This window comes from Halospina sp. K52047b, from assembly GCF_008709855.1.
Lineage (GTDB): Bacteria > Pseudomonadota > Gammaproteobacteria > Pseudomonadales > Oleiphilaceae > Halospina > Halospina utahensis_B.
This window is the reverse complement of sequence record NZ_VYJH01000008.1, coordinates 1-55,348: the sequence shown is the minus strand read 5'-3', so window position 1 is coordinate 55,348 and position 55,348 is coordinate 1. Positions and strand designations below refer to the sequence as shown.

Annotated in this window: 58 protein-coding genes and 1 other RNA gene (1 of these 59 cut by a window edge); 10 read left to right on the top strand and 49 right to left on the bottom strand. The window is 63.3% G+C overall.

The genetic code is table 11. The features are described from left to right. The 6 genes in view from rodA to F3089_RS10945 are tightly spaced (at most 24 nt apart) and all read right to left on the bottom strand, a layout consistent with a single transcriptional unit that may run on beyond the window. Window positions 1-203: the beginning of a rod shape-determining protein RodA gene (gene rodA, locus F3089_RS10970; protein WP_340162441.1), read on the bottom strand. 943 nt of this gene lie to the left of the window's left edge; only the first 203 of its 1,146 coding nucleotides appear in the window; its start codon is at window positions 201-203; its stop codon lies off the left edge, out of view. Window positions 204-227: 24 nt separating this feature from the next. Continuing rightward, the gene (gene mrdA, locus F3089_RS10965; protein ID WP_151440850.1) at window positions 228-2,114 is read right to left on the bottom strand and encodes a penicillin-binding protein 2; all 1,887 of its coding nucleotides are present in this window, start codon (window positions 2,112-2,114) and stop codon (window positions 228-230) included. A 2-nt stretch (window positions 2,115-2,116) separates the two neighbouring features. Further along, a complete protein-coding gene (gene rlmH, locus F3089_RS10960; RefSeq protein ID WP_151440849.1) occupies window positions 2,117-2,590 on the bottom strand; it encodes a 23S rRNA (pseudouridine(1915)-N(3))-methyltransferase RlmH in 474 nt (157 codons plus the stop codon). 1 nt (window position 2,591) lies between these two features. Further along, window positions 2,592-2,942, bottom strand: coding sequence for a ribosome silencing factor (rsfS, locus tag F3089_RS10955; RefSeq protein WP_151440848.1), 351 nt, complete (start codon window positions 2,940-2,942; stop codon window positions 2,592-2,594). A gap of 2 nt (window positions 2,943-2,944) precedes the next feature. Further along, the gene (gene nadD / locus F3089_RS10950; protein WP_202405609.1) at window positions 2,945-3,589 is read right to left on the bottom strand and encodes a nicotinate-nucleotide adenylyltransferase; all 645 of its coding nucleotides are present in this window, start codon (window positions 3,587-3,589) and stop codon (window positions 2,945-2,947) included. Window positions 3,590-3,601: 12 nt separating this feature from the next. Next, a complete protein-coding gene (locus F3089_RS10945) occupies window positions 3,602-4,858 on the bottom strand; it encodes a glutamate-5-semialdehyde dehydrogenase (protein ID WP_151440847.1) in 1,257 nt (418 codons plus the stop codon). A 115-nt stretch (window positions 4,859-4,973) separates the two neighbouring features. Between F3089_RS10945 and F3089_RS10940 the strand changes: the two genes are divergently transcribed. Together F3089_RS10940 and F3089_RS10935 are read left to right on the top strand one after the other, a co-directional pair. Then, a complete protein-coding gene (locus F3089_RS10940) occupies window positions 4,974-5,804 on the top strand; it encodes a GGDEF domain-containing protein (protein WP_192497351.1) in 831 nt (276 codons plus the stop codon). After that, complete coding sequence (locus F3089_RS10935; protein WP_192497350.1) at window positions 5,797-6,852, top strand: GGDEF domain-containing protein; 1,056 nt, start codon at window positions 5,797-5,799, stop codon at window positions 6,850-6,852. The genes F3089_RS10940 and F3089_RS10935 overlap by 8 nt, the downstream gene beginning before the upstream one ends. On the opposite strand, the gene F3089_RS10930 is transcribed toward F3089_RS10935, so the two are convergent. Next, on the bottom strand, window positions 6,777-7,352 hold the full coding sequence (locus tag F3089_RS10930) for an LON peptidase substrate-binding domain-containing protein (protein WP_151440844.1): 576 nt from the start codon (window positions 7,350-7,352) through the stop codon (window positions 6,777-6,779). The genes F3089_RS10935 and F3089_RS10930 overlap by 76 nt on opposite strands. 25 nt (window positions 7,353-7,377) lie before the next feature. Next, window positions 7,378-8,004 carry a class I SAM-dependent methyltransferase gene (locus F3089_RS10925; protein ID WP_095617985.1) on the bottom strand — a complete coding sequence of 209 codons (627 nt, stop codon included), beginning with the start codon at window positions 8,002-8,004 and terminating at the stop codon, window positions 7,378-7,380. 137 nt (window positions 8,005-8,141) lie between these two features. Between F3089_RS10925 and F3089_RS10920 the strand changes: the two genes are divergently transcribed. After that, window positions 8,142-8,480, top strand: coding sequence for a hypothetical protein (locus F3089_RS10920; protein ID WP_151440843.1), 339 nt, complete (start codon window positions 8,142-8,144; stop codon window positions 8,478-8,480). Here F3089_RS10920 and F3089_RS10915 read toward each other — a convergent pair. Genes F3089_RS10915 through F3089_RS10890 form a run of 6 tightly spaced genes read right to left on the bottom strand, consistent with a single transcriptional unit; the run spans window position 8,474 to window position 13,116 of the window. Continuing rightward, window positions 8,474-9,358: a DMT family transporter gene (locus tag F3089_RS10915; protein ID WP_151440842.1), complete on the bottom strand. Its 885-nt coding sequence runs from the start codon at window positions 9,356-9,358 to the stop codon at window positions 8,474-8,476. The two genes, F3089_RS10920 and F3089_RS10915, sit on opposite strands and share 7 nt — an antisense overlap. 1 nt (window position 9,359) lies before the next feature. Continuing rightward, window positions 9,360-10,148 (bottom strand): acyl-CoA thioesterase, encoded by a 789-nt coding sequence (locus tag F3089_RS10910; RefSeq protein WP_151440841.1) that lies wholly within the window; start codon window positions 10,146-10,148, stop codon window positions 9,360-9,362. Then, a complete protein-coding gene (locus F3089_RS10905; protein WP_151440840.1) occupies window positions 10,149-10,661 on the bottom strand; it encodes a dihydrofolate reductase in 513 nt (170 codons plus the stop codon). Between the two features lie 9 nt (window positions 10,662-10,670). Further along, on the bottom strand, window positions 10,671-11,510 hold the full coding sequence (locus tag F3089_RS10900) for a thymidylate synthase (protein ID WP_151440839.1): 840 nt from the start codon (window positions 11,508-11,510) through the stop codon (window positions 10,671-10,673). Further along, on the bottom strand, window positions 11,511-12,308 hold the full coding sequence (gene lgt, locus F3089_RS10895) for a prolipoprotein diacylglyceryl transferase (RefSeq protein WP_151440838.1): 798 nt from the start codon (window positions 12,306-12,308) through the stop codon (window positions 11,511-11,513). 7 nt (window positions 12,309-12,315) lie between these two features. Next, window positions 12,316-13,116 (bottom strand): sulfite exporter TauE/SafE family protein, encoded by an 801-nt coding sequence (locus F3089_RS10890; protein WP_151440837.1) that lies wholly within the window; start codon window positions 13,114-13,116, stop codon window positions 12,316-12,318. 175 nt (window positions 13,117-13,291) lie between these two features. Between F3089_RS10890 and F3089_RS10885 the strand changes: the two genes are divergently transcribed. The 3 genes from F3089_RS10885 (at window position 13,292) to dxs (ending at window position 16,494) form a co-directional block, all read left to right on the top strand. Continuing rightward, on the top strand, window positions 13,292-13,561 hold the full coding sequence (locus tag F3089_RS10885) for an exodeoxyribonuclease VII small subunit (protein ID WP_151440836.1): 270 nt from the start codon (window positions 13,292-13,294) through the stop codon (window positions 13,559-13,561). Continuing rightward, complete coding sequence (locus F3089_RS10880; protein WP_151440835.1) at window positions 13,558-14,439, top strand: polyprenyl synthetase family protein; 882 nt, start codon at window positions 13,558-13,560, stop codon at window positions 14,437-14,439. Before F3089_RS10885 ends, F3089_RS10880 begins: the two co-directional genes overlap by 4 nt. Before the next feature lie 126 nt (window positions 14,440-14,565). Then, window positions 14,566-16,494, top strand: coding sequence for a 1-deoxy-D-xylulose-5-phosphate synthase (dxs, locus tag F3089_RS10875; RefSeq protein ID WP_151440834.1), 1,929 nt, complete (start codon window positions 14,566-14,568; stop codon window positions 16,492-16,494). A gap of 4 nt (window positions 16,495-16,498) precedes the next feature. Here dxs and ribA read toward each other — a convergent pair whose 3' ends face one another. The 6 genes from ribA to F3089_RS10845 all read right to left on the bottom strand — a co-directional run bounded on the left by ribA (window position 16,499) and on the right by F3089_RS10845 (window position 23,712). Continuing rightward, window positions 16,499-17,122 carry a GTP cyclohydrolase II gene (gene ribA / locus F3089_RS10870; RefSeq protein WP_151440833.1) on the bottom strand — a complete coding sequence of 208 codons (624 nt, stop codon included), beginning with the start codon at window positions 17,120-17,122 and terminating at the stop codon, window positions 16,499-16,501. Window positions 17,123-17,187: 65 nt separating this feature from the next. Beyond that, window positions 17,188-17,679, bottom strand: a complete 492-nt coding sequence (moaC, locus tag F3089_RS10865; RefSeq protein ID WP_151440832.1) for a cyclic pyranopterin monophosphate synthase MoaC — start codon at window positions 17,677-17,679, stop codon at window positions 17,188-17,190. Between the two features lie 11 nt (window positions 17,680-17,690). Further along, on the bottom strand, window positions 17,691-18,635 hold the full coding sequence (locus F3089_RS10860) for a Nudix family hydrolase (RefSeq protein WP_225741737.1): 945 nt from the start codon (window positions 18,633-18,635) through the stop codon (window positions 17,691-17,693). 4 nt (window positions 18,636-18,639) lie between these two features. Then, entirely contained in the window at window positions 18,640-19,857 is a 1,218-nt protein-coding gene (argJ, locus tag F3089_RS10855; protein ID WP_151440830.1) for a bifunctional glutamate N-acetyltransferase/amino-acid acetyltransferase ArgJ, read from the bottom strand. A 5-nt stretch (window positions 19,858-19,862) separates the two neighbouring features. After that, on the bottom strand, window positions 19,863-22,628 hold the full coding sequence (gene secA / locus F3089_RS10850) for a preprotein translocase subunit SecA (protein ID WP_151440829.1): 2,766 nt from the start codon (window positions 22,626-22,628) through the stop codon (window positions 19,863-19,865). 163 nt (window positions 22,629-22,791) lie between these two features. Further along, window positions 22,792-23,712 carry a M23 family metallopeptidase gene (locus F3089_RS10845; protein WP_151440828.1) on the bottom strand — a complete coding sequence of 307 codons (921 nt, stop codon included), beginning with the start codon at window positions 23,710-23,712 and terminating at the stop codon, window positions 22,792-22,794. 190 nt (window positions 23,713-23,902) lie between these two features. On the opposite strand from F3089_RS10845, the gene F3089_RS10840 reads away from it, so the two are divergent. Beyond that, on the top strand, window positions 23,903-24,355 hold the full coding sequence (locus F3089_RS10840) for a DciA family protein (RefSeq protein WP_151440827.1): 453 nt from the start codon (window positions 23,903-23,905) through the stop codon (window positions 24,353-24,355). Window positions 24,356-24,360: 5 nt separating this feature from the next. Here F3089_RS10840 and lpxC read toward each other — a convergent pair whose 3' ends face one another. The 18 genes from lpxC to rsmI all read right to left on the bottom strand — a co-directional run bounded on the left by lpxC (window position 24,361) and on the right by rsmI (window position 43,798). Next, complete coding sequence (lpxC, locus tag F3089_RS10835) at window positions 24,361-25,278, bottom strand: UDP-3-O-acyl-N-acetylglucosamine deacetylase (RefSeq protein WP_095618003.1); 918 nt, start codon at window positions 25,276-25,278, stop codon at window positions 24,361-24,363. Window positions 25,279-25,433: 155 nt separating this feature from the next. After that, window positions 25,434-26,597, bottom strand: a complete 1,164-nt coding sequence (ftsZ, locus tag F3089_RS10830) for a cell division protein FtsZ (protein ID WP_095618004.1) — start codon at window positions 26,595-26,597, stop codon at window positions 25,434-25,436. A gap of 64 nt (window positions 26,598-26,661) precedes the next feature. Further along, window positions 26,662-27,897, bottom strand: a complete 1,236-nt coding sequence (gene ftsA / locus F3089_RS10825) for a cell division protein FtsA (RefSeq protein WP_077528658.1) — start codon at window positions 27,895-27,897, stop codon at window positions 26,662-26,664. Between the two features lie 17 nt (window positions 27,898-27,914). Further along, window positions 27,915-28,742: a cell division protein FtsQ/DivIB gene (locus F3089_RS10820; protein WP_151440826.1), complete on the bottom strand. Its 828-nt coding sequence runs from the start codon at window positions 28,740-28,742 to the stop codon at window positions 27,915-27,917. Continuing rightward, a complete protein-coding gene (locus tag F3089_RS10815) occupies window positions 28,739-29,698 on the bottom strand; it encodes a D-alanine--D-alanine ligase (protein ID WP_151440825.1) in 960 nt (319 codons plus the stop codon). Before F3089_RS10815 ends, F3089_RS10820 begins: the two co-directional genes overlap by 4 nt. After that, window positions 29,685-31,145, bottom strand: a complete 1,461-nt coding sequence (murC, locus tag F3089_RS10810) for a UDP-N-acetylmuramate--L-alanine ligase (protein WP_151440824.1) — start codon at window positions 31,143-31,145, stop codon at window positions 29,685-29,687. Before murC ends, F3089_RS10815 begins: the two co-directional genes overlap by 14 nt. Next, window positions 31,132-32,214: an undecaprenyldiphospho-muramoylpentapeptide beta-N-acetylglucosaminyltransferase gene (gene murG, locus F3089_RS10805; protein ID WP_151440823.1), complete on the bottom strand. Its 1,083-nt coding sequence runs from the start codon at window positions 32,212-32,214 to the stop codon at window positions 31,132-31,134. Before murG ends, murC begins: the two co-directional genes overlap by 14 nt. Next, entirely contained in the window at window positions 32,211-33,368 is a 1,158-nt protein-coding gene (ftsW, locus tag F3089_RS10800) for a putative lipid II flippase FtsW (protein WP_151440822.1), read from the bottom strand. The genes murG and ftsW overlap by 4 nt, the downstream gene beginning before the upstream one ends. Continuing rightward, window positions 33,365-34,705: a UDP-N-acetylmuramoyl-L-alanine--D-glutamate ligase gene (gene murD / locus F3089_RS10795; RefSeq protein WP_151440821.1), complete on the bottom strand. Its 1,341-nt coding sequence runs from the start codon at window positions 34,703-34,705 to the stop codon at window positions 33,365-33,367. The genes ftsW and murD overlap by 4 nt, the downstream gene beginning before the upstream one ends. An 11-nt stretch (window positions 34,706-34,716) precedes the next feature. Beyond that, entirely contained in the window at window positions 34,717-35,802 is a 1,086-nt protein-coding gene (gene mraY / locus F3089_RS10790) for a phospho-N-acetylmuramoyl-pentapeptide-transferase (protein WP_095618011.1), read from the bottom strand. Further along, window positions 35,796-37,166 (bottom strand): UDP-N-acetylmuramoyl-tripeptide--D-alanyl-D-alanine ligase, encoded by a 1,371-nt coding sequence (locus tag F3089_RS10785; RefSeq protein WP_151440820.1) that lies wholly within the window; start codon window positions 37,164-37,166, stop codon window positions 35,796-35,798. The genes mraY and F3089_RS10785 overlap by 7 nt, the downstream gene beginning before the upstream one ends. Next, the gene (locus F3089_RS10780) at window positions 37,163-38,650 is read right to left on the bottom strand and encodes a UDP-N-acetylmuramoyl-L-alanyl-D-glutamate--2,6-diaminopimelate ligase (protein ID WP_151440819.1); all 1,488 of its coding nucleotides are present in this window, start codon (window positions 38,648-38,650) and stop codon (window positions 37,163-37,165) included. The genes F3089_RS10785 and F3089_RS10780 overlap by 4 nt, the downstream gene beginning before the upstream one ends. Further along, window positions 38,647-40,386, bottom strand: a complete 1,740-nt coding sequence (locus tag F3089_RS10775) for a peptidoglycan D,D-transpeptidase FtsI family protein (RefSeq protein WP_151440818.1) — start codon at window positions 40,384-40,386, stop codon at window positions 38,647-38,649. Before F3089_RS10775 ends, F3089_RS10780 begins: the two co-directional genes overlap by 4 nt. A 4-nt stretch (window positions 40,387-40,390) precedes the next feature. Next, window positions 40,391-40,768, bottom strand: coding sequence for a cell division protein FtsL (gene ftsL, locus F3089_RS10770; protein WP_151440817.1), 378 nt, complete (start codon window positions 40,766-40,768; stop codon window positions 40,391-40,393). Window positions 40,769-40,770: 2 nt separating this feature from the next. Continuing rightward, the gene (gene rsmH, locus F3089_RS10765) at window positions 40,771-41,703 is read right to left on the bottom strand and encodes a 16S rRNA (cytosine(1402)-N(4))-methyltransferase RsmH (RefSeq protein WP_151440816.1); all 933 of its coding nucleotides are present in this window, start codon (window positions 41,701-41,703) and stop codon (window positions 40,771-40,773) included. 20 nt (window positions 41,704-41,723) lie between these two features. After that, window positions 41,724-42,173: a division/cell wall cluster transcriptional repressor MraZ gene (mraZ, locus tag F3089_RS10760; RefSeq protein ID WP_077529066.1), complete on the bottom strand. Its 450-nt coding sequence runs from the start codon at window positions 42,171-42,173 to the stop codon at window positions 41,724-41,726. A gap of 370 nt (window positions 42,174-42,543) precedes the next feature. After that, window positions 42,544-42,903: RNase P RNA component class A (gene rnpB, locus F3089_RS10755), an RNA gene on the bottom strand. A 40-nt stretch (window positions 42,904-42,943) separates the two neighbouring features. Continuing rightward, the gene (gene rsmI / locus F3089_RS10750; RefSeq protein WP_151440815.1) at window positions 42,944-43,798 is read right to left on the bottom strand and encodes a 16S rRNA (cytidine(1402)-2'-O)-methyltransferase; all 855 of its coding nucleotides are present in this window, start codon (window positions 43,796-43,798) and stop codon (window positions 42,944-42,946) included. Between the two features lie 80 nt (window positions 43,799-43,878). Between rsmI and F3089_RS10745 the strand changes: the two genes are divergently transcribed. The 3 genes from F3089_RS10745 to F3089_RS10735 are packed head-to-tail and all read left to right on the top strand — an operon-like array spanning window position 43,879 to window position 46,696. Then, window positions 43,879-45,720 (top strand): penicillin-binding protein activator, encoded by a 1,842-nt coding sequence (locus tag F3089_RS10745; RefSeq protein WP_151440814.1) that lies wholly within the window; start codon window positions 43,879-43,881, stop codon window positions 45,718-45,720. A gap of 20 nt (window positions 45,721-45,740) precedes the next feature. Next, window positions 45,741-46,106 (top strand): YraN family protein, encoded by a 366-nt coding sequence (locus tag F3089_RS10740; protein WP_151440813.1) that lies wholly within the window; start codon window positions 45,741-45,743, stop codon window positions 46,104-46,106. Further along, window positions 46,103-46,696: an SIS domain-containing protein gene (locus F3089_RS10735; protein ID WP_151440812.1), complete on the top strand. Its 594-nt coding sequence runs from the start codon at window positions 46,103-46,105 to the stop codon at window positions 46,694-46,696. Before F3089_RS10740 ends, F3089_RS10735 begins: the two co-directional genes overlap by 4 nt. Window positions 46,697-46,704: 8 nt before the next feature. Here the strand turns inward: F3089_RS10735 and F3089_RS10730 are convergent, their stop codons facing one another. The 11 genes from F3089_RS10730 to F3089_RS15885 form a co-directional block, all read right to left on the bottom strand. Next, window positions 46,705-47,127 carry a ClpXP protease specificity-enhancing factor gene (locus tag F3089_RS10730; protein WP_151440811.1) on the bottom strand — a complete coding sequence of 141 codons (423 nt, stop codon included), beginning with the start codon at window positions 47,125-47,127 and terminating at the stop codon, window positions 46,705-46,707. Window positions 47,128-47,158: 31 nt separating this feature from the next. Further along, window positions 47,159-47,788 (bottom strand): stringent starvation protein SspA, encoded by a 630-nt coding sequence (sspA, locus tag F3089_RS10725; protein WP_151440810.1) that lies wholly within the window; start codon window positions 47,786-47,788, stop codon window positions 47,159-47,161. Between the two features lie 100 nt (window positions 47,789-47,888). Next, window positions 47,889-48,644, bottom strand: coding sequence for a cytochrome c1 (locus tag F3089_RS10720; RefSeq protein WP_151440809.1), 756 nt, complete (start codon window positions 48,642-48,644; stop codon window positions 47,889-47,891). Then, window positions 48,641-49,876: a cytochrome b gene (locus F3089_RS10715; protein WP_151440808.1), complete on the bottom strand. Its 1,236-nt coding sequence runs from the start codon at window positions 49,874-49,876 to the stop codon at window positions 48,641-48,643. Before F3089_RS10715 ends, F3089_RS10720 begins: the two co-directional genes overlap by 4 nt. Beyond that, a complete protein-coding gene (gene petA / locus F3089_RS10710) occupies window positions 49,873-50,472 on the bottom strand; it encodes a ubiquinol-cytochrome c reductase iron-sulfur subunit (protein WP_151440807.1) in 600 nt (199 codons plus the stop codon). The genes F3089_RS10715 and petA overlap by 4 nt, the downstream gene beginning before the upstream one ends. Before the next feature lie 209 nt (window positions 50,473-50,681). After that, window positions 50,682-51,074, bottom strand: a complete 393-nt coding sequence (gene rpsI, locus F3089_RS10705; RefSeq protein ID WP_151440806.1) for a 30S ribosomal protein S9 — start codon at window positions 51,072-51,074, stop codon at window positions 50,682-50,684. Window positions 51,075-51,087: 13 nt separating this feature from the next. Further along, on the bottom strand, window positions 51,088-51,516 hold the full coding sequence (gene rplM / locus F3089_RS10700) for a 50S ribosomal protein L13 (RefSeq protein ID WP_151440805.1): 429 nt from the start codon (window positions 51,514-51,516) through the stop codon (window positions 51,088-51,090). 130 nt (window positions 51,517-51,646) lie between these two features. Beyond that, a complete protein-coding gene (locus F3089_RS10695; protein WP_151440804.1) occupies window positions 51,647-52,495 on the bottom strand; it encodes a TatD family hydrolase in 849 nt (282 codons plus the stop codon). Further along, window positions 52,464-54,044, bottom strand: coding sequence for a peptide chain release factor 3 (gene prfC, locus F3089_RS10690; protein ID WP_151440803.1), 1,581 nt, complete (start codon window positions 54,042-54,044; stop codon window positions 52,464-52,466). The genes F3089_RS10695 and prfC overlap by 32 nt, the downstream gene beginning before the upstream one ends. 59 nt (window positions 54,045-54,103) lie before the next feature. Next, complete coding sequence (gene rimI, locus F3089_RS10685) at window positions 54,104-54,595, bottom strand: ribosomal protein S18-alanine N-acetyltransferase (RefSeq protein WP_151440802.1); 492 nt, start codon at window positions 54,593-54,595, stop codon at window positions 54,104-54,106. A gap of 8 nt (window positions 54,596-54,603) precedes the next feature. After that, window positions 54,604-55,348 (bottom strand): hypothetical protein (locus tag F3089_RS15885; RefSeq protein ID WP_192497349.1); only part of this gene is annotated, 745 nt, incomplete at its 5' end.

The window sequence follows — 55,348 nt, the reverse complement described above, 5'->3', positions numbered from 1 at the left end:
CCCACCCCAATGCGCAGCGCCTGGCTCTGGACAATGGCCATGCCATTCTCGCCCGCACTGTACAGAACAACCAGCCCGCCCCCCATGATCAGGAACAGCAACAGCAGTAACCACGGGTCCAGGTGCAGCCGGCTCATCCACCCGCCACGGCGGTTCAGGTGATCCGGCTCAAACGCAATCTGGCGTACGAACTCATGGCTCACGGCTGCTCTCCCCCGGTGACCCCATCATTCATCGTCCATCGCCCCCGGCACCGCCTGTTCCGTCAGCACCTCCGGGAAGCCATTGATCCATGCATCCGTCACCTGGCGCGCCACGGGGGCTGCCGTAGCACTGCCGCTGCCGCCGTTTTCCACCAGCACGGACACAACGATTTGCGGATCGTCAGCCGGAGCAAAGGCAACAAACAACGCATGATCCCGCATGCGCTTGGCGATTTCATCCTCGTCATACTCTTCCCCCTCCAGACTGAACACCTGGGAGGTGCCTGTCTTGCCCGCCATGCGGTAATTAAGACCCGGACTGATACGCCGGGCGGTGCCCTCCGAGCCATGCACCACGTCCTCCATGGCGTTGATGACGTATTCCCAGTCCGACTCACTGGCCATCTCGACCGGAGGACGCACAACGTCCGGAAGCAGATGCCGGGCCGGAATGTCGCCCTCGATGTAGCGCAGGTGGCGGGGCGCATGACGTTCTCCGCGGCTGGCGAGCACGCTGGTCGTCGCCGCCAGCTGCAGGGGCGTGGAGAGGAAATAGCCCTGGCCGATGCCCATGTTCACGGAGTCCCCAGGATACCAGGGCTCATTGTGCACCCGGCGTTTCCATTCCGGGCTTGGCAGGATCCCCGGAAGCTCGTCCCTGACGTCCAGGGAGGTAACGGTACCAAACCCGAAATGTTCCAGATAGTCAGCCATCATACCGCCGCCCATCTCGTACGCCATCTTGTAGAAATAGGTATCGCTGGACAGCACGATCGCGTCATACAGGGTCGTGTCCCCATGCCCCTGCCGCTTCCAGTTACGGAAGACCTGGCTGCTGTTCGGCAATTCATAGTAACCAGGGTCATAGACGATCTCGGACTGGGTCACGGTATCCGAGGCCAGCCCGGCGAGGGCAAGCATGGGCTTGATTGTGGAACCCGGCGGGTACTGGCCGCGGGTGGCACGGTTGAACAGGGGTTTGTCCAGCGAATCCCGGAGCTCGGCATAGCTCTCGTGACCAATACCGGTAACAAACTTGTTGGTATCAAACCCGGGGGTACTGACCTGCGCCAGCAGCCCACCCGTCTCGGGGTTAATGGCAACAATGGCGCCACGCCTGTCGCCCAGTGCTTCATGAGCCACCTGTTGAAGCCGGATATCCAGGTTCAGGGTCAGGTCCTGGCCCGGACTGGGGTCCTCGCGCTCAAGTACCCGCATGACCCGGCCACGGGCGTTGGTTTCAACATTCTGATACCCCACTTCACCGTGCAGCTCCTTTTCGTAGACCCGCTCAATACCCGTCTTGCCAATGTAGTGGGTGCCCGCGTATGCCACCTGATCAATGCGGCGTGCATCCTGTTCATTGATCCTGCCCACATACCCCAGCACATGGGAGGTCAGCCGGCCATAGGGGTAGTACCGCACCAGCCGTGCCTCCATCTCCACACCGGGCAGGCTGTGACGATTCACGGCGAGTCTGGCCATCTCGGCTTCAGTCAGGTGGTAACGCAGCGGCACGGGCTCGAAAGGCCGGCGCCGTTCATCCAGCCGCTCACGGAAGTTCTCAACATCCCCCGGCGGAACGTCGACAATATCCCGGATCTCACCAATGAGGGCATCCATGTCCGACACCTGCTCCGGGATGACCGTCAGACTGAAAACCGGGCGGTTTTCCGCCAGCAGCACACCATTACGGTCGTAGATCAGCCCCCTTGTCGGAGGCACGGGTTGCACCTGGACCCGATTGCGGTCGGAAATGGTGGTGTAGGTTTCGTGTTCGATGATCTGGAGGTAGTAGAAGCGGCCGATCAGGACCCCGGTCATCAGGATAACCACGATGATGGCCACGAAGGAGCGGCGCTGGAAGAGTTCCCGTTCCTGGCTAGTATTGCGGAGGGTGCCCCAGCTCATTGTCAGCCAGCCCTGTGGTAGGGATGGTTGCAGTTGATGCTCCAGGCACGGTAAAGCTGCTCAGCCAGCATCACCCGCACCAGGGGATGCGGAAGCGTCAGCGGCGACAGCGACCAGGCCTGATTGGCACGCTGCCGGCAGGCATCCGAGAGTCCTTCCGGCCCACCGATCAAAAAGGCCACGTCCTGCCCTTCCATCCGCCAGTGCTCTAGGCGCTCGGCGAGCTTCTCCGTGGACCACTGGCGACCGTCAATCTCAAGGGCGATCACCCACTCAGGGCCTCGCAGCGCCTTCAGCATCCGCTCGCCTTCATCCCGAACCGCGCGCGCCGTATCGGCCTGACGCCCCCGCCCACCGAGGGGCACTTCCGTCAGCTCCAGCCGCATTTCGCGGGGGAAGCGCCTGCGGTACTCCTCAAAGCCCGCATTGACCCAGTCGGGCAGTTTCTGCCCGGCGCTGATGACCTTCAGGTGCATGCTACTCCGTACCCGCGGCGCCCAGCCCCGGAGCATCCCGCCAGAACCGTTCCAGATCGTAGAATTCCCGGGTTGCCGGCAGCATCAGGTGGACGATGACGTCGCCCATGTCCACCAGCACCCAGTCACTGGTTTCACCGCCCTCGAGTTTGGGCTTGCTGTCCGCCTCCTGCTTGGCACGCTGTACCACTTCCTCAGCCAGCGAGTGGATATGGCGATTGGAGTTGCCCGAGGCGATGACCATGTAATCCGTCATGCTGGTACGGTCGCGCACATCCAGTACAGCCACATCCTGGCCCTTCATTGATTCGACGGCATCCACCGCCAGTGACTTCAGTTGTTCAGAATCCATAATCATCCTGTTTCAAGTCGGTACAGCCCCTGATCCCGAATGGTGCGCCAGACCGCATCCGGCACCAGGTAGCGGATTGATCGCCCGGCAACCGCCCGGCTCCGGACTTCCGTGGCCGCAATTTCCAGCAACGGCAACTCCATCACCAGAATGGAACCACTGGCACTGCGCTGGAGCTCAGCCGCTTCGGCTGCCCGGCGTTCCTGCAACATGGCTGCAACAGGCTCGGGGGGCGCCAAAGGAAATCCGGGTCTGTTGACCACGATTATATGGGCGAGCTCCGGCAGTTGCATCCAGCCGCGCCACTGATCGAAGGTGTTGAAGGCATCGGTTCCCACAACCATTGCCAGCGGGGTCTCCGCCCCCAGCTCAGACCGCAGCTGCTGGAGGGTCTCGCCGGTATAGGATACCCGGTCCTGGTCCAGTTCGCGGGAATCCACCATCAGTCCCGGCTCTTCCGCGACCGCGTCCCGCAACATTTCCAACCGGTGGGCGCCCTCCGCCCCCGGCTGATCACGGTGCGGCGGGCGATGGCAGGGCATGAGCCGGATGCGGGCACCGTCGAGACGTTCATGCAGCTCCACCGCCATCCGGAGGTGGCCGTTGTGGACGGGGTCGAAGGTGCCGCCCAGCATCACGTGCAGCATGCCGGCTCCAGGTCAATCACGGACATGGCCATCCCCGAACACAACGTATTTCTGGCTGGTCAGCCCTTCCAGCCCTACCGGACCCCGGGCGTGCAGCTTGTCGGTGGAAATGCCAATCTCGGCCCCGAGGCCGTACTCAAAGCCATCCGCGAAACGCGTGGAGGCATTGACCATCACAGAACTGGAGTCCACCTCCGTCAGAAAGCGCCGCGCCCGGGTATAGTTCTCGGTGATGATACTGTCGGTATGCTGGGAGCTGTAACGGTTGATGTGTGCCATGGCCGCATCCAGCCCGTCCACGACCCGGATCGACAGCACCGGCGCCAGGTATTCCGTGGCCCAGTCCTCCTCCGTTGCCTCACCGGCCTCCGGGAGAATGGCACGGGTAGTGGCGCAGCCTCGCAGTTCCACGCCGATACGCTGCAGCTGCTCGGCAATTGGCGGCAACAGGGATTCGGCGACGGGGCCATCCACCAGCAGGGTTTCCAGTGTATTGCAGGTGCCGTAACGCTGGGTCTTGGCATTGAGCGTCACGTTCACGGCCTTCTCCGGATCCGCGTCACGATCCAGGAAACTGTGGCAGATCCCGTCCAGATGCTTGATGACAGGCACCGAGGCCTCATTACTGATGCGCTCGATCAGGCTCTTGCCACCACGGGGAACGATCACATCCACGTACTCGGGCATCCGGATCAGGTGACCCACGGCCTCGCGATCGGTGGTTCCAACCACCTGCACGCCGGTCTCGGGCAACCCGGCTTCCCGCAGCCCCTGTGCCACGCATGCGGCAATGGCCTGATTCGAGTGCGAGGCCTCGGAGCCACCACGCAGCACCGTGGCGTTGCCGGATTTGATGCAGAGACTGGCCGCATCCACGGTGACGTTGGGACGGGACTCGTAGATGATGCCGATCACCCCCAGCGGCACCCGCATGCGCCCGACCTGGATACCGGACGGACGGTACTCCATATCCGTGATCACGCCCACCGGGTCCGTGAGCCCGGCGACCTGGCGCAGGCCCTCGATCATGGTATCGATGCGGCCGCCGGTGAGTTCCAGGCGGTCCAGCATGGCCTCATCAAGCCCCTTGTCACGACCCGCCTCCAGATCCTTACGGTTTTCCGCCTGCAGCGTCTCCCGGCTGGCGTCGAGCGCCCGGGCCGTGGCAAGAAGGGCCTCATTGCGCGCTCCGGTGCTCGAACGCGCCAGTTCGCGGCTCGCCGCCCTGGCCTGTTCACCCAGGGCCCGCATCATGGATTCTGTGCTCATATCCCTCCCAATCGGATTCCGCATCTGTTTTCAGGGCACTGCGGGAAAAGTACGCTATTATACGCGTGCGTGGGGCAGCGGATACAGCCTCGCATTGCAACACCGGGAGCTGATCATGGAAACGGAAACAGCAATGCCCGTACCACTGCGGTGGACGCTGCGGGCCGGATCCCTGCTGCTTTTGCTTCTGAGCCTCGCGATCTTCGCCGGGCACTGGCCCTGGCTGACGCCCCTGGCGTTCCTGGTGCCGCTGTCACTGTTCGCCGGCTGGGGCCTGTGGGTGGCAGGAGCCTGCTGCGCGGTTTTCCTGGCCGCCACACTCAGCCTGGGTCTGTCGACCGAACTCGGCATGGCCCGCCACCAGTTCGTACCCATGCTGATCCTTGCCACCGGCCTGGCCGCGGTTTTCGTGTACCTGCGGGAATACAAGGCCGCCCAGCTGGCCCCCCTGCGACGCACCGACTCACTCACCCTCGCCTCCATCAGGGACTACCTCGACAGTGACCTGAACCGTGAGATCCGGCGGGGTGAGCGCGAAGGCACACCGGTTACCGTGGCTGTCCTGCATCTTGATGCCCCCGAAACCCCGCTCCCGGAACAGGATCAGAGCAACCTGATGGTGCGGCTCGGCCGGCTGCTGCATCGCACCCTGCGGGACTTCGACAGCTACTACCGCAATAATGAAACCGGTTTCATCATTGTGTTGCCAGCCACTGCGACACCCGATTCCGTCCGGACCATTGAAGGCATCCGCAGCCAGGCCAAGGACATGCTCACCCGCGAAGGGATGGAGCTGACGCTCTCGGCCGGCGTGGTGGGCGCCAATGTGGGCGATGACGCCCGCAGCCTTTCAGAAAAGGCCCAGGAAACCCTGCGCCGGGCCCAGAAACAGGGGGGCAACCGGACGCTTACATGGACGGACGCCGGAGGCACAGGTCATGACTGAAACCGCACTGCGCACCCGTACGAACAGCGTTGTCTATGCGCTGATGCTGCTGTGCTTCATGATCCTGGCGGAACGGAGCCTGCGTTACGGGTTCTATGAGCTGTTCTTCAGCGGCCTGACCATTACCGCTCTGGCGGCCGCCGGCATTGCCGCCACCCTGATCCGGCGACACCGCCAGCTTCAGACCCGCAGCCACCTGCTGATCCTGGTCCTGATGGCCATCATTATTCTCCAGGCCATTGCCCGGGAGCCGTCCCTTGCCTTCTACTGGCTCTACCCGATGCTGATGGCTGCCTTCCTGCTTCTCAGGGTCCACCAGGCCGCCGCCCTCTGTGCAGCTGGCCTGCTCCTCAGCCTGATCGCGGCCTGGAATCTGCCACCGCGGGACCAACTGACGCTCGCCGGCACCGCCCTGCTCCTGGCAGGCGGTGCCGGGTGGTTCGCGCGCCACTATCATGCCAGTGCCCGCTACGTGGACACGCTGACCATCGTGGACCCGGAAACCGGGGCCTACAACGAACGCAGTCTCAATGAGACCCTCAGCAGGGAGATCAGCCGCTCCGAGGCCACGGGCCACCCGCTGTCGCTGGCCCTGCTGAGGATCGATCACCGGGAGGAACTCTCCGGTGTTTACGGCGAGGACGCACTGACCGGGCTCAGTGCCGCCATCAGCCGGAGCCTGCGTACCACCATCCGGGCCGGGGACAGCCACTACCATCTGGGCGACGGCCGCTTTTTCCTGCTGCTGCCGTTCACCCCTGAAGAGGGGCTGCGGGTGACCGCGGAACGCGTGCGGCGGCTGCTGGGCGAGTCACGCTGGCCCACGGTGGAGAGCATCACAGCCAGCATCGGCTGTACCACGCGCTCGCCCGGGGAAACCTCGGCGGACTCACTGCGCCAGCGCTGTGAGAAAGCGCTCGGGGAGGCCCAGAGGCGCGGCCACGACCAGGTCTGGCACCAGGGCACTCAGGCTCACTCCATATCATCCACCAGCCGTGACAGCACTTCCAGCCGCTCCAAGGGGTCATCCATCTCCACCAGCGACTGACGCTGCTCAATAGCCAACGGCAACAGCTCCGTCAGCCGCCACCCGACCTGACGCGCATCGTCGTAGTCAATGGTCAGGCCGAGTTCCGCCACGGATGGATGCCGGCACAGCGCCGCCAGCAGCTCGGAAAGATCCTCGTGCCGCAAGGGCGTACGCGCCCGGGGCTCCTCGGGCAGAGCCACCACGTCACCGCGGTTGAGGCCATCCGTCTCCCGCCAGTTCCGGGCCACGGACACCTTGCCGAGACCTTCCACGGTAATGCCCAGCAAGCCGTTCTCCAGCGGCGAGAAATCCACCACCGAAACCTCACAGCCAATCGGATGGAAGGCGGCATCCGCGCTGGTATCACTGCCGCCCTGCTCAAGCAGAACCAGCACAAAGGGCTCCCGGGCGCGCAATGAATGGGTGAGCATGTCCATATAGCGGCGTTCGAAGAGCCGCAGAGGCAGGCGGCCGCCGGGAAGCACCACCGAGTTGAGAGGGAACAGTGCTCGATTCATAGCCGTGGCTCCCGGCGGACGGGGGTTACTCTTCGGGGCAACGCCCGTGCAGCATGGTCCAGTAACCGAACAGGTTCACGGACTCAATCCTCTCCACGTTCAGGCCCACATTCTCAAGCACCGGTTCCATGGGGAAGTCCGGATCAAAGCCAAGCGGTGCGGCCCAGCGCGAAAGCGCGGACTCGAACCGGCGGACAAGGGGATTCTCCTTGGCGAAGTGGTTAACGAAGATCACGTCCGCACCCGGCTTGGCGACCCGGCGCACCTCGCTCATTACCTTGTAGGGATCAGGCACCACGGAGAGCACGTACAGGACCATGATCTTGTCGAAGCTGTTGTCCGGGAAGTCCAGCGCTTCGGCGTCCATGTTGTACAGCTCGCAGTTGGTCAGGCCGTGCTTCTGGATGCGCTTCTCGGCCTTGTCGAGCATGTCCTGTGAAATATCAACGCCAGTAACATGGATATCCACGTCATCGGGATATTCCGGCAGCGAAAGGCCTGTGCCCACGCCCAGCTCGAGGACATGATCCCCGGACTCAAACTGAAGAGAGTCCATGGCCACATGCCGGCCGTTCCGGAACACCAGCCCGAACACCCAGTCGTACACCGGTGCGTAACGCTTATAGGCACCCTTGATGCTGTCGTTGTCCACTTTCTGTACTCCCTCGATTCAAGAAGGTTGATACAGTACCAATCACGGGTTCGCTCGTCATCTCCCTTGGGGGCAGACAGCCGGATTACAGGCGCGTTATAGTTCCCGGATCGGCTCTGAATCCAGGTCATACCATCGTGACTGACAACCGTTTCTCCGAGGAAAGCGCCCTGAGCGCCGCCGAGGCGCTCCAGCATGTGCTCGCCAGCCGTACCCACAAGCGCAAGGTTCTGGGTGAGGAGCGCATCGTGCCCGGCCAGCTGGGCGAGGCATTGGGCCTTCCTGCCATCATTCACCGCCTTCAGAGTCGCAGCGGCCCGGTCCGCAGCGAGGCCACGGAACGCTTCGAAGCCATCTGGGACACACTCTCCGAACGTTCACGCCAGCGCGTGCGCGAAGCGCTCGGCTGGTACGACCCGCGTGAACTCGACTGGGAAGACCCGCGCTCCAACCGCCGTCCGGTCGAGGATCACTGACTGCGCGAGTGCACGTGCTGCTGCAGGTAGAGCCCGGTGATGACCAGTGCCAGCCCCACCACCGTTGACCCCAGGATCGGCTCGCCCACGATGAGCGCTATAAAGCCCAGCGACAGCGGGGGTGAAAGAAAGATCAGGTTGCTCAGGCGCGAGGTATTGGTGGCCTTCTTCATGGCCAGCAGCCAGAGCACGAAGGCGATCCCCATCTCGAAGGCACCCACCCAGGCGGCTCCGGCCAGCCCCTGCCAGGCAGGCCACTGCCAGCCATCCCAAAGAGCCAGAACCAGAATCAAAGGCCAGGCTACCAGGAAGTTCAGCAGCAGCCCGGCAACCGGCTCGCGGGTATCACGGGTATTGAAGATCCAGTAGAACGCCCAGACCAGTGTGCTCAGAAGGGCCAGCACCACGCCCGGCCCGTTTGAGAGATCAAATGCCAGCGGATCCCCGCGCGTGGCGATGATGAAGACACCGCTGTAGCAGATCAGTCCGGCAAGGGCGTCCACCGTCTTCAGCCGGTGGCCCAGAAACGGCACCGCCAGGTAGGTGAGCGTCAGGGCCCAGGTGTAGTTGATGGCCATCGCCTCCTGCGCCGGCAGCAGGTCATAGGCGCCGAACAGCAGGATGTAGTAGAGGATCGGATTGATGAGTCCGAACCCGAGGGACAGCAGCAGCCCCTTCCGCCCCGGGCGCAGGGTCTCACCCAGGCGCCTCTGCCACGCCTGCCAGGCCACGAGCACCAGTATGGAAAAGGTCACCCCCCAGAACATGAGCCCGGTGCGCGACAGGTGTTCCAGCGAGATCTTGAAGGCCGTCGCCGCCGTCGACCACAGCAGCACCGTGGTCACGCCCAGGATCATGGCCTGGCGCTGATCCTTCATCTCAGGCGAAAACCGTGACCGTCTGCTGGCTGCGGGCCACCAGCTCGCCCTCGGCGCTCCAGATGCCGGCCCGGGTAAGGCCATAGCCGTCCCGGGCCTGATCAATGGTGGCGCGGTAGAGCAGCCAGTCGGAGGGACCGATGGATGGCATGGGGTGCACCAACTCCATGGTCCAGCTCAGGGTACTGGCTGGCGCCGGCTGGCTCAGGTGCGGCAGCACGGCCGGAGGCCAGGTATCCACCAGGGCCACAAGGTGCGAATGGGTGATGGCCGGCGGCGCCTCACTGAAGCGCATCCAGCCTCCCATGGTGCGGTCGCTTGAGCCACTGAACGGAAACCCGCCGAGACAGAACCGCAGATCGTAGTGGCGCATGAAATCCGGGGTTACGCCCTCGATCTGCGGCATCGGCTGCGCGGCCCCGGGATCCGGTGCCGTCGGGGCCGGCTCCTGATCCACCGAGACCACGGACTCCCGGCCGGACCCGAAACTGCCCATGGCCACCATGACAGTGTCACCGCCCTGGTGGATACGGCTCTCCACCTGGGTCACCGCCTTGCCCTGGCGCAGGATCTCCGCACTCACATCAACAGGCTGGTCCGGCGCCGCCGGCCCCACGAAGGAAACCGCCAGCGAGCGCAGTGGCCGCTCATCCACCAGCTGCCCCCGCATGGCCTCATGGGCCATGGCCGCCAGAAGCCCGCCAAACGTGGCACGCCCCTGACCCCAATCCGGAGTCAGATCAGCCCGCCCTTCCCGGGCGGCGTGCATCAGGTTGTCGAAATCACTCATTCAGACCTCTCCCCGGTCGTAAACAACAATGCTGTAAGGGTAGCGGTTGGCTTCCTCGCCACCGGCATGATCCACGCGTGAAACCTCCTCCCAGCGGCTGAGATCCACCTCCGGGAAAAAGGTATCCCCCTCCACCTCGGCATGGACCTCGGTCAGATAGAGCCGGTCCGCCACCGGCAGCGCCTCCGCGTAGATCTGGGCTCCACCAATGACCACGGCCTCCTCGGCGCCATCGATCAGCCCCTGCTGTTGCGCCTGCTCCAGAGCCGCCTCCAGGGAGTGCACCACGCAGACGCCCTCCCCCGACCAGGCCGTATCCCGGGTGAGCACGATGTTGCTGCGCCCGGGAAGCGGGCGACCGATGGATTCATGGGTGCGGCGCCCCATGATGATGGGCTTGCCCATGGTGGCCTGCTTGAAGTACTGGAGCTCCTCGGGCAGATACCAGGGAAGACGGTTATTACGGCCGATCACCCGGTTCCGGGCCATGGCGACCATCAGTGCAATGCGCATGAACAGACCTCAGATGGCGATGGGGGCACGGATTACCGGGTACGGATCATAACCCGTAATACGGAAATCCTCTTCCCTGTATTCAAAAAGACTCGACGGGCAGCGTCGCAGCGCCAGCTCCGGCAACGGGCCCGGCGTGCGGCGCAGCTGCTCGTAAACAATCTCGTCGGTCAGGTGATTCTGGTACAGGTGCACATCCCCGAAGGTATGCACGAAATCCCCGGGCTCCAGGCCGGCCTGCTGGGCCATAATGCAGGTGAGCAGGCTGTAGGAGGCGATGTTGAACGGCACACCCAGGAACAGGTCGGCACTGCGCTGATAGAGCTGGCAGGAAAGCCGTCCGTTCTCTACGAAGAACTGGAACAGGCAATGGCAGGGCGCCAGCGCCATCCGGCCCGCGTGCACGTTCTCCTGCGGGCCCATGGACTCATCCGGAAGCTCCGCTGGGTTCCAGGCCGTCACCAACAGCCGCCGTGACTCGGGTCGGTTGCGGATACCATCCAGCACGTCGCTGATCTGGTCCACAGTGCTGCCATCCGGGCACTGCCAGCTGCGCCATTGCTTGCCGTAGATCGGGCCCAGGTCTCCCTCTTCCGTAGCCCACTCGTTCCAGATCGAGACGTTATGCTGCTGCAGCTCACGGTTGTCGGTTGAGCCGCGCAGGAACCACAGTAGTTCATGAATGATACTGCGCACATGGACCTTCTTGGTGGTCAGCAGGGGAAAGCCCTGCCCCAGGTCAAAACGCAGCTGACGCCCGAACACCGAGCGGGTACCGACGCCGGTTCGGTCGCCCCGGTCAACGCCGTTATCAATCACATCGCGCATCAGCGCCAGATAGGATTCCATTCAGGCGAACCTCCCCTGTCGATAGGCCAGAAACAGCAGAATGACGCCGGCCACGATCATGGGCGCGGACAGGACCTGCCCCATGGTCATCCAGTCCAGCAGCACAAAGCCCAGATGGGCATCAGGCTCGCGGTAGAACTCGGCCACGGAACGCAGCACCCCATAACCGGCCAGGAAGACCCCTGAAACCGCCATGCGTGGTCGTGGCCTGGCAGAGAACCACCACAGCACCACGAACAGCAGCACCCCCTCAAGCGCGAACTGGTAAAGCTGCGAGGGATGGCGCGGCAGGGCATCCCCAGCCTGTGGAAACACCATGGCCCAGGGCAGTTCCGGCGATGTGGGGCGCCCCCAGAGTTCACCGTTGATGAAGTTACCAATCCGCCCAAGGCCCAGGCCCACGGGAATCACCGGTGCGATGAAATCCGCGATATTGAAGAAACCGGTGCCGATACGGCGGGCGAACATCAGCATGGCCGCCAGTACACCGATGAGACCACCATGGAAGGACATACCACCTTCCCAGATCTGGATGAGCCAGAGCGGTTCCGCCAGAAAGCGTTCAAAGTGGTAGAACAGCACGTAGCCAAAGCGCCCGCCGAGGATCACACCCAGCGCCATATAGAACAGCAGGTCCCCCAGCTGCTCGGCGTTGACCGGCGAATCCGGGCGGCTGGTACGCAGCCGCGCCAGAGCCCAGCCCCCGACGAAGGCGACCAGGTAGGTCAGCCCGTACCAGTGGATGTCCAGAGGGCCCAGTGAAACAGCGACCGGATCAAATTGCGGATGTACCAGCATGAGACCTTCAACCTGAAATCAGAAACCGCACACCAATCACCACCAGCAGCAGCGCGAACAGGCGCTTGAGCCAGCGCTCATCCAACTGGTGTGCCAACAGCGCCCCAACGCGGGCAAAGGGAACGCTCATCAGTACAATACCCAGCAGCGCCGGCAGGAACACGAACCCGACACTGTACTCCGGAAGTCCCTCACGCCCCCAGCCCACGACCATGTTCGTCAGCGCTCCGGACACCGCAATGGGAAGGCCACAGGCCGCCGATGTGCCCACCGCGTGCTGCATGCGGACCCCGACCCACGTCAGGTACGGCACTGTCAGCGTGCCACCACCGATGCCGACAATCGCGGAAAGCCAGCCGATGCCACCACCCACACCGCCGAGTTCCGCTTTCGCGGGCTGGCGGTCGGATGCCATTGGGGACCAGCCGGTCACCATCTTAGCGGCAACCAGGAGCACGAAGACACCAATGATCCCCTGAAGCATCTCACCGCTGAGAAGCCCGGCCGTTACTGCGCCCAGCGCGGCCCCCAGCAGTATACCCGCAGCCATGGGCCGGAACAGCTCCCAGCGGACGGCGCCCTTGCCGTGGTGGGTTCGGATGGAACTCAGGGAAGTGAACACGACCGTGGCCAGCGAGGTACCGACCGCCAGGTGCGCGGAAATGCTCCCGCTGACACCCTGCCAGCCAAAGGCAAACACCAGCGCGGGGACGATGATGAGCCCGCCGCCGATTCCGAAAAGACCGGCCAGCGTTCCAGCAACGGCGCCCAGTCCCAGATAGAAAGCCAGTGCTTCGAGGATGCCCATCCGATTCCGTTCCGTTGTCCAATGAAGGCCGGCATGGTACCAGAGGATGGAAACGGCCGCAGGCCCGGACGCCGCGGTTCCGGATTACGGCCCGGCGCGGGTGACTGGGCCCGAGGGCATGCTACAATCCGGCCGTTCACCCGGTGGTGGCACCGGCAGCAACGGGAGTGGATGCATGAGTGAAAGTGACAGCAGCAACAGTGACAGCGGCAATGCCGCCACCTTCGAGACGAGCATCCAGGAGCTGGAATCCCTGGTTCGCAAGCTCGAACAGGGGGATATGCCACTGGAGGAATCCCTGAAGGCGTTCGAGCGCGGCGTTCAGCTCACCCGCTCATGCCAGCAGTCCCTGCGCGATGCGGAGCAGCGGGTGGAGCAGGTCATCGAGAACAGCCAGGGCGAGCTTGAAACACGTCCCTTCCCGGAGGACAGCTCCGAGGCATGACCGTCGACGCCTTCCTCAACGACACCCGTCAGCGTCTGGAGCTCGCCCTGGAACAGGCGCTTCCGGACCCGGACACCGAGCCCCGTCGCCTTCACCAGGCCATGCGCCACGCGGTCCTCGGTGGCGGCAAACGCCTGCGCCCCGCGCTGGTGCTGGCCGCCTGCCGCTGTGCCGGGGAAAGCAACGATGACTACGCCCTGCCCGCTGCAGTGGCGGTTGAGTTCATCCATGCCTACTCACTGGTACACGATGACCTGCCGGCAATGGATGACGACCACCTCCGCCGCGGGCAGCCCACCTGCCACGTAGCATTCGATGAGGCCACCGCCATCCTCACCGGGGATGCCCTGCAGACGCTTGCCTTCGAGACGCTTTCCGGCACTGACCGGCCGGCGACCACGGTTGTGGCCATGACCCGGGAACTCTCCGCCGCCTCCGGTCACCGGGGCATGGCGGGAGGACAGGCACTGGATCTGGACGCCACCGGCGCCCATCCCTCCATGGACGCCCTTGAGGCGCTGCACCGGCGCAAGACCGGGGCGCTCATCGAAGCCTCACTGGTGCTCGGCGCCCACTGCGCCGGAGGCGATGAACCACTCATCACCTCGCTGCGTGCGTTCGGGCGCAGTATCGGCCTTGCCTTCCAGGTGCAGGATGACATCCTGGATGTGGAAGGCAGCGCCTCTGTAACCGGCAAGCCCCAGGGGTCGGACACGGCTTCGGATAAAGCCACCTACACGACCCTGCTGGGCCTGGAAGGCGCCCGCGGGCGGCTGGATGAACTTCACCGTGATGCCCTGGGTCACCTGGAGCGGGTTTCCGGTGACGCCTCTCTGCTCGCCGCACTGGCCGCGTTCATCATCGAGCGCAACCACTGACGTCCCCCTGTTGTCACTGCCGGAGTGGTGGGCTTATTGTGCCGGGAAACGCGGAACTGATTCTCCGCGCCGATTTCTCTATAATGCGGGATTACCGTCAGGAACCGCCAAGGCAGCAAAGCCCGGATGCAGGACAAGACCGTTTTCAACAGCATACCCACGCAGCGCCCGGAGACGCCCCTGTTGGATCGCGTCAACACGCCGGAACAGCTGCGCACGCTCGGCCGGGACCAGCTGGTACCGCTGGCACGCGAACTGCGGGCATTCCTGCTGTGGTCCGTGGGCCAGTCCGGCGGCCATTTCGGGGCCGGGCTCGGAGTAGTGGAACTGACCCTGGCGCTCCACTACATCTTTGAGACACCAGAGGACCGCCTGGTCTGGGATGTGGGTCACCAGGCCTACCCTCACAAGATCCTGACCGGGCGCCGGGAACAGCTGCGCACCATCCGCAAGAAAGATGGCCTGGCCGCATTTCCCAACCGGGATGAAAGCCCCTACGACCATTTCGGGGTGGGCCATTCCAGCACCTCCATCAGCGCGGCTCTGGGCATGGCCCTGGCAGCCCGCCAGCAGGGGCGCAACCGCAAGGGCATCGCGGTCATGGGCGATGGCGCCATGACCGCCGGCATGGCCTTCGAAGCCCTGACCCATGCCGCGGACGTGCGCGCCAACCTGCTGGTGGTGCTGAACGACAACGAGATGTCCATCTCCCACAACGTGGGCGGACTCTCCAACTACTTCGGACGCCTCCTGGCGAGCCGGACCTACAATCAGGTGCGCGACAGCAGCAAGCGCGCACTGGCCAACACTCCCGGCCTCAAGGCCCTGGTCCGCCGCACCGAGGAGCACTTCAAGGGCATGCTGGCACCAGGCACCCTGTTCGAGGAGATGGGCTTCAACTACATCGGCCCCATCGACGGCCACGACCTGCCGCTGCTGCTGGAAACCCTCGAGACCATCAGCCAGCTCGACGGCCCCCAGTTCCTGCACGTGGTCACCACCAAGGGCAAGGGCTTCGGCCCCGCCGAGTCCGATCCGGTGGGCTACCACGCGATCAACAAGATCGAACCGGCACCGCCCGTCCAGCCAGCGGATGCTCCGAAGAAGCCCAAGTACTCGAACATATTCGGCCAGTGGCTGTGCGACATGGCCGAGCAGGATAACCGGGTAATGGGCATTACCCCGGCCATGCGCGAAGGCTCGGACCTGGTGGCTTTCTCTGAGCGCTTCCCGGAACGCTACTTCGATGTGGCCATCGCCGAGCAGCACGCGGTCACGCTGGCCGCCGGCATGGCCTGTGACGGGGCCAAGCCTGTGGTCGCCATCTACTCCACTTTCCTGCAGCGTGCCTACGACCAGCTGATCCATGACGTCGCCCTGCAGAACCTGGACGTGCTCTTCGCTCTGGACCGCGCCGGTCAGGTGGGCGAGGACGGCCCGACCCACGCCGGTGCCTTCGACCTGACCTACCTGCGCTGCGTACCCAATATGGTGGTGATGGCGCCCTCGGACGAGAACGAGACACGGCACATGCTCTACACCGGCTGGTCCCACGAAGGCCCGGCCGCCGTGCGCTACCCCAGGGGCACGGGCCCCGGCGCGGCCGTCGATGAGCACATGGAAGCACTGCCACTGGGCCGTGGCGTGGTGCGCCGTGAGGGGACCCGTGTGGCCATACTGGCTTTCGGGGCCATGGTCACCCCCGCGCTTGAAGTGGCGGAATCACTGGATGCCACGGTGGCGGACATGCGCTTTGTGAAGCCACTGGACACGGCGCTGGTTGAAAAGCTGGCCGCCAGTCACGACCTGCTGGTGACCATCGAGGAGAATATGGTGGCCGGTGGTGCCGGCAGTGGCGTGTCGGAACACCTGCATGCCGCCGGGGTTGGCGTGGATCTGCTTCAGCTGGGCCTGCCGGACCGTTTCATCGACCATGGTAAGCCTGCGGAGCAACTGGCGGACGCCGGACTGGATGCAGAGGGCATCCACAGTGCCATCAGCCAGCGCCTTTCCCGGAACAGTGGCGACAGCGGCCTCGCCGTCGCCCAGACCTGATCCCTCACTCCTGTGAGGGCGGCGGATCGTCGTCCTGGTGGGTATGGAACCAGTGCCCCATGCGTGAGCGCTTGGTGTTCAGATAGGACTCATTGTGGGGATTGCGGCCCACCTCCAGCGGCACCCGTTCAACCACGTCCACGCCCAGATCCCGGAGCGAATCCACCTTGACCGGGTTATTGGTCATCAGCCGCAGCTGCTTGATGCCCAGATGTTCGAGCATGTCCAGGCACATACTGTAATCCCGAAGATCCGCAGCGAAGCCAAGGCGCTCATTCGCCTCCACCGTGTCCGCTCCCTCATCCTGCAGCCGGTAGGCCCGGATCTTGTTCAGAAGCCCGATGCCCCGACCTTCCTGGCGCAGGTAGAGCAGCACCCCACGCCCCTCGATGGCGATGCTGCGCAGGGCCTCTTCCAGCTGGTAGCCGCAGTCGCAGCGCATGCTGTAGAGGGCATCACCGGTGAGGCATTCGGAATGGGTGCGCCCCAGCACGGGCCGGCCGTCCGAGACCTCGCCCAGACTGAGCGCCACATGCTCCTGGCCGGTGTCGATTTCCTCAAACCCATGCATATCGAACACACCGAAAGGCGTGGGGAGGCGACAGCTCTCGATGAATCGGACGACCACGGGCGATCCTCTCAGGATGAAAAGAGGCGGCAGTTTAACAGAAGGCGCAGCGCCGCTGAACGGGGTCAGGCCCCGCCTTCCTCCGGTGCCTGCCAGTGACCGGACTGACCGCCCTGTTTTTCCAGCAGCCGGATACCGTCCATGACCATGCCACGGTCCACCGCCTTGCACATGTCATAGAGCGTCAGTGCCGCCACCGATACAGCAGTGAGCGCCTCCATTTCCACGCCGGTTGCGGCGTTGAGGCGACACCGGCTTTCAATGTCGATGCCATCACGATTCTCCCGGGGCGTGAGCCAGACCTTGACCGAACTCAGGTTCAGCGAATGGCACAGGGGAATCAGCTCATGGGTGCGTTTGGCCGCCATGATGCCGGCGATCCGCGCGGTAGCCAGCACATCCCCCTTGGGGTGTTCGCCCGCCAGGATCATGTCCAGGGTTTCCGCCTGCATCCGGATCATGCCCCCCGCTCTCGCCTCGCGCTGGGTCACCGCCTTGTCCCCGACATCGACCATATTGGCCGCCCCGGTTTCGTCCACATGACTGAGACCGCTCATTCATTCCTCCTTCAATGCCACCAGAAGCCGATACCGGCAATTCCACAGCCGCCATGCCGGCGGCTCTGCGCCACATCATCGCCACCAACCCCGCCCAGTGCATAGACCGGAAGATCCAGACCCGTCACCAGCGCCTCGAAACCGTCCCAGCCCAGTGGCGGGCGATCGGGGTGGCTGGCCGTGGGTCTGACCGGCGAGAGAAAGGCATAGTCCGCGCCCAGCCTCTGTGCGTGCTCCAGGCTGGCGCGATCGTGACAGGACACCCCAAGGCGGTACGCCCTGCTGACAGGGCGCTCCATGAGAGCACGTGCCTCCCGCCAGGGCAGGTGCAGACCGTTGGCATCGGGAACCGCCGCGAGACGTTCCGGTGCGCCGTGAAGCACCAGCGCACAGCCCGCGTTTCGGGCCACTGGCACACAGGCGGAAGCCAGCCCCTGATACGCCGCATCATCGAGCTCCGGGCAGCGCAGCAGGCACTGGCTGCCCGCCCAGCCCCGAAGCCGGTCTGCGAGTTCATCCGCCGTCACGCCGGCACCGGTAACCAGCGTGCGTGCCGGCAGCGCCAGCACCTGGATCATGCGGCGGTTGGCGGCGGGAAAGTCACCTGGATCCAGGGTGGCCACATCGAGCCACATCAGCGGCTGGTCTTCCCGACCCTGGGGTTCTCCCGAGAATCCGGTGGCGCGGTAGAGATCCAGCTGGACACGGCGGTCGCCATAGTCGTGGGTCAGGCTCAATTCAAAGCCCAGGCCGCTTTCCGGCACCCGGAGCCCGACCTCCTCATCGAGTTCACGCACAAGCGCTGCCTCAGCGGACTCGCCGGGCTCAACCTTGCCGCCGGGGAACTCCAGAAGGCCGCCCTGATGCTGGTGCGCATGACGCTGTGCCACGAGCACCTGCTCGCGCCCACCCTCATGGCGAGAGACAGCTGCCACAGCAACGTGAACCGTTTTCACACTCTCAGGTCCGGTATTCGGCGTTGATGGTGACGTACTCATGGGAGAAATCGCAGGTCCAGACCCGTTCCAGTGCGCTGCCACGCCCCAGGTCAATGCGGATGGTCAGCTCCTGCTGGTCCATCACGGCCTGGCCGGCCGCCTCGGTGTACTCCGGGGCCCGCCCACCGTGGCGGACGATGCAGACATCATCGAGATGGATTGAGACGCCATCGATGGCGAGGTTCTCGATGCCCGCACGCCCCACGGCCGCAAGTATCCGGCCCCAGTTGGGGTCGGCTGCGTAGAGCGCCGTTTTGACCAGCGGCGACTCGGCCACGGCGAAAGCCACACGGCAGGCCTCATCGGCATCGGCGGCCTCGCCAACCTCCACGGTCACGAACCGGGTCGCGCCTTCCGCATCCCGCACAATGGCATGGGAAAGCTCCAGGAACACGGACGCCAGCGCCTCGCGCAGTTCCGGCACCACCTGTCCCCGGGAATCCACAACCTCGGCGGGGCTCTGACCGGTCGCTGCCAGCAGGCAGGCGTCGTTCGTGGAGGTGTCACCGTCAATGGTGATGCGGTTGAAGCTGGCGTCCGCCAGCTCACGCACCAGCGGCCTGAGTACGTCCGCCGGAATCGCGGCGTCCGTGGTAACGAAGGCGAGCATGGTGGCCATGTTGGGGCGGATCATACCGGCACCCTTGCTGATGCCGGAGATATGCACTGGATTACCGCCAATCATCACCCGGCGGGTTGCCCCCTTGGGCAGCGTGTCCGTGGTCATGATGGCAGGTGCCGCTTTCGCCCAGCCGTTGGGGTCCAGGTCCGTCACCGCATTCGGGATGGCCTCCAGCATGCGCGCCAACGGCAGTGGTTCGCCGATTACGCCGGTTGAGAACGGCAGGACCTGCTCCGCGCCGACCCCCGCGGCTTCCGCCACCGCCCGACAGCAGGCACGGGCATCCGAGAGGCCCTGCTCACCGGTGCCCGCATTGGCGTTGCCAGTGTTGATCAGCAGATAGCGGGGCCGGCCCGCCGCCAGCGCCTGCTCAGCCACGAGCACCGGCGCCGCGCGGAACGCATTGCGGGTGAAGACGGCACCAGCGGCGCTGCCCTCAGCCAGTTCCATCAGCACCAGGTCGTCACTGCCGGATTTCTTGATGGCCGCATCCGCGGTGCCCAGGCGCACGCCCGGCACCGCGTGGAATTCAGGAAGAGGTGCGGGATTGACCGCCATAACGCTTATTCCGCCTTGCCGTGACAGTGCTTGTATTTCTTGCCGGAGCCGCAGAAGCAGGGCTCATTACGGCCGATCTTGCGGTTATCGCGAACGAACGGCTGCTGGCCAACGCCGGCACTGTCCTCATCACTGTCACCCTGGCCGTCACCACCCTCGCCATCATCCGCGCGGGCGGCGGCCTGGCCGCTGGCCTCGTCATGACGGGCCTGCGCCCGCGCCAGTTCCTGCTGCAGCTCCTCACGCCGCTTGCGCTCCATCTCATCCAGCTCTTCCTGACGCTGGACGCGCACGCGTGAGATCACCCGCACGACGTCAAACTTGATGGACTCCAGCATGTTCTGGAAGAGGTTGAACGCCTCGCGCTTGTACTCCTGCTTGGGATTGCGCTGCGCGTAACCACGCAGATGGATGCCCCGGCGCAGATGGTCCATGTTGGCCAGATGCTCCTTCCAGAGGGTATCCAGCGTCTGCAGGAACACCTGCTTCTCGAACCGGCGCATGGTCTCAGCGCCGACCACCTCTTCCTTCTCCTGATAGACACGGATGTGCTCTTCGAGGATCCGCTGGCGCAGCTTCTCCTCGTACATGCCTTCTTCCTCAAGCCAGTCGCGTACCGGCAGCTGCAGGCCCAGTTCGCTCTCAAGCTGCTGCTCCAGGCCGGGAATATCCCACTGCTCGGGCATGCTCTGGGGCGGGATGTGCTGGCTGATGACCGAGTCGACCACATCCTCGCGTACCTGCTGGATGAGCCCGGAGATGTCCTCGGATTCCATCACCTCATTACGCTGCTCATAGACCACGCGGCGCTGGTCGTTGGCCACGTCGTCGTATTCCAGCAGCTGCTTGCGCACGTCAAAGTTGCGCCCTTCGACCTTACGCTGGGCCTTCTCAATGGAGTTGGTGACCATGCGATGCTCGATGGCCTCGCCCTTCTGCATGCCCAGTGCCTGCATCAGGTTCTTGACCCGATCCGGCGCGAAGATACGCATCAGGTCGTCCTCCAGGGAGAGGAAGAACCGGGAAGAGCCCGGATCGCCCTGGCGACCGGCACGGCCACGCAGCTGGTTGTCGATCCGGCGGGACTCATGGCGCTCGGTACCGATGATGTGCAGACCACCGGCCTCCACCACGGCATCATGGCGCCGCTGCCAGTCCTGTTTCAGGGCCTCGATATCAGCCTCGGAGGTGTTCTCGCCGAGATCGGCCAGTTCCGCGTCCAGGTTGCCACCCAGCACAATGTCGGTACCACGGCCCGCCATGTTGGTGGCAATGGTGACGGTGCCGGGCTTACCCGCCTGGGCGATGACATGGGCCTCTTTTTCGTGCTGCTTGGCGTTGAGCACGTTATGGGGGATACCCGCCTCATTCAGCAGCTTCGACATCACCTCGGAGGTGTCGATGGAGGCCGTACCCACGAGCACCGGGCGCCCGGCTGAGACCTCATCCCGGATTTCATCAATGATCGCCTGGTATTTCTCTTCCTTGGTCAGATAGATCAGGTCATTGTAGTCCGTGCGGTTGACCGGCTTGTTGGTGGGGATGCAGACCACATCCAGGCCGTAGATCTGGTTGAATTCGAACGCCTCTGTATCCGCCGTACCAGTCATGCCGGCCAGCTTGTCGTAGAGACGGAAGAAATTCTGGAAGGTGGTCGAGGCCAGCGTCTGGCTCTCGGCCTTGATCTCGACGCCTTCCTTGGCTTCCACCGCCTGGTGGAGCCCCTCACTCCAGCGCCGGCCGGGCATGGTGCGGCCAGTATGCTCGTCCACGATGACCACCTGCCCTTCACTGATGATGTAATCCACATTGCGGTGGAACAGGTGGTGGGCCCGCAGCCCGGAGTGGATGTGATGCAGCAGGCTCAGGTTGGCCGCCGAATAGAGGCTGGAATCCTCCTCCAGCAGCCCGGCCTCGCGCAGCAGGGCTTCCACTTTCTCGTGGCCCTTCTCCGTCAGTTCCACGGAACGGGATTTCTCATCAATGGTGAAGTCGCCGTCCGGCTCCTCCTCGGCATCCTCGGAGGATTTCTCGAGGTGGGGGACCAGTTCGTTCACCCGGCGGTAGATGTCCGTGTCGCTTTCCGCCGCGCCGGAAATGATCAACGGCGTACGGGCCTCGTCGATCAGGATGGAGTCCACTTCGTCCACAATGGCGTAATGGAGCCCACGCTGGACCTTGTCCTCCAGGCTGAACGCCATGTTGTCGCGCAGGTAGTCGAAGCCGAACTCGTTGTTGGTGCCGTAGATGACATCACAGGCATAGGCGGCGCGTTTGTCCTCCGAGGGCTGTCCGGAGTTGATCACGCCCACACTCAGCCCGAGGAAGTTGTACAGATGGCCCATCCAGGCCGCGTCACGCCGGGCCAGATAGTCGTTCACGGTGACCAGGTGAACACCGTTACCAGTCAGTGCGTTGAGGTAGATGGGTAGGGTCGCCACCAGCGTCTTGCCCTCACCGGTACGCATTTCCGCAATGCGCCCCTCGTGCAGAGTGATGCCCCCGATCAACTGGACATCGAAATGGCGAAGGCCGAGAACCCGGTCACTGGCCTCGCGCACCACCGCAAACGCTTCCGGCAGTATGTCCTCCAGTTCGGCGCCATTGCCGAGCTTCTCCCGGAGTTCACCGGTCTTGGCTTTGAGCGCCTCATCCGAGAGCGACCCGAGGCTCTCGCTGAACTGGTTGATCTGATCAACCAGCTTCTGCATGCGCTTGATTTCACGGGCGTTCTTACTTCCGAAAAGACGGGTGGCCAGCTGTGAGAACATAATCCTGATTCGTTTCCCTATAAGCCCTGCCTGGACGGGCGCCGCGAAAGGGACAGGGCGGAACAGATGGAGTCGGCGCTGTCGAACACAATAAGGCACTGCATTCTAACGCCAATTAACTCGGAGGGAAAAGCAGTGGCCGGGGATGGCCCGGCCAGGGGAGTCACATGAAGTCCGTGGGGTTCTTTCGGGTACCGTCCTTAACCACCTCGAAATGCACATGCGGTCCGGTGGAGCGGCCCGTTGATCCCATCAGGGCGATTTTCTGGCCCTTCTCGACGATGTCGCCTTTTTCGACCAGCAGCTTCTTGGCATGGGCATAACGGGTCTGATAACCGTCACCATGGTCGATCTCAACGATGTAACCGTAGCCCCCCTTCTTGTGGGCCTCTGTCACAACACCGGCCCCGACCGAGATGACATCCCCGCCTTCACGGCCGGCAATATCCACCCCGGTGTGCCAGGCCCGACGGCCATTGAAGGGATCGGTACGATAACCATAGGGTGATGAGGTCCACCCCCAGGTCACCGGCCTGCCGTCCACTTCACGCTGACTCTTGAGCTCGCGATTGGCAATCAACCGGTCCAGGAGTGTCAGCTGCTTCTCGCGGGAGCTCAGTCGGCTTTCAAGGGCGCTGATCTGGTGTTCAAGCGCCGTGGTGGTCTGGCTTTCGCCCGCCATTTCGGGTTCCGGTCCCCCCATCGCAGGGCGGGACTCAAAGTCGAATTCCTCGCCGGAAAGATCCGCGGACGCCATCAGGTTCTGACCCAGGGCATCCACCCGCAGGACGCGGGCCTGCAGCTCCCCTACACGCCGTGTCAGCGCTGAGATCTCGCTCTCGGCTCTGGACTCGATCCGGTCCAGTTCCGCATGGGTCTCGTCCAGCCGCTCTTTCCAGCGCTCGACCATGTGACTTTCCGCAACGGTGCCCGTGGCGCCGGACTGGACCGCCAGCTGGTAACCACCCCAGCCAGCCCCGGCCATCATCAGTGCCAGGCTGGCACCCGCTGCGAACAGCGTACTGCGCCCCGGGGAAAATACCCGGGCTCTGCCGTGATGGCGGCCTACAAAAAGTATGTTCATAGGTTCAACCGAACTCTCTGTCTTGCGACTCTGTGTTCTGAGACCCTGCAGCATCCCCGACCGGTCATTGATCGTAGGACGGATGCCGAGCATACTCCAAGTGAGAGTCTAACGGAATCTTAACTGTGAGACAGGTCACGGAAAGGTTCCGTTACAATTTTAAGGTATTACCCCTCTGCAGGTAGCGCTGATGCCCCGGGAAAACCGTCCCTCTCACCCCCTCGACAGTGGCTCGGAAGGCCCGCTCAGCCGGCTTCTCAGACAGGCCGAACAGCACCGGCGTGTAGAAACCGTCATCCTCGAAGCACTGCCCGGTAACCTGGCCGAATGCTGCCGTTTCGGTGGCTATGCCAATGGTGAACTGACACTTCTGGTCCCAGACAGTACCCGCGCCAGCCAGGTCCGTTTCCAGCAGCGACGCATTGTCCAGAACCTGCGGCAGGATGAGCGCTTCAGTCAGGTCTGGCGTGTCCGCGCACGGGTCCAGCCCTGGCATGACCCACGCCCGCGAACGGCAAGGGAACGACCGGAAATGACGGCGGAGAATGCCGAGTTGCTCAGGGAAGTAGCGGAGGAAACGGAGGACAGCGGCCTCAGCGGGGTACTGAGACGCCTGTCCTCGCATGCCCGGAAGGGCCAGTAGCCGGATCAGCCCGTTGCGGCCAGACTCGGCTTGAAGTAGGAGATAGGAGCTTTGGCCTCATCGTCGAAGGTCACGACTTCCCACGCATCCTCTTCCGCAATGAGCTTGCGGAGAAGCTTGTTGTTCAGGTCGTGGCCCGATTTGAAGCCTCGGAACTCACCGATCAGACTGCTGCCCATCAGATAGAGGTCCCCAATAGCATCGAGCATCTTGTGACGGACGAACTCATCGTCGTAGCGCAGACCGTCCTCGTTCAGGATGCGGTAGTCATCCACCACGATGGCGTTATCCACACTGCCACCGAGAGCCAGATTCATGGAACGCAGTGCTTCGATGTCGCGCATGAAGCCAAAGGTCCGCGCCCTGCTCACTTCCTTGACGAAGGACGTGCTTGAGAAATCAACCGTGGCATTCTGGTTACGGCCTTCGAACACCGGGTGATTGAACTCAATGGTGAAGCTCACCTTGAAACCGTCGAAAGGCGTGAACGTAGCCCACTTGCCTTCTTCCTCAACGGTGATCTCACGCTTGATGCGGGTGAACTTCTTGGGCGCTTCCTGCTCGGCGATGCCAGCGGACTGCAGCAGGAACACAAAGGGCCCCGCGCTGCCGTCCATGATCGGCACTTCCGCCGCACTCAGCTCCACATAGCAGTTATCGAGCCCCAGACCGGCCATAGCCGACATCAGGTGCTCCACTGTCGCAACACGGACCCCATCCTTAACCAGGGTGGTGGAAAGCATGGTCTCGCCGACGTATTCGGCCCTCGCTTCCACCTCCACGACCGGATCCAGATCCACACGCCGGAATACGATGCCCGTATCCACCGGCGCCGGTTTCAGTGTCAGAAACACTTTCTCGCCGGAATGGAGCCCGACGCCGGTGGCTCTGATGGTGTTCTTCAGGGTGCGTTGTCTGATCATGATGTCATTGTTCCGTCATGGAAACGGCTTAAACTGGAAGCCGTAATTTTGCGCATACTGTAACAGATGGCGTGTCTGGACGCCATTTGTACAGTCTGTGGAAAACCGAGACATTGGCTTCAGTGACGCACAATGCCCCGGGATCCCCACGGCTTTCAGTCCGCCTGTCGACGCAGGAATGCCGGGATGTCGAGGTAGTCGACATTGGTATCCTGCTCACCCTGGCTGTCCTGATCCACGGCCGCATTCCCCTCGCTGGCCACTGCACGCCGGCGCAGTACCGCCGGGCGATCCAGCTGGTTGTAGTCGGTCTTGCCGTCCATGCTGCGGGTATTGTCCACCACCTTCTGCGGCGAATCCCCTTCGGCATTGAGCCCGGTTGCGACCACGGTCACCTTCAACTCGTTCTCCATTTCCGGATCGATCACCGTACCGACCACAACGGTAGCGGATTCGGAGGCGAATTCGCGCACGATGTCACCGACCTCGCTGAACTCGCCGAGGTTCAGGTCCATGCCAGCCGTGATGTTCACCAGGATGCCACGTGCGCCCTGCAGGTTGATGTCGTCCAGCAGCGGGCTGCGGATGGCACCCTCGGCCGCCTCGCGGGCACGTTCGTCACCAGTGGCCCGGGCAGTGCCCATCATGGCGTTGCCCATCTCTGACATGACCGTCTTCACGTCCGCAAAGTCGACATTGATCATGCCGTTGCGGGTGATCAGATCGGCGATGCCCTGAACGGCACCCAGCAGCACGTCGTTGGCCGAGGCGAAGGCATCCAGCAGGCTGGTGTTCTTGCCCATCACCGTCAGCAGTTTCTCATTGGGGATCGTGATCAGCGAATCCACGGTATCCTCAAGCGCCTTGAGGCCAGCATCGGCCACTTTCATGCGTTTGCCGCCCTCGAAGCCGAACGGCTTGGTGACCACAGCCACGGTCAGGATGCCCATCTCGCGGGCCACCTCGGCCACGATGGGCGCAGCCCCTGTGCCGGTGCCGCCACCCATGCCGGCAGTGATGAAAACCATGTCCGAACCCTTCAGGGCTTCGGCGATGCGGTCGCGGTCCTCCATCGCGGACTGCCGCCCGATCTCCGGGTTCGCCCCGGCGCCCAGGCCCTTGGTGATATTGCCACCCAGCTGGATCAGGGACTTGCTGTCCAGATCCTTCAGTGCCTGGGCATCCGTGTTGGCGCACAGGAACTCAACGCCCTCGACCTCGCTTGACAGCATATGGCGGACGGCGTTGCCGCCACCCCCGCCAACACCGACAACCTTGATCACTGCGCTCTGCTCTACGTTGTCTACCAGTTCAAACATTCCCCTTCTCCTTCCTTCTATCCAGCGGCTTGTGCCGCTTTATTTGGATTCATTGAAAACCGATTCAGAAATTCCCGGTGAACCACTGCTTGATCCGTGCCAGGAGTGAATCTCCCGCAGCCGGAGAGGGACCGCCCCCGCGTCCCTTCTCCGCCTGCCGGAAGCCGTACATCAGCAGCCCCGCGCCAGTGGCGTACACCGGGGTGCCGATCACATCGCTCATGCCCGTCACGCCCGACGGTATCGCCAGGCGCACGGGCGCATGAAAAATCTCTTCCGCCAGTTCGACCGCGCCTTCCATCATGGAAGAGCCGCCGGTCACCACGATTCCCGCCGGAATCAGATCCTCGAACCCGCTGCGCCGCAGCTCGGACTGGACCAGGGTGAAGAGCTCCTCATAACGGGGCTCGACCACCTCCGCCAGCGCTGCCCGGGACAGATCCCGGGGCGCACGGTCACCAACGCCGGGTACCTTGATGGTTTCCTCGGCGCCGGCCAGCTGCGTCAGGGCGCAGGCGTAACGGGTCTTGATCTCTTCGGCGTTCTGCGTGGGCGTGCGCAGTGCCATGGCGATGTCATTGGTCACCTGGTCGCCGGCAATGGGGATCACCGCCGTATGCCGGATGGCCCCGCCGGTGAAGATGGCGATGTCGGTGGTGCCACCGCCGATGTCCACCATGCACACGCCCAGCTCGCGTTCGTCGTCCGTCAGCACCGAATAGCTCGATGCCAGCTGCTCCAGGATGATGTCGTCCACATCCAGGCCGCAGCGACGCACACACTTGTCGATGTTCTGGACCGCGTTCACCGCGCAGGTCACCAGGTGGACCTTGGCCTCAAGCCGCACGCCCGACATGCCCAGGGGCTCCTTGATGCCCTCCTGGTTATCGATCACGAACTCCTGGGGCAGGATGTGCAGCACCTTCTGGTCCGCCGGGATCGCCACCGCCTGGGCGGCATCAATGACCCGGTCGATATCGGCCTGGGTCACTTCGCGGTCACGGATGGCGACAATGCCATGGGAGTTCATGCTGCGGATGTGGCTCCCGGCGATACCGGCATACACGGAATGGATCCGGCAGCCGGCCATCAGCTCCGCTTCCTCAACCGCACGCTGGATCGCCTGGACAGTGGTCTCGATATTGACCACCACCCCGCGCTTGAGGCCGCGCGACGGATGCGAGCCAATGCCGGCAACCTCGATGGAACCGTCCGGATTCTGCTTGCCGACCAGCGCCACCACCTTGGAGGTGCCGATATCAAGCCCGACGATCATGTTCTCTGTGTCTGCCGATGACATAATCTGAGTCCCGTGATTCAAGAATCTCTCCAGCGCACAGCAACCCCGTTGCCATAGCGCGCATCCACCCCGGTGATATCCGCCGCCACAGGCGACAGCCGGGATTCGTAAACCGTCATGAACCGTTCAAAGCGCTCCCGAACCCGGTCCCGGCCCAGTGAGACGCTTATGCCGTTGTCCAGAAGCAGCGTCCAGGCGCCCCTGGGCTCCAGGCTGACGCTTTCAAGCCCCAGCCCCAGCGCAGCCAGCTCACCGCGGAAGGCCCGGGCCCGCTCCAGCACCTCGTCCGCACGCCCCGCCGGTCCATTGAGCCGGGGCAGGTCCAGGGCCGCCGGCGCCGCAGGCCGGAATACCGTACCCTCGCCGCTGATCAGCGCCTGCCCGTTCCACAGCGCCACGGGTTCATGCTCACGCACACTGACCGTCAGGGTGCCGGGCCATTCGCGCCCAACGGCCGCACTCTCAACCCAGGGCAGCATCTCGAGCTGGGCCTTCACCCGGGACAGGTCGGTGGCGAAATAGCTCGTCCCGATGAACGGCTCCAGATGATTCTGCAGCGCCGGCTCCGTTACCCGCGTCAGCTCGCCCTGCACCTGGACGCGGTTGAAGTCCTGATCGAGGAACTGGACCCCCTGTCCAATAGCCCAGGGCAGCATCGCGGCGGTAACCGCCACCACCAGACCGAGCAAGACCTGACTCCAGGGCACTCGCCGTACAGCACCAGCCGCCATGCGCAGCGCCAGGCGCAACGCGGAGGGATCCTCCACCATGGGACTGGCGCCACGCTGGCGCGCAGTCTTGGCGCGTGTATCCCGGATCCGCAGTGGCGACAGAAGCCCGTTCATGCCCGCACCTCCAGTGTCTGTTCCAGGATCCGGACACAGAGTTCCCGGAACCCGATGCCGGCCGCCTCAGCGGCCATAGGCACCAGGCTGTGGTCGGTCATGCCGGGAATGGTGTTCACCTCCAGAAGCCAGAAATCGCCGGCGGCGTCCTGCATCACATCCATCCGGCCCCAGCCGCAGCCATCAATGACCCGGAAGGCCTCGAGCGACAGCTCCCGGATACGCTGCTCGTGGGCGCTGTCAAGGCCACTGGGCAGCATGTAATGGGTATCGTCCGAGAGGTACTTGGCCTCGAAATCGTAGAAGGTGTGGTCGGTGGCCAGCCCGATCACCGGCAGTGCCTGGTCGCCCAGAATACTGACGGTGTACTCGCCGCCTGTTATCCATTCCTCCACCAGCACCAGGGGGTCGAGCTCGCAGGCCTGGATATAGGCCTCCTTCAGTTCGGCAACCGTCCCCACCTTGCCGATACCGATGCTCGAGCCCTCACGCGCCGGTTTGACACCGAGCGGAGCACGCAGCTCACCCAGGATGGCCTCTGCCTCCCCGACCGAGCGCATGAGCCGGAAGGCCGGCGTGGGAAGGCCGGCGCCCGCGAACGCGTACTTGGTGCGCAGCTTGTCCATCCCCAGCGCCGAGGCCAGAACCCCACTGCCGGTATAGGGGACCCCCGCCTGATCCAGTATGGCCTGGGGGGTGCCGTCCTCTCCGCCACGACCGTGAAGGGCGATGAAACACCGGTCGAACTGCCCTTCCGCGGCCAGCTTGAGAATCGCGTTACCCTGCACATCCACGGCATGGGCATCCACGCCCGCCGCCTGCAGGGCGTCGGTCACCGCCTGCCCGCTCTTGAGCGAGACACTGCGCTCCGCCGAATCGCCACCCATCAGGACCGCAACCCGGCCCAGGGCCTGTGTCTGTTCTGCACTGACGCGGAACTCATCAGTGACCGTCATGATCACCTCCGCTTCCGGTCAGTCCGTTCGACGCCAGACGCGCCGAGAGGCCCCCGATGTCGCCGGCCCCCTGGGTGATAAGCAGATCGCCGGGCTGGAGCAGGTTCTCCAGCAGATCCTCGACCCGATCCGTGTCCTCCACGAACACCGGATCCAGCTGGCCCCGCTGGCGCATGCTCCGGCACAGGCTGCGGCTGTCCGCGCCGGGGATCGGCTGCTCACCCGCCGCGTAGACATCCAGCATCAGCAGCACATCCACGCTGGAGAGCACCCGCACGAAATCGTCATAGAGATCACTGGTCCGGCTGAACCGGTGCGGCTGGTAGATCATGACCAGGCGACGACCGGGCCAGGCATCGCGCACACCCTGGATCACCGCCTCCACCTCACGTGGATGGTGCCCGTAGTCGTCCACCAGCGTGACCTCGCCCCCGGCTACCGGGTAGTCGCCGTAGACCTGGAAGCGACGGCCGACACCGGAGAAATGCTCCAGTGCCCTCAGAATATCCTCGTCCCCGACCCCCTCGTCCGTGGCCACGGCAATCGCCGCCATGGCGTTGAGGACGTTGTGCCGACCCGGCATGCGCAGGCGCACTTCCAGGTCCGAATAGCCATCGGGACGCAGCGCACGGAAACCGGTACTGAAACCGTCCGTGTTCACGTCCACCGCTCGATAGTCAGCGTCCTCGCTGAAACCGTAAGTGATCACGGCGCGCGAGATGCGTTCCGCCACTTCCCGCACCCGGGGATCATCACAGCACATGATGGCCACGCCGTAGAACGGCAGGCTGTGCAGGAACTCCACGAAGGTCTGCTTGAGCTTCTCGAAGTCACCGCCATAGGTGTGCATGTGATCCGCATCGATATTGGTGACCACGCTGATCACCGGCGTCAGATGCAGGAAAGAGGCATCGCTTTCATCGGCCTCGGCCACCAGGTAGCGCGAACGCCCCAGCTGGGCATTGGTACCGGCGCTGTTGAGCTTGCCACCGATCACGAAGGTCGGGTCCAGACCGCCCTCGCCCAGAATCGAGGCGATCAGGCTGGTTGTCGTGGTCTTGCCATGGGTACCGGCCACCGCAATGCCGTGGCGGTAACGCATGATCTCGGCCAGCATCTCCGCACGGGGTACCACCGGTACGCGGTTTTCCCGGGCCGTAACGACCTCCGGGTTGGATTCATCCACGGCACTGGAGACCACAACCACGTCCGCATCGGCACTGTTCTCCCCGCGGTGCCCGATGGCCACACGGATCCCAAGCTCTCCCAGGTGACGGGTCACGGCACTTTCACGGATATCGGAGCCGGTCACCTCATAGCCCTGGTTGTAGAGCACTTCCGCGATCCCGCTCATACCGGAACCGCCGATACCCACAAAGTGGATCCCGCGGATACGCCGCATCTCGGGCACGTCATGGACCATGGGGCTGGTATTACGCTCGGCCATGAGCCGCCTCCAGACAGTAATTGACAACACGTTCGGTGGCGTCCGGGACCGCCAGCTCGCGGGCCCGCTCCGCCATGGTGCGCAGCGCGTCCCGATCGTCATCGAGACGCTGGATTTCCCGCGCCAGACCCGCCGCATCCAGCTGGGACTGGGGCATCAGAAGGGCTGCACCTGCGTCGCTGAGATGGCGCGCGTTGACCGTCTGATGATCATCCACCGCATGCGGGAAAGGCACCAGCACGGACCCCACGCCTACACAGGCGAGCTCCGCCAGTGTCAGGGCGCCCGCCCGGCAGACCACCAGGTCGGCCCAGCCGTAGGCTTCCGCCATATCCCCGATAAAGGGCACCACGTCCGCCGACAGACCCGCGTCCGCATAGGCCTTGCGGGTGCTGTCCAGGTGATCCCGGCCGCACTGATGGCGGACTTCCGGCTGTTCGCCGGTTGCCAGCGACGCCAGCGCCTCCGGCACCACTTCATTGATGGCGCGGGCACCGCGGCTTCCCCCCAGGACCAGGAGCTTAAGCCGTTGCCCGCGCCCGATACGTTCAGCCGGGGCCGGAAGCCCCGTCAGGTCCTGGCGCACCGGGTTGCCCGTGCAGCGGGTCACGGTTCTGCTGCCATAGGCACCGGGAAACGCCTCCAAGGTGACTTCGGCCAGGTGGGAGAGCCACTGGTTGGTCATACCGGCAACCGCATTCTGTTCATGGATCACCAGCGGCCGGCGCAGCAGCCAGGCCGCCAGACCACCCGGTCCGGCCGCGAAACCGCCCATACCCAGAACGCAGTCCGGGCGGAAGCGGCGGATCACCGCAACCGCCTGCCACAGCGCCCGCACCAGTTTCACTGGTGCCGCCAGACGCGTGAGGCCACCCTTGCCCCGCAGACCGGAGACCTCGATCAGGTACAGGGGGATGTCCCTGCCACCAATCAGATCGGCTTCCATGCCGCCACTGGAGCCGAGCCAGGCGACTTCATGGCCCTTTTCCCGGAGAGCTTCCGCAGTGGCCAGTGCCGGGAAAACGTGCCCGCCGGTACCGCCTGCCATGATCAGGAAACGCTGGCTCATGATGCATCGCCCTCCTGCGCAAGCTGATCTTCCACTTCCATCTGGACCCGCGCGATCACGCCAATGGTGACGCAGCTCACCACCAGGCTGGAGCCGCCATAGCTGACGAGCGGCAGGGTCAGGCCCTTGGTGGGCAGAAGCCCGGTGTTCACGGCCATATTGATATAGGCCTGGAGCGCGATCAGCAGGGTCAGGCCGTAGGCCAGACAGGCGCCGAACGTCATGCCGGCGTCCCGGGCCCGGCGGGCAATACGCAGGCCAGTGAGAACGAGCACCGTGAATGTCAGCAGTATGCCCAGCGCTCCCAGAAGCCCGAATTCCTCGGCAGCGATGGCAAAGATGAAATCGGTATGGGCTTCCGGCAGATAGAACAGCTTCTGGATCGAGTTGCCCAGGCCGGTTCCGGTCCATTCTCCACGACCGAACGCGATCAGCGCCTGGGTCAGCTGGTAGCCGGAATTAAACTGGTCCTTCCAGGGATCGAGGTAGGCCACCAGGCGCTCAATCCGGTACGGCTGGCTGAACAGCGCTGCGGCGCCCAGGGCCAGACCGCTCAGGCTCACCACCAGGAAGCGGCCCAGCCCGACACCGCTGACGAAAATGACACCAAAGGCGGCCGCCATCAGCACCACCACGGCACCGAAATCCGGTTGCACCAGCAGAAGCCCGCTGGCCGCGCCCAGGATGGCCAGCGGCTTGAGCACCCCGGGCCAGGTATCCACCACTTCCGCGTGACGCCGGACCACGTAGCCGGCCAGATAGACCACCAGCAGCCACTTGGCCGCCTCCGAAACCTGAAAGTTCGCGACACCCAGTGAGATCCAGCGGGTGCTGCCATTAACGGTGACCCCCAGGGGCGTCAGTACCAGGATCAGCAGCAGGAAGGCACCGGCCAGCCACAGCCAGGCACCACGCAGCCACCAGACGAGCGGAATGTTGGCGGCAACCAGCCCCGCCAGGCAGCCCAGCACCACATAGACGCTCTGGCGCAGAACGAAGTGCAGCGGACTGCCATAGTTCTGTGCCGCCACATCCATGGAAGCCGATCCAATCATCACAATGCCCAGCGTCAGCAACACACCCGCACTCAACAGAAGCGCCGTGAGTTCCCGCCGCGGCGCGCGGATGGGCATATTCCCCGCAACCGCCGTCATAACGCCTCCACAGCCCGGGCGAAAGCATCGCCCCGGGCCTCATAGCTGCTGTACTGATCCAGACTCGAGCAGGCCGGGGAAAGCAGTACCCGGTCCCCGGCGCAAGCCTTGTCCGACGCGACCTTTACCGCTTCCTCCATAGTGCTGACACGCGTGCTGGCCACGAGGTTACCCAGAGCCTCTTCCAGGATCGGCGCATCCTGGCCCATGAGCACCAGATGGCGGACCCGCCCGGTCACCGCCTCCACCAGCGGGGACAGATCCGCTCCCTTGGCATCACCGCCAGCAATCAGCACCAGCTGGCCCTCGGCGGGCGCCAGGCTTTCGATTGCGGCCCGTGTGGCGCCCACATTGGTGGCCTTGGAATCGTTCACCCAGAGCACGCCGCTGTGTTCCCGCAGGCTCTGGCTGCGGTGCGGCAGGCCCCGGAACCGGCGGGCGGCCGCCAGCATGGCGTCCATGGGCAGCCCGACCGCATTGCCCAGCGCCAGCGCCGCCAGCACATTGGCGATGTTGTGCATGCCGGCCACGCCCAGCTCGCTGGCGTGCATCAGGTTATCCAGACCATGGGTCAGCCAGAGACCGGTTTCGTCCTCGCGGGTACTGAAGACCCCGAGGTCCACCCGGAAGAGTCCGAAGAAATGCGGCACCATGCCCTCGTTGAGCAGCGGCTGGCTCAGGGGATCGTCCAGGTTCACGACGGCATTGCGTGCGCCCTGGAAGATCCGGTGCTTGGCCTGGAAGTAGCTCATCCGGTCCGGGTAGCGGTCCATGTGGTCATCGCTGACGTTGAGGACCGTGGCCACCTCGGCTTTCAGATCCGTGGTGCGTTCCAGCTGGAAACTGGAAACCTCCAGGATATAGAGCGGCACATCCGGGGCGATCAGATCCAGCGCCGGCGTACCCAGGTTGCCTCCCACACCGGCGTTCACACCGGCCTCCGCGGCCATCTGCCCGAGAAGCGTGGTGACCGTGCTCTTGCCGTTGGAGCCCGTGATGGCCACCACCGGTGCCGCCACGGCTTCCCGGAACAGGTCCAGGTCGCCGGAAATCCGCACACCCGCCTCGGCGGCCGCCGCGATCGCCGGTTCATCCAGGCTGATCCCGGGGCTGACGATGAGTTCATCGAAACCGCAGAACCAGTCCGGATCAAAGGCGCCGGTGACCACTTCCAGATCCGGCCAGCGCTCGCGCACCTCAGCAAGACCCGGCGGCTGGGCACGGCTGTCCGCCACGGCCAGTTGCCGGCCGAGTGCATGGCAATGACGCACGCACGACAGGCCGGTAGCTCCCAGCCCGACGATGAGTGTGCGACGATCCGATGCAATCAGTGCCATGACTGTCTGCCCTACCTCAGCTTGAGGGTCGCAAGACCCACGAGTACGAGAATGACCGTGATGACCCAGAACCGCACGATCACGCGCGGCTCCGGCCAGCCCTTGAGTTCGAAGTGGTGATGCAGCGGTGCCATGCGGAAAACCCGCCGCCCGGTCAGCTTGAACGAAGCGACCTGAACGATGACCGACAGGGTTTCCACCACGAAAATGCCGCCCATGATGAACAGCACGATCTCCTGGCGGACGATGACCGCCAGGACCCCAAGGCCTGCACCCAGCGCCAGGGAACCCACGTCCCCCATGAAGACCTGCGCGGGATAGGTGTTGAACCACAGAAAGCCCAGGCCGGCACCGACAAGGGCGCCGCAGTAGACAAGCAGCTCACCGGTGCCGGGCAGGTTCGGAATCTGCAGGTAATCCGCGAAATTGGCGTGGCCTGAGGCGTAGGCGAAGATCCCCAGGGCCGCCCCGACCATGACCGTAGGCATGATTGCCAGCCCATCCAGCCCGTCAGTGAGGTTGACGGCATTGCTGCTGCCGACGATCACCAGGTAGCTCAGAACCACAAAGGCAACCGGCCCCATCAGCAAGCCGAAATCCTTGAAGAACGGCATAATGAGCGTGATTTCCTGGGGCAGCGTGGCGGTGGCGTACAGAGCCACGGCTGCCAGGAAGCCGGTTACCGACTGCCAGAAATACTTCCAGCGTGCCGGCAGCCCTTTGGGATTGCGATCCACAACCTTGCGGTAGTCATCAACCCAGCCAATGGCACCGAATGCCAGCGTCACGCCCAGCGTGATCCAGACATAACGGTTGCTCAGGTCCGACCACAGGAGTGTGCTCAGCGCCACCGCCACCAGGATAAGCGCACCACCCATGGTGGGAGTGCCGGCCTTGCTCAGGTGTGTTTCGGGGCCGTCATCCCGCACCGCCTGGCCGATCTGATACTGCGCCAGATGCCGGATCATGGCGGGGCCGATGAGCAACGAGGTCAGCAGTGCCGTCAGCACCCCCAGGATGCCCCGGAGCGTAATGTACTGGAACACGGCAAAGCCGCTGATGTACTGCGCCAGAAAATCAGTCAGCCAGACTAGCATGCGTCGTCGTTCCTCTCTCTGAGACGGGTGACCGCCCGATCCATGCCCGCGCTGCGCGAGCCCTTGACCAGGATCGAAGCGGCCTCCCCCAGTTCATCCCACACCCGGTCCGCCAGTGATTCCGGGGCGTCGCCGGTGTGGGTCCCGTCACCGAAGCCGTCGGCGTAATCGCTGGCATGGCTTCCGGTGACCATCAGTTGTTCAATGCCCAGCTGCCGGGCGAGTTCACCCAGGGCCCGGTGCTGGCTGGCCGCTTCCGACCCCAGTTCCGCCATATCCCCCAGCAGGGCAAACCGCGGTGCCGGCATGGCGGCCAGAGTCCGCAGGGCAGCCGCCATGGAGGCCGGGTTGGCGTTGTAGCTGTCGTTGAGAATGCGGATGCCCGGCCGCAGGGTGATGGGCTCCAGCCGACCGGCCACAGCCGGTGTGTTTGCCAGCCCGCGAGCGACCCGATCCATGTCCAATCCCAGACTGTGCGCCGCTGCGGCCACCAGAAGGGCATTGGCCACGTTGTGCCGGCCCGGAATGGGCAGCCGGATGTCGGTGGCGGTCACGGCATCACCGAGCAGTGTGAACGCGATGCCGTCGGCATCCTCGCGGATGGACTCCGCCCGGAAGCTGGCATCCTGGTCCCCCTGCGCGGAGATGCTGAGCACCCGCCGCATACCGGCCCGTGCCCGCCAGTCCTCAAAAGCAGCCTCGTCATGATTCAGGATGACGGTGCCTCCAGCGCGCACGGAATCGATGATCTCACCCTTGGCGGAGACAATGTTCTCCAGGCTGCCAAAGCCCTCCAGATGCGCCGCACTGGCATTGGTAATGATACCGACGTCCGGCGCAGCCAGAGACCCTGTCCAGGCGATCTCGCCGAGCCCGCTGGCCCCCAGCTCCACGACTGCGAACTCTGCATCCGGCCCGAGCTGGAGCAGGGTCAGCGGCGCACCGACCTCATTGTTCAGGTTGCCCTCGGTTGCCATCACGGAGCCGGCTTCCGCCAGCACCGTCTGCATCATCTGCCGGGTGGTGGTCTTGCCGGAGCTGCCCGTAATCCCGACCAGTTTCCCCGCGAATTCGGCACGGTTGAGCCCGGCGAGGCGCCCCAGTGCGTAACGGCTGTCCCGCACCTGGATCACCGGCATACTGGCATCCACCTTCTTCTCCGCAACGATGGCACAGGCGCCCGCTTTTTCCGCTTCCCGCACGAAGTCATGACCGTCGTACCGGTCCCCGCTCAGAGCCACGTAGAGACCCCCCTTCGCCAGCGTCCGGGTATCAATGCCGACACGACTGAAGAACAGGTCCTCACCCCGCAGGGTGCCCTGAACCAAGGGTGTGATTTCCGCCAGGGAGAATGCCCGCATCATGCTGCTTCCCCTCCCTCACCGATCAGTCTGCGCACCACGCCGGCATCGCTGAAGGCGGTACGGACGCCACCACGCTCCTGGGTGGTTTCATGGCCCTTGCCCGCGATCAGCACCAGGTCCGTCGCATCCGCTTCCCGGAAGGCGGTGGTGATAGCGTTGTCACGGTCATGGATGACCCGCACACCGGCAGCATCGGCCATTCCGGAAAGGATGTCCGCCACGATGCCCTCCGGTGATTCATCACGCGGGTTGTCATCGGTCAGAATCACATGGTCCGCCAGCCGTTCCGCCACTTCGCCCATGGCCGGGCGTTTGGTCTGGTCACGATTGCCGCCACAGCCGAAGACACACCACAGCTCGCCACTGACATGGGGCCTGAGAGCTGCCAGAGCGTGTTCAAGCGCCGCTGCTGTGTGGGCGTAATCAATCACCAGCTTCAGCCCGCTGGTCGCCGCATAGGGCTCAAGGCGCCCCGGAGGCGCTTCCACCCCGGCGGCCGCGGTCTCCACCACCCCGGGGGGAATCCCCAGGGCCAGTGCGGCGGCACTGGCGGCCGCCAGATTCTCAATATTGAAATGGCCCATCAGGCGGGTCTGCAGTGACAGCCGCCCCAGACGGGTATCGAGGATCGCGGCCATACCGTCGCTGGCGGGCCGGGCATCACGGATGCGGCATTCGAGCTGCTCCGCCGTGTACCCGTAACGCCAGAGGCGGGTTTCGGCCGGCAACCGACCAGGCAGCTGGCGGCCGAAATCATCATCCGCATTGACCACCGCAATGTCCGGCTCATGATCCATGAAGAGACGCGCCTTGGCGGCACCGTACGCTGCCATATCAGCGTGGTAATCCAGATGCTCGGGCGAAAGATTGGTGAATACGCCGGCATCAAACCGCACCCGGTCCACCCGGCCCTGCACAAGGGCGTGGGATGAAACTTCCATGACTACCGCTTTCGCGCCCTGATCCAGGAAGCCAGCCAGGAGGCTGTGCACCCGGGTCACATCGGGGGTGGTATGGCTGGCCGTCTCCCGGGATTCCCGGAAGGCGTAGCCAAGGGTCCCCATGGTAGCCGCGGGAATACCGCCAGCCTCCAGAATGGCCGCGATGAAGCCGGTAACCGAGGTTTTACCGTTGGTACCGGTCACTCCGATCACGGTGAGGTGGGCGGATGGATGGCCATGAAAGTAATCGGCCAGACCGGCCAGGCAGTCACCCAGGCCGGCAACCGGAACCAGGACGGCCCCACGGTACTCTCTGGGGTCCCCGGCGCCATCCTCCAGCAGGATCGCCACCGCTCCGTTCGCGACGGCGTCATCCACGTACGCCCAGGCATCCCCTCCGGAACCCGCCAGCGCGATGAAGGCATCCCCCGGGCGGACCCGCCGGCTGTCAGCGCTCAAGCCATGCACCCAGACATCCAGTACCGATGGAATGGCAGCCCGATCCCTTAGAAGGTTCTTGAGACTGTGCGCGACGTGGCTCATCCCTGCCCCCCATCAGTCCCGGTGGATTCGTCAGCCATGGACGCCCCCCCGGAGGGGCTGACATTCAGCAGTCGCAGCGCGTCACCCATGATGCGTCCAAAGATGGGCGCGGCCACCTCACCGCCGTAGTACTCGGTGCGTGAAGGCGCATCAACAGTGACCACGGTGACCACCTGCGGATCATCAACCGGGCCCATGCCGGCGAACAGCGCCTTGTACTGGTCGGCCTCATAGCCGCTGGCGCCGACCAGGTGGACTGTCCCGGTCTTGCCCGCCAGACGGTAGATGCCCTGGTCCGCACGCGTGCCGGTGCCCTCTTCCACAACCCTGGCAAGCATCGCCCGCACCTGGCGCGCGGTCTCTTGCGACATGACCCGATGGCCCTTGGGTGCCTCATCGTTTTTAAGCAGGGTCACGGGATAACGGATACCGCCATTGGCCAGGGTCATGTAAGCCTGGGCCATCTGCAGCGCGTTCACGCTGAGCCCATAGCCATAGGAAAGCGCCGCCACCTCAACCGGCCGCAGGTTCACGCTCGCCGGCAGGATACCCACCGACTCCCCAGGGAAGCCGATGCCCGTGGACTGCCCGAATCCCACGCTGTAGAACAGGTTCTGGAGCCGCTCCCCGGAGAGCTCGGAAGCGACGCGGCTGATGCCCACATTCGAGGAACGGACAATGATCTCGGCGAGCGAGAGCCGGCCGTAATCGTGATGATCCCGAATCGTGTAGGCGCCCATCTGGCGGTAGCCAGGGCTGGTGTTAATGACGGTTTCCGGGGTGAACTCGCCAGACTCAAGAGCCGCCGCTGCCGTAAAGGGCTTGACGGTCGAGCCCGGCTCATACAGGTCGGTGATCGCGCGGTTGCGGACACGGGCCGGATCCCGTTGTCCACGGTCATTCGGGTTCAGCGCCGGCTGGTTGGCCATCGCCAGGATCTCACCGCTGTCCACATCCAGCATGACCACGGTACCACCGCGCGCACCATGGGCCTCGACGGCAGCCTTCAGCTCACGGTAGGCGAGGTACTGGAGCCGGAGGTCGAGGCTCAGATTGAGGTCGTTACCGGGATGGGCTTCACGGATGGGGCCAAGGTCCCGGATGGTGCGCCCACGGTTATCCCGGAGTACGCGCTTGCTCCCCTTCTCACCCGCCAGCCAGTGATTGAAGGACAGCTCCATCCCCTCCTGGCCCTGTTCATCGATGTTGGTGAACCCGATCACGTGTGAGGTCACTTCCCCCGCCGGGTAGTAGCGGCGGTATTCGCGCCGGCTGTAGACACCGGGAACTTCCAGCTCCATGACTTCCCGAGCCAGTGCAGGCTGCACCTTGCGGCGCAGGTAGAGAAATTCACGCTCGCTGTTGCTGGCAAGGCGCTCGCGCAGTTGTGCCGCGTCCAGTTCCGCCGCCTCGGCAAGCCGGGGTATGGCGGGATGGTCCGATGGCAGCTCGCCGGGATTGGCCCACAAGGTCTTCACCGGGGTGCTTATGGCCAGGGGTTCGCCATGACGGTCGCGGATCACGCCGCGGTTGGCATCGATGGGTTCCACGCGGGCGGTGCGTGCTTCGCCCTGCTCGCGCAGGAATTCATTGTCCAGGACCTGAAGCTCCACCAGCCGAGCGCCGACAGCGGCAGCGGAGCCCAGTACCGCCACCAGCACCAGCAGGTGCCGCCACGAAGCCATAGCCACGCGGTCGTGCCTGCGAGCGGTCTGTTGGTGTTTTTGTCCCGCCATGAATCTACCGCGTTGTCACGACTACAATGTCATCGCGGGCGGGAACCTTCATTTCCAGTTCCCGCGCCGCGCGCCCTTCCACATGGCTGTGCGCGCTGAGCGCACTCTGTTCCAGAAGAAGCTGTGTCCACTGCCGCTGATAAGCATCCCGCTCATCCCGCAGATCAGTCAGGGTGCCGTACAGCGTCCGGTTGAGATGGGATGCATACACCACAGCCAGTGCCGAAACCGTCAGCACCAGCAGCATCAGCAGCGTCACCAGCACCCTGGACCCCCAGAGCCCCCGAAAGATACGACCGGAAATACGTGCCGCAGCGTCCAGCACTTCCCGCCAGCGCAGCGCGCGCCCTCCGGTTTCGGACCTGACTGCCGTTGCCCCCATGATCAGGCCTCCCCCGCACTGCTGCGTTCAAGCACACGCATCACTGCGCTGCGCGCACGCACATTCACACTGCGTTCAGCCTCCGATGCCTGTACGGCACGGCCCACTGTCCGGAATCCCGTCTCTTCCATCTCAGCCGTCACCGGCACACCACGTGGCAGTTGCGGGCCCCGGCTGCGGTCGCGCATGAAGCGCTTCACGCGGCGATCCTCCAATGAATGGAAGCTGATCACCACAAGACGCCCCCCCGTGCCGAGATGGTCCACCGCCTGGCAAAGAGCCTCGTCCAGCTGTGGCAGCTCCTCATTCACCCGGATACGGATCGCCTGGAACGAGCGGGTCGCCGGGTGCTTGTAGCGGTCCTCAAACGGCACTGCCTCACGGATCAGCTCGGCCAGCTGCGTAGTGCGGGTAACCGGCTGTTCCTGCCGGGCCTCGACAATGCGGCGCGCAATCCGCTTCGCGAACCGCTCCTCGCCGTAGTCACGCAGAACCCGCGCAATCTCCTTCTCATCCTCGCGTGCCAGCCAGTCGGCGGCGCTCTGGCCCGCGTCCGGATCCATCCGCATATCCAGCGGGCCGTCGTGCCGGAAACTGAAGCCACGCTCCGGCTCATCCAGCTGCGGGGAGGAAACACCCAGATCGAAAAGAACGCCGTCGACCCAGGACCAGCCGGCTTCATTCAGGAGCCCGGCCAGGCTGCCAAAGTCGCCGCGCTGTACACTGACCCGCGGATCCGCCTCCGCCAGTTCCCTGGCCACACGGATCGCTTCCGGATCACGGTCCAGAACCAGGAGCCGACCGGTATCATCCAGCTGGTCGAGAATGGCCCGGCTGTGGCCGCCCCGGCCGAAGGTGGCATCCACATACCTGCCCGCCGGCGTGGTCACCAACGCGTCAACGGCTTCCTGTTGCAGTACGGACTCATGAGCCATGGCCAATTCTCCAGTCCCCGCTAAAGCGACAGAGACTTCATCTCTTCCGGGATTTCCTCATCGCCGTCATCCTCCTCAAGCCAGGCCATCCAGCGGTCCTCGCTCCAGAGTTCCAGCTTGCGGCCCTGGCCGACCAGGTAGAGCTTCTTCTCCAGGCCGGCGTAATCACGCAGCGGCTGCGGCACCAGAATCCGGCCCGCGCCATCCAGCTCCAGCGGTGTGGCATAACCGATGAGCAGCCGCTGGGTGCGGCGTACCGCCTTGTTGAAGCTCGGCAACGCTTCGATCTTGGGCAGGATCTCCTCCCACTGCGGCTCGGGGTAGACCAGCAGGCAGCGTTCCTCGGTGTGGGCGGTCAGCACAATACGGCCACCACAGAGGGTCTCGAGGTCCTCGCGCACACGAGCGGGGATAGCCAGGCGCCCCTTGGCGTCCATATTGATCGCATGACTGCCGAGAAAATTCGTCATGGTCGATTCGCTACCCCGATTCAGTGGCCCGGATCACCAACTGACCCAATGCCACCACTCATTACCCACAAGACACCACTTGATGCCACTTTTTACCACTTGGCGACACTATAAGAAGACTCCCGGGGCAATGCAAGAAAACCCAAGCCGCCTGAATCAGGAAAAAATACCGTTGTGCCAGTGATTTAGAGGGAAAAGCAGTGAACGGAAGGTAACGTGCGCGTAACAAATGCCGCCTTTTCAGAAACCTGGAGAAAACTCCAAGAATTCACGTCAAGGTCAAGACTTTTTTGCTATAAGAGAAGTACTTCAAAAGAAATGAACAGAATAGGAAGGGTGGCCCGGGCTTCACTGTGGGAAGCCACGGGCCTGTTCGAGTCCGCCTGTAAGCCGGGTTCTGTCGCGTGCAGTCATTCCTCTGGGATCCGCGTCACCGCGGACCTCAAGCAGCCTACCCGAGTCCGGTGCGGGCCACACCTCTGGACTCCTATTTGGCCTTGCTCCGAGTGGGGTTTACCGTCGCCGTGGACTGTTGCCAGCCACGCGGTGCGCTCTTACCGCACCTTTTCAACCTTGCCGGCGGCCCGCGGGCCGCTTAGGCGGTTTCCTTTCTGCTGCACTTTCCGTCGGCTCGCGCCGCCCAGGCGTTACCTGGCACTCCGCCCTGTGGAGCCCGGACTTTCCTCCCTCCCCGTACGCTGACGGGAACAGCGACTGCATAGCGGGCTCAGGCAGAAAATTAACGGCTTCGGCCACATTTTACAAGGCCTTTATTCCCGGTTCTGCAGCGCCAGAGCCCGCTGATAGAGCCCACCACGCCCCTGACCTGTAATCCGTGCAGCCATGCGGGCGGCATCACTGACACTGAGACGGGTCAGCAGCTGCACCAGCAGATGGTCCACTTCCACATCCAGGCCAGCGGCTTCCGCCTCTGCTCCCGCAACCATAAGCACGAACTCGCCCTTGAGCGGAATCCTGCCATCCGCGACCTGGTCCGCGAGCTCCGCCAGCGTCCCCTGCACCGACTGCTCGTGGGCCTTGGTGAGCTCGCGCGCCACCACCGCGACACGGGAACCACCGAAAGCGCCGGCCATATCCGCCAGCGCTCCCGCTACCCGCCGGGGGGATTCATAGAACACCATGGTTCGGGTTTCCCGACCAAGGGCCTCAAGCGCGCGCCGGCGCGCCCCCGCTTTCGGGGGCAGAAAGCCCTCGAACACAAACCGGTCCGTAGGCAGACCCGCCACCGCCAGCGCCGCCGTTACGGCACTGGCGCCGGGAATCGTGACCAGAGGCAGTCCCTGCTCCCGCGCCGCCCTGACCAGAGCAAAGCCCGGATCGGAGATCAGCGGCGTGCCGGCATCTGAAACCAGTGCCAGCATCTCACCACTACGCAGCCACTCCAGAACCTGGGCGAGCTGGCGATCCTCGTTGTGTTCATGGAGCGGGGTCAGAGTCTTGTGCAGATCCAGATGCTCCAGAAGCCGCCGCGTCTGTCGGGTATCCTCGGCCAGAACCCGGTCGACGCCCGCCAGCACCCAGGCTGCCCGGGTGCTTATATCCCCCAGATTGCCAATGGGCGTTGCCACGACATAAAGGGTACCTTTCTGTAAAGTCTCGGCCATGCTCAGACTGCCATTACCTGTTAGAATCGCCGGATTCCAATGAAGCCGAATCACCTGCAACAACGCCAGCCGAGACGCCCATGACAATCCGTTTGCCGGTCCTGACTGTTTTCCTGCTGCTGTTCGTTGCCGGCTGTGCCGTGGAACCGGTCTCCACTCCTGAGCAGCAGCCCACCACCATTCAGGGCCTGCTCAGTGGCGCAGCGGACACCAATGATGCCAGCCTTCGCCGACAATATCAGCTCAAGGCAGCACAAATGCTGCAGACTGATGGGGAATACGCGACCGCACGCTCGCTTCTGGATGCAATGGATCCAGAACAGATCGAAGATGAGCTCCGGGACCGTTACCTGTGGCTGAGCAGCCGTGATGCCGTCGAGCGTGGCGACACGGATGCAGCCAGCAGGCTGGCAGACCAGCTTGACCCGGAACTGCCCCTGCGGCTGCCCCCGGAACAGCGGGCCAGCGCCTTTGAATCGGTTGCCGGCGCCTATGAGCTTGCAGAACGATACCTGCCGAATGCCCGGACCCTGATCCTCTGGAGCGGCAGTGAGGCACGCCCCCCGGCGGCGCTCAATCAGCGCATCTGGGGGGCACTGCGGGAAGTTCCCCGAGCCGAACTGGAACCGGTGGCCGAGCGCAGCTCGGACTACCGGGAACGCGGCTGGCTGGAGCTTGCCCTGGCCCTCGCGGCCCATGACCAGCATGAGGTTGAAGCCCGTTCACAGGCTATCCAAAACTGGAAGAAGGTATGGCCCGACCACAGTGCTGCAGAGCCCTTCCCGGGAGAGCTCGCGCTCCTGCGCCAGCTTGATGAACTGCGCCCTGAGTCAGTAGCGCTGGCACTGCCACTGAGCGGCCCTCTTGGAGGCGCGGGCGAAGCCGTGCGTGAGGGGTTCCTCGCTGCCCACTACCAGGATCTCGCAGACCCTGACCGTACAACGCCCGCAATCAGCATCCATGATACCCACGCCAGGACCTTCAGCGGCATCTATGGGGACCTGCTCGAAACGGAGCCGGATCTTGTAGTGGGGCCGCTCAGCAAAGAGGCTGTCCAGGAGCTGACCTCCCTGCCCGCACTGACCGTTCCCGTACTTGCACTGAACTACCATCGGGATGCGCGCATCACCCCGGAGAACCTGTTCCAGTTCGGTCTCGGTAGCGAGGATGAGATGCGGGCAATCGCACAGCGCCTGAAACAGGACGGCCACAGCAACGTGCTTGCCTTCCTGCCCGAAGGTGACTGGGGTATACGGATGGAAAAGGCACTGCGCAGGGCAGCGGACAAGCAAGGTATCACCCTGCTGGAGACAGTCCAGTATGACGGAGACAATAACCTCAACCGCGTCGTGGCGGATGGCTTCAATATCAACCAGAGCCGCCGGCGCGCCAATGCCCTGATGCGACTGACCGGCACCACCATGCGCTTCGAGCCACGCCGCCGCCAGGATATTGACGCGATCGTGCTGTTGGCGTCTCCGGAGAACGCCCGCCAGATCAACCCGCTGTTCGCCTTCTATTACGGCGGCGATCTCCCGGTTTACGGCAGTTCCCTGCTGTATCGCGGTTCCCCGGATCCAGGCAGGGACAGCGATCTGGATGGTATCCGGTTCACCGATATCCCCTGGGTACTGGGTGAGGCACCACCGGAACGCGACGCCCTGCAGTCACTGTTTCCGGCCCTGGGAAACAACTACGACCGGCTTTTTGCCCTCGGCTTCGACAGCTACCGCCTGACCCATCAGATCCAGCTTCTGCGTGAGATCGAGGCCTACCGGTACCAGGGTGTTACCGGCATGATCCGCAACAGTGCCAATGGCAGCTTTCAACGCACCCCCGACTGGGCTGTGTTCCGCAAGGGGGAACCCAAATCTCTACCCGAGGCGGAAAAAGAGTCCAGCAGGCAGGCTGAATACAAGTAAGGGAAACTGGAGGGACAGGGATGGATACACGCAGCCAGGGACGGCAGGCGGAAACAGCGGCCGCGGACTATCTCGAATCCCAGGGGGTGCGCATCCTGGAGCGCAACTTCAACTGCCGCGCCGGCGAGATTGACCTGATCGGGCATGACGGGGAGTCACTTGTTTTCATAGAAGTCCGCGCCCGCCAGGAAGACGCCCTCGTGGATGGCGCCACCTCCGTGGATGAGCGCAAGCGCCGCAAACTGATCAGGGCGGCCCGATTCTATCTGCACCGTAACGGCCTGAACGATTGTTTCTGCCGGTTTGATATGCTTGCGGTCACCATCACCCGGAACCACCGCTATGAATTCGAATGGATTACCAATGCCTTTGATGCAACGCCATGAGTGACACAGAACAGCGCTTCAACCAGCACATTGCCAACCACATGGAATGCATCGGCGAGACAGCCGGCATCGTTGCTCCCGTTCTGGGCCAGGCCGCCAGTGCCATAGTGGAAACCCTGCTCAGTGAACGCCAGGTGCTGGTGTGCGGCAGCGGCAAGGCCAACGCCTTCGCCCAGTATTTCGCCAGTTCCATGCTCGCCTATCACGAGACGGAACGTCCGGCACTGCCGGTACTGAATCTGGGAGCGGACGCCACAACGCTGGCCGCCATTGGCCTCAACAACCGGATCCAGGAAGTGTTTTCACGCCAGATCCAGGCGCTCGGCCATGAGGGGGATTCACTGCTGCTCCTGACGGATGACGGCAACCGCTCAAGCCTGATCCAGGCTCTGCAGGCCGCCCACGATCGGGGCATCCGGGTCATCGCGGTAACCGGTCGTTCGGAGACGGACATTCATGCCCTGTTCCATGAAGACGATATCGATATAACACTTCCGGACGTAGGGGCCGCCTGCACCGCCGAACTGATGGTGGTGATCCTCAATACGCTCTGCACCGAGATCGAGGCGCACCTGTTCAGCGACGGCTGACTCTCCGACTACTTCACGACCTTGAGGTTCGGGCGCTTCGAACCGGTATCCCCGGCGCTGTCGCCCTCTTCCCCCTGGCTTCCAGAGTCCCCACTGGGACCGTCCGGCGGCTCGGGATCACCAGGCTCCTGGCCGAAGACCATACCCTGCCCGTTCTCCCTGGCATAGATGGCCATGACAGCGTAAACCGGCGCGTAAACGCTGACCGGCACACCGCCAAAACGGGCGGTGAAGGAAACGGCGTCATCACCCAGCATCAACTCCTTGACCGCAGAAGGGCTGATGTTGAGCACGATCTGACCGTTGGAGACGTAATCCGCCGGAACCTGAACGCCATTCATGCCAGCATCAACGACCAGATGCGGCGTCGCGTCATTATCCAGGACCCAGTCATTGAGCGCCCGGATCAGATAGGGTCGGCTCGATTTCATTACTCACTCCCGGTCTGCCTGATCCAATGAATCAGGTTCGCATGTCCTCTTCCGCGTCGGAAAGGCTGGCCCTGAAACCCCGACGCTCGAAAAGCCGTTCCATATACTGCTCCAGCGGCTTGATGCCCTTGGCCGGCAACTCAACCCCGAGTGCCGGCAGGCGCCACAGCAAGGGCCCGATGCAGCAATCCGCCATGGTGAACTCCTCACTGAGGAAAAATGGCATCTCCTGGAACAGCGGTGCCGATGCCACCAGACTTTCCCGCAACTCCTTCCGGGCCTGCTCGGCATCTTTGTCACTGCTGCCCGCCTCAATCCGGTCGACCAGGGAACACCAGTCGCGCCCCACACGCCACATCATCAGCCGGCTCTGGGCCCGCGCGACCGGATAGACCGGAAGCAGCGGCGGATGCGGGAACCGTTCGTCCAGATACTCCATCATAATATTGGGCTCATAGAGCACCAGATCCCGATCCACCAGCGTCGGCAGCGCATTATAGGGGTTCAGATCGGCAAGCTCCGAGGGCGGGTTGGAGGGGTCCACGTTGACCACATCAACGGTCACCCCTTTCTCCGCGAGAACAATTCTCACCCGGTGGCTGTAATGGCTCTGCGGGTCGGAAAAGAAGGTCATTGAGGACCGTTTGGTCACAGCAGCCATAGTGTTACCCCATGAGTTCGCCGATCGGAAAGAAGGGACTGAAAACGGATGGCCCGGTACGATGTACCGGGCACTGGAGGCGGGATTATACCGGATTCCGTCAGTGGATGTCTTTCCAGTATTCGCGGTTCAGCAGGTACGCGAAAATGAAGAAGACACCGATGAAGATCAGCACGTAAACGCCAATGCGTTTACGATCCATCAGGGCCGGTTCACCGAGATAGACGAGGAAATTCGTCAGGTCGTACATGGCCCGATCGAATTCCTTCGGCTCCATGCTGCCCTCAATCGCCCAGTCATCGCAGATGTCATCCCCAACCACCTCACCGGTGGAAGGATCAACCTCGGGTTCCTGACCGATATGCGGCGGCTCCGCACAGAGGCCGCCCTGATTGACCATCACATGGGGCATCCCCACGTTGTCGAACACCGCGTTATTCACGCCATGAGGCCGACTTTCGTCCTTATAGAAGGCGCGCAGGTACGAGTAGAGCCAGTCCGGCCCATTCACCCGCGCGGTCAGCGTCAGGTCCGGCGGTGCCGTGCCGAACCAGGAAGCGGCCTGCTCCTCCGGCATGGCAATGTTCATCAGTTCCCCGAAGCGGGCATCCGTGAAAATAAGATTCTGTTCATACAGTTCCTTCGGGATCCCGAGATCCTTCGCCACCCGCTTGTAGCGGGAATACTCTGCCGAATGGCAACCCATGCAGTAGTTAGTGAAGATCTGGGCACCACGCTGGAGCGAAGCCTGATCGCTCAGGTCCGGCTCCATGCTGTCAAGGTGGCCCCCACCACCGGCCGCCGAAGCGACGACCGGCATGCACATAGCCAGTATTACAGTCAGAAGCTGTTTCATTTGGTAGTCACCCTCTCCGGAACCGGTTTCGTGGACTCCATCCGCGTGTAGAACGGCATCAGGATGAAGTACCCGAAGTAGATGGCTGTGCCGATCTGCGCAAGCATGGTCTTGATCGGCGTCGCCGGTTCAGCACCCAGGTAGCCGAGCATTACAAAGCTGACCGCAAACAGTGCCAGCGCACCCCGACTGAACCACCCCTTGTAGCGCATCGACCGCACCGGGCTCCGGTCAAGCCACGGAAGCACAAAGAGGATGGCAATGGCAGCGCCCATGACGACGACACCCCAGAACTGCGAGGACAGCCCCAGCAGATTGAAGGTGATCGCCCGCAGCATCGCGTAGAAAGGTGTGAAGTACCACACCGGTGCGATGTGATCCGGCGTCTGCAGCGGGTCCGCCTCCTGGAAGTTCGGCTTCTCAATGAAGTAGCCGCCCATTTCCGGGAAGTAGAAGACAACAATCGCAAACACAGCGAGGAACACCGCAATCGGCACCAGGTCATGCACTGTGTAGTAGGGATGGAACGGAATACCGTCTTTCGGCTTGCCGTCAGCATCCTTGTTCTTCTTGATGTCGATGCCATCAGGGTTGTTGGAACCAACCTCGTGCAGAGCAAGGATGTGCAGCACCACGAGCCCAAGGAGCACTATCGGCAGTGCCACCACGTGCAGCGCGAAGAAGCGGTTCAGGGTTGCTCCTGAAATCAGGTAATCACCCCGGATCCACAGTGCCAGGTCCTCACCGATGCCGGGAATGGCGCTGAACAGGTTGATGATCACCTGGGCGCCCCAGTAGGACATCTGCCCCCAGGGAAGCACGTAGCCCATGAAGGCTTCCGCCATGAGGATCAGATAGATCGCCATACCGAAAATCCAGATAAGCTCGCGCGGCTTCTGGTAGGAACCGTACATCAGGCCCCGGAACATGTGGAGGTAGACCACCAGGAAGAACATGGAGGCGCCGGTGGAGTGCATATAACGCAGCAGCCAGCCGTATTCCACGTCCCGCATGATGTACTCAACCGAGGCGAACGCGCCCTCGGCTGTGGGCGTGTACATCATGGTCAGCCAGATGCCTGTCAGCAGCTGATTGACGAGAACCAGCATCGACAGCACACCGAAGACATACCACACATTGAAGTTCTTGGGCGCGTAGTACTTGCTCATGTGACGCTCGAAAGCGTCCACAACCGGCAGCCGCTCGTCGACCCACTGAATCAGTTTATTCATGCTGCATCCTCCGGATCCAGGCCAATGGCGATGGTCTGACCGTCATCCTCATAGCGATACGGCGGAACCTCGAGGTTAGTCGGTGCAGGAACGCCCGTGAACACCCGACCCGCGAGATCAAACTTGGATCCGTGACAGGCGCAGAAGAATCCGCCGGGCCAGTCATCCCCCAGACCTTCAGCACCTTCCGTAGGCCGGAAGCTGGGCGAGCAGCCCAGATGGGTGCAGATACCGACCACAACCAGGAACTCTGGCTTGATCGAACGGGCATGGCCCTCAATATAGGAAGGCTGCTGGGGCTCTTTTGATTCCGGATCCTCCAGGCGATCTGAGATCCCTTCAAGATTTTCCAGCATTTCCGGCGTGCGCCTTACGACCCAGACCGGCTTCCCTCGCCACTCAACGGTTATCCGCTGACCGGAATCGATTTTTGAGATGTCCACCCTGCGTGGGGCCCCAGCTGCCTCAGCTTTGGCACTGGGCCACCAGGAACTGACAAACGGCACCGCGGCTCCAACAGCCCCGACGCCACCAACAACCGTCGTTGCGCCCACCAGAAAGCGCCGCCGACCGTGGTTCACGTCGCCATTGTTCATACTGGCCTTCTCCCATTAAGCATTCGCGTGCCGAGGCGGTCATTCGACACACTCGGTTGGCTCCTGATTCGGTCGCGATCAACCCGCATCAAAACGACCAAATGTTATTTAAATCAGTCACCGCTTACAAGCTTGCAACCTTCCAGTGCCCGACACAAAAAGGCCCGATCTGCAAATCGGGCCTTCCGGGGGCAGCCGCCGTAGACGGCTTAGCGCTTGGAGTACTGCGGCCGCTTGCGAGCCTTGCGGAGGCCGACCTTCTTACGCTCAACCGCGCGGTCATCACGCGTCACGTAGCCGGCACGGCGCAGCGCAGGGCGCAGCGTGTCGTCATAATCCATCAGCGCCCGTGTCAGGCCGTGACGGACTGCCCCGGCCTGACCGCTGGGACCACCACCGCTTACAGTGATCTTGATGTCGAACCGGTCCTCGGCGTCGGCAACAGCCAGAGGCTGCTTGACGATCATCCGGAGGGTATCACGACCGAAGAAGTGCTCCAGGGACTGCCCGTTCACTTCGATGTTGCCACTGCCGGGCTTGATAAAGACCCGTGCAGAAGACATCTTGCGACGACCGGTACCGTAGTTGTAAGTAGCTGACATAATCGCCTTCCGTTTAAATCTCGAGTTGCTGGGGCTGCTGTGCGGCGTGCGGATGCTCGTCGCCGGCATAGACCTTGAGCTTCCGGAACATGGCACGACCCAGCGGACCACGCGGCAGCATGCCCTTGACTGAGTACTCGATGACACGTTCTGGATGACGCTGGATCATCTCCTCGAAGTTCATCGAACGCAGCCCACCCGGATAGCCGGTGTGGCGATAATAGTGCTTCTGCGTACTCTTCCTGCCGGTCACGCGCACTTTATCCGCATTGATGACCACGATGTAGTCACCCGTGTCCACGTGGGGGGTAAATTCCGGTTTATGCTTGCCCCGAAGACGACGGGCAATTTCCGTTGAAAGACGCCCCAGCGTCTTGTCAGCCGCGTCCACCACGAACCAGTCGCGTGTAACGCTTTCCGGTTTTGCACTCTGAGTTTTCATGAATCCCGCCTTGAATCAAAAACCTATTACGTCACGTCCTGCGAGGGCCGCGACGTGTAATCACTACCAGGTATCGTACGGGTCCGCATCGGGGCTGGGCTGCGGATCCCGCCAAAAGCCAGGTGCGGCATTATACCGGAGCACCCGGCTTCTGCAAACCCTCGGTGTCCAGTCGTTGCATGAACAGGCGCCGGGTATTGTCACGGATTGCCGCAACAATCTCCTCCCGGGGCTCTTCCCGGAAGCTGCAGAGGGTATCCAGTACCCATGACAGATTCAGCGGCGTGTTGCTGTCCCTGGGCACTCCGTGGGGAGGCAGGCCCGGCGCATCCGTTTCCAGCACCAACGACTCAAGAGGCAGCTGTGCCATGACACGCCGCGCCCTGCTGGCCCGTGGGTGCGTGATGATGCCACTGACGCCGATAAAGGCGCCCTGACGGACCAGCGCATCGGCCTGTTCCCTGGAGCCGCTGAAACCGTGCATCAGGAACGGAAGGGTGAACCCGAGCCGGCGCAGCAGTGCCAGCACCGTGTCGTGGGTTCCCACGCTGTGGATCAGCAACGGCCGATCATGGCGCCCGGCCAACCGGATCTGGGCCTCGAAAACCGACTGCTGCTGCGTCAGTGCCGGCCCCTGTTTCCGATCCAGCCCGCACTCTCCCACCGCCACGAGGTCGCTGTTGTCAGTAAGAAGCCGGTCCAGCTGTTCAAGACTGTCGCCCCTTGATCCATCCGCCCACCACGGGTGGAGGCCGGCGGCGGGAGCCAGAATGGAATAGGTGCGCGCCAGCTCCAGGATCTTCCGCCAGCCGTCAGGTACCGTACCCGGCACCACGATCCGGCGGATCCCGTTTGCCGCGCATTCGGCCAGCAGTTGCTCCCGCCGGTCATCAAACTGAGGGAAATCGATGTGACAGTGGGCATCGATCAGCCCCTGCGCGGATGCTTCACCGTTCCTTGGTCTTGTGGAAGGCCACATCCGGGTAACGCTCCTGCGCCAACTGAAGATTGACCATGGTGGGCGCGATGTAGGTCAGATTGTCACTCCCGTCCAGGGCCAGATTGTCCTGGTTCCTGCGTTCAAACTCCTCGAGCTTCTTGGGGTCCTCACAGGTAATCCACCGCGCCGTTGCCACGTTGATGGGCTCATAGACGGCATCGACCCCGTACTCGTTCTTAAGCCGCGCCACAACCACGTCAAACTGGAGCGTCCCAACGGCGCCCACGATCAGATCATTGTTGCGTACCGGCCGGAAGACCTGGACTGCGCCCTCTTCAGACAGCTGGATCAGCCCCTTCTGGAGCTGTTTGGCCTTCATAGGGTCGCGCAGCTGGATACGGCGGAACAACTCCGGTGCAAAGTTGGGAATGCCCGTAAAACGATCTTTCTCGCCCTCGGTGAAGGTATCACCGAGCTGGATGGTGCCGTGGTTATGCAGCCCGATAATATCCCCGGCAACGGCCTCTTCAGCCCGCTCCCTGTCCCCGGCCATGAACGTCAGCGCGTCACTGATCCGCACGTCCTTGCCGATCCGCACATGATGGATCTTCATGCCCTGCTGATAGCGTCCGGAGACAATCCTGAGGAACGCGATCCGGTCCCGGTGCTTCGGATCCATGTTCGCCTGGATCTTGAACACAAAGCCGGAGAACTTCTCTTCGGTGGCTTCAACCGGGCGCTGCGTGAGCTCCCGGGTCTGGGGCGATGGCGCCCACTCGACCAGTCCGTCGAGCATGTGATCGACACCGAAGTTCCCCAGCGCCGTACCGAAGTAGACAGGCGTCAGCTGACCGCGGAGGAACGCATCCAGATCGAACTCATGGGAGGCCCCCTTGACCAGTTCGATCTCCCCGCGCAGTTCCTCCGCGTAGGTGCCAATCGCCTCATCCAGTTCCGGGTTGTCCAGCCCCTTGATCACATGGCTGTCCTGGATGCGATGTCCCTGGCCCGATTGATACAGGATAACCTCGTCCCGGAGCAGGTGATAGACGCCCTGGAACTGCTTGCCCATGCCGATGGGCCAGGTGATGGGTGCGCAGGCAATGTTGAGCACATCCTCGACTTCATCCATCAGCTCCACCGGATCCCGCACATCCCGATCCAGCTTGTTCATGAAGGTCAGGATGGGGGTATCCCGGAGACGCGTCACCTCCATGAGTTTGATGGTACGCTCCTCCACCCCCTTGGCCGCATCGATCACCATCAGACAGGAGTCCACTGCGGTGAGCGTGCGATAGGTATCCTCGGAAAAGTCCGCGTGACCTGGCGTGTCCAGCAGGTTCACCAGGCTGTCCTGATACGGGAACTGCATGACCGAGGTGGTCACGGAGATCCCGCGCTGTTTCTCCATCTCCATCCAGTCGGATTTGGCATGCTGCCCGGATTTCTTGCCCTTGACGGTCCCCGCGCTCTGCAGCGCATTGCCGAACAGCAGGACCTTCTCAGTGATGGTGGTCTTACCTGCGTCCGGGTGGGAAATGATCGCGAAGGTGCGGCGTTTACGGACTTCTTCGGTGAAATCGCTCATGGCGTCGGGTCTGCTCTCTCTCTGGTACGCTCCGGCGAAAGGACGGCGATTGTAGCAGGTCAGCCGTTGCCGGCACGAACCGGCGAAAGCCCCAGTGACATAATGCGCGCGGCCTCGGTTCCGTCGGCTGTGCGATAGTAGCCAGGGCGGCTTCCCTGGTCTTCAAAGCCTTCACTGGCATAGAGGCGGTAGGCCGCCCGATTGGACTCACGTACCTCCAGGGTCAGCGTTGCCATACCCGCACCCTGCATGGAGGCAAGCCAATAGCGCAGCAGGTACCGCCCTATTCCCTGCTGCTGGAACTGCCCGTGGACGCAGAGATTCATCAGATGGCCTTCATCGAGCATGCGCCAGTCCACAATGAATCCTACGAGGGCATCGCCATACCAGGCGCCAAGGAACCGGTATTCGGCGCCCATACAGGTCAGGTACTGCCCCTGGCTCCAGGGATGGCGGGAGGCGGTCTGCTCCAGAGCCATCATCCCGGGAAGGTCGGACTCATCCAGTGTGGTTATGGACAGCTGGCTCTGCTCCAGACGGAGACTACGCATTCCGGGGGTCACTCGCTCCGATCCCGCCCCACCAGGGGCTTCATACGCTCCCAGAGTGCCCGCTTGGCAGCCGGTTCCGCCAGAAGCTCACCCAGTGTCTGTTCCGAAGACACCACCACGGCATGCCCCTTTGATGACAGCGCTGAGGCCATTGCTGTACGCACCTCTTCGCCCAGGATGATCCACTGGCGTGAGGCCGAGCCACCCATAAGGCGCTCCAGAACATACTCAAAGGTGCCGTCATCACTACCGGGGAGCTCAGGATTATCAAACGGCGGCCAGCGGAAAAAGATGGCCTCTTCCCGCACGGCCTCATCAAGGGCCCGCAGGATATTGAGGCCCAGCCTGCTCCCGGTTTCATACGGAAACTCTCCGGCGGCGGAAGCGGCCAGGCTGAAGCGCTCCCCATGCCAGATCATGGCCGCGAACGCCTGCTGAGCCGCAACGGAAGTAGAACTGGCGTCGGCTTCAGGCGCCTCCTCAAAAGCGGGCTCCGCCGTTTCGGTGTCGTCACTGGACCCCAGAGCTTGCCGGACCGCATCCAGAGAGACACCCTGCCCCTCAGGGGCTGACTGGGGCGGCAGGCGGGTGACGCCCTTCGACACCACCGGTTCGTCAGCCTGGACCGCCATCACAGGCTCAGCCGGAGATTCCGGCGATGGTGCCGCCCCCGGCAGGGGCCAGCGGGCGCACCAGGGCTCGATCCCCAGGGCAGTCAGGTAATAGCGGCGCAGACGTTCATCCATGGCCTCA

What these genes read in the sequence shown, in the direction of transcription:
- nadD (WP_202405609.1), bottom strand. Translation starts at nt 3,589, where the DNA reads ATGCTGCACGTGATGCTGGGCGGCACCTTCGACCCCGTCCACAACGGC.
- F3089_RS10845 (WP_151440828.1), bottom strand. Translation starts at nt 23,712, where the DNA reads ATGAACATACTTTTTGTAGGCCGCCATCACGGCAGAGCCCGGGTATTT.
- murD (WP_151440821.1), bottom strand. Translation starts at nt 34,705, where the DNA reads ATGGCACTGATTGCATCGGATCGTCGCACACTCATCGTCGGGCTGGGA.
- lpxC (WP_095618003.1), bottom strand. Translation starts at nt 25,278, where the DNA reads ATGATCAGACAACGCACCCTGAAGAACACCATCAGAGCCACCGGCGTC.
- F3089_RS10885 (WP_151440836.1), top strand. Translation starts at nt 13,292, where the DNA reads ATGAGTGAAAGTGACAGCAGCAACAGTGACAGCGGCAATGCCGCCACC.
- rpsI (WP_151440806.1), bottom strand. Translation starts at nt 51,074, where the DNA reads ATGTCAGCTACTTACAACTACGGTACCGGTCGTCGCAAGATGTCTTCT.
- lgt (WP_151440838.1), bottom strand. Translation starts at nt 12,308, where the DNA reads ATGCTGGTACATCCGCAATTTGATCCGGTCGCTGTTTCACTGGGCCCT.
- ftsW (WP_151440822.1), bottom strand. Translation starts at nt 33,368, where the DNA reads ATGACGGCGGTTGCGGGGAATATGCCCATCCGCGCGCCGCGGCGGGAA.
- secA (WP_151440829.1), bottom strand. Translation starts at nt 22,628, where the DNA reads ATGTTCTCACAGCTGGCCACCCGTCTTTTCGGAAGTAAGAACGCCCGT.
- F3089_RS10905 (WP_151440840.1), bottom strand. Translation starts at nt 10,661, where the DNA reads ATGCGCATTGCACTGATGGTCGCCATGGCCCGGAACCGGGTGATCGGC.
- rsmI (WP_151440815.1), bottom strand. Translation starts at nt 43,798, where the DNA reads ATGGCCGAGACTTTACAGAAAGGTACCCTTTATGTCGTGGCAACGCCC.
- prfC (WP_151440803.1), bottom strand. Translation starts at nt 54,044, where the DNA reads ATGAGCGATTTCACCGAAGAAGTCCGTAAACGCCGCACCTTCGCGATC.
- mraY (WP_095618011.1), bottom strand. Translation starts at nt 35,802, where the DNA reads ATGCTAGTCTGGCTGACTGATTTTCTGGCGCAGTACATCAGCGGCTTT.
- F3089_RS10745 (WP_151440814.1), top strand. Translation starts at nt 43,879, where the DNA reads ATGACAATCCGTTTGCCGGTCCTGACTGTTTTCCTGCTGCTGTTCGTT.
- murG (WP_151440823.1), bottom strand. Translation starts at nt 32,214, where the DNA reads ATGAGCCAGCGTTTCCTGATCATGGCAGGCGGTACCGGCGGGCACGTT.
- F3089_RS10900 (WP_151440839.1), bottom strand. Translation starts at nt 11,510, where the DNA reads ATGGAATCCTATCTGGCGCTGATGCGCGATGTGATTGATAACGGCGTT.
- F3089_RS10735 (WP_151440812.1), top strand. Translation starts at nt 46,103, where the DNA reads ATGAGTGACACAGAACAGCGCTTCAACCAGCACATTGCCAACCACATG.
- F3089_RS10935 (WP_192497350.1), top strand. Translation starts at nt 5,797, where the DNA reads ATGACTGAAACCGCACTGCGCACCCGTACGAACAGCGTTGTCTATGCG.
- petA (WP_151440807.1), bottom strand. Translation starts at nt 50,472, where the DNA reads ATGAACAATGGCGACGTGAACCACGGTCGGCGGCGCTTTCTGGTGGGC.
- rplM (WP_151440805.1), bottom strand. Translation starts at nt 51,516, where the DNA reads ATGAAAACTCAGAGTGCAAAACCGGAAAGCGTTACACGCGACTGGTTC.
- F3089_RS10840 (WP_151440827.1), top strand. Translation starts at nt 23,903, where the DNA reads ATGCCCCGGGAAAACCGTCCCTCTCACCCCCTCGACAGTGGCTCGGAA.
- dxs (WP_151440834.1), top strand. Translation starts at nt 14,566, where the DNA reads ATGCAGGACAAGACCGTTTTCAACAGCATACCCACGCAGCGCCCGGAG.
- F3089_RS10930 (WP_151440844.1), bottom strand. Translation starts at nt 7,352, where the DNA reads ATGAATCGAGCACTGTTCCCTCTCAACTCGGTGGTGCTTCCCGGCGGC.
- ftsL (WP_151440817.1), bottom strand. Translation starts at nt 40,768, where the DNA reads ATGGGGGCAACGGCAGTCAGGTCCGAAACCGGAGGGCGCGCGCTGCGC.
- F3089_RS10890 (WP_151440837.1), bottom strand. Translation starts at nt 13,116, where the DNA reads ATGGGCATCCTCGAAGCACTGGCTTTCTATCTGGGACTGGGCGCCGTT.
- F3089_RS10940 (WP_192497351.1), top strand. Translation starts at nt 4,974, where the DNA reads ATGGAAACGGAAACAGCAATGCCCGTACCACTGCGGTGGACGCTGCGG.
- argJ (WP_151440830.1), bottom strand. Translation starts at nt 19,857, where the DNA reads ATGGCGGTCAATCCCGCACCTCTTCCTGAATTCCACGCGGTGCCGGGC.
- rsmH (WP_151440816.1), bottom strand. Translation starts at nt 41,703, where the DNA reads ATGGCTCATGAGTCCGTACTGCAACAGGAAGCCGTTGACGCGTTGGTG.
- murC (WP_151440824.1), bottom strand. Translation starts at nt 31,145, where the DNA reads ATGGCCGAGCGTAATACCAGCCCCATGGTCCATGACGTGCCCGAGATG.
- ftsZ (WP_095618004.1), bottom strand. Translation starts at nt 26,597, where the DNA reads ATGTTTGAACTGGTAGACAACGTAGAGCAGAGCGCAGTGATCAAGGTT.
- mrdA (WP_151440850.1), bottom strand. Translation starts at nt 2,114, where the DNA reads ATGAGCTGGGGCACCCTCCGCAATACTAGCCAGGAACGGGAACTCTTC.
- F3089_RS10785 (WP_151440820.1), bottom strand. Translation starts at nt 37,166, where the DNA reads ATGATGCGGGCATTCTCCCTGGCGGAAATCACACCCTTGGTTCAGGGC.
- F3089_RS10815 (WP_151440825.1), bottom strand. Translation starts at nt 29,698, where the DNA reads ATGACGGTCACTGATGAGTTCCGCGTCAGTGCAGAACAGACACAGGCC.
- F3089_RS10740 (WP_151440813.1), top strand. Translation starts at nt 45,741, where the DNA reads ATGGATACACGCAGCCAGGGACGGCAGGCGGAAACAGCGGCCGCGGAC.
- ftsA (WP_077528658.1), bottom strand. Translation starts at nt 27,897, where the DNA reads ATGTCATCGGCAGACACAGAGAACATGATCGTCGGGCTTGATATCGGC.
- F3089_RS10730 (WP_151440811.1), bottom strand. Translation starts at nt 47,127, where the DNA reads ATGAAATCGAGCCGACCCTATCTGATCCGGGCGCTCAATGACTGGGTC.
- mraZ (WP_077529066.1), bottom strand. Translation starts at nt 42,173, where the DNA reads ATGACGAATTTTCTCGGCAGTCATGCGATCAATATGGACGCCAAGGGG.
- F3089_RS10775 (WP_151440818.1), bottom strand. Translation starts at nt 40,386, where the DNA reads ATGGCGGGACAAAAACACCAACAGACCGCTCGCAGGCACGACCGCGTG.
- F3089_RS10720 (WP_151440809.1), bottom strand. Translation starts at nt 48,644, where the DNA reads ATGAAACAGCTTCTGACTGTAATACTGGCTATGTGCATGCCGGTCGTC.
- F3089_RS10910 (WP_151440841.1), bottom strand. Translation starts at nt 10,148, where the DNA reads ATGAGTGATTTCGACAACCTGATGCACGCCGCCCGGGAAGGGCGGGCT.
- rsfS (WP_151440848.1), bottom strand. Translation starts at nt 2,942, where the DNA reads ATGGATTCTGAACAACTGAAGTCACTGGCGGTGGATGCCGTCGAATCA.
- F3089_RS10695 (WP_151440804.1), bottom strand. Translation starts at nt 52,495, where the DNA reads ATGTGGCCTTCCACAAGACCAAGGAACGGTGAAGCATCCGCGCAGGGG.
- rimI (WP_151440802.1), bottom strand. Translation starts at nt 54,595, where the DNA reads ATGCGTAGTCTCCGTCTGGAGCAGAGCCAGCTGTCCATAACCACACTG.
- F3089_RS10880 (WP_151440835.1), top strand. Translation starts at nt 13,558, where the DNA reads ATGACCGTCGACGCCTTCCTCAACGACACCCGTCAGCGTCTGGAGCTC.
- F3089_RS10945 (WP_151440847.1), bottom strand. Translation starts at nt 4,858, where the DNA reads ATGAGCACAGAATCCATGATGCGGGCCCTGGGTGAACAGGCCAGGGCG.
- F3089_RS10915 (WP_151440842.1), bottom strand. Translation starts at nt 9,358, where the DNA reads ATGAAGGATCAGCGCCAGGCCATGATCCTGGGCGTGACCACGGTGCTG.
- rlmH (WP_151440849.1), bottom strand. Translation starts at nt 2,590, where the DNA reads ATGCACCTGAAGGTCATCAGCGCCGGGCAGAAACTGCCCGACTGGGTC.
- F3089_RS10780 (WP_151440819.1), bottom strand. Translation starts at nt 38,650, where the DNA reads ATGAGCCACGTCGCGCACAGTCTCAAGAACCTTCTAAGGGATCGGGCT.
- F3089_RS10820 (WP_151440826.1), bottom strand. Translation starts at nt 28,742, where the DNA reads ATGAACGGGCTTCTGTCGCCACTGCGGATCCGGGATACACGCGCCAAG.
- sspA (WP_151440810.1), bottom strand. Translation starts at nt 47,788, where the DNA reads ATGGCTGCTGTGACCAAACGGTCCTCAATGACCTTCTTTTCCGACCCG.
- F3089_RS10715 (WP_151440808.1), bottom strand. Translation starts at nt 49,876, where the DNA reads ATGAATAAACTGATTCAGTGGGTCGACGAGCGGCTGCCGGTTGTGGAC.
- moaC (WP_151440832.1), bottom strand. Translation starts at nt 17,679, where the DNA reads ATGAGCGGTCTCAGTCATGTGGACGAAACCGGGGCGGCCAATATGGTC.